Annotated in this window: 50 protein-coding genes and 6 pseudogenes; 28 read left to right on the top strand and 28 right to left on the bottom strand. The window is 60.0% G+C overall.

The genetic code is table 11. From position 1 onward, the window contains the following. The coding region (locus KIP88_RS26910; RefSeq protein WP_214491096.1) for a glycosyltransferase at positions 1-277 on the top strand (277 nt) is incomplete at its 5' end. 416 nt (positions 278-693) lie between these two features. On the opposite strand, the gene KIP88_RS26905 is transcribed toward KIP88_RS26910, so the two are convergent. From KIP88_RS26905 to KIP88_RS26895, 4 genes and pseudogenes are all read right to left on the bottom strand, one after another. Beyond that, positions 694-993 (bottom strand): SRPBCC domain-containing protein, encoded by a 300-nt coding sequence (locus tag KIP88_RS26905; protein WP_214491095.1) that lies wholly within the window; start codon positions 991-993, stop codon positions 694-696. A 205-nt stretch (positions 994-1198) separates the two neighbouring features. Then, positions 1199-1978, bottom strand: a complete 780-nt coding sequence (locus KIP88_RS26900) for a transglutaminase family protein (protein WP_214491094.1) — start codon at positions 1976-1978, stop codon at positions 1199-1201. A 195-nt stretch (positions 1979-2173) separates the two neighbouring features. Beyond that, positions 2174-2350, bottom strand: a pseudogene (locus tag KIP88_RS46680) (phenol degradation protein meta); the annotation flags it as partial. A gap of 2 nt (positions 2351-2352) precedes the next feature. Then, positions 2353-2972: pseudogene (locus KIP88_RS26895) on the bottom strand (IS5/IS1182 family transposase); the annotation flags it as partial. Positions 2973-3195: 223 nt separating this feature from the next. On the opposite strand from KIP88_RS26895, the gene KIP88_RS26890 reads away from it, so the two are divergent. Continuing rightward, entirely contained in the window at positions 3196-3378 is a 183-nt protein-coding gene (locus KIP88_RS26890) for a DUF1059 domain-containing protein (RefSeq protein ID WP_214491092.1), read from the top strand. A gap of 182 nt (positions 3379-3560) precedes the next feature. On the opposite strand, the gene KIP88_RS26885 is transcribed toward KIP88_RS26890, so the two are convergent. From KIP88_RS26885 to KIP88_RS26875, 3 genes are all read right to left on the bottom strand, one after another. Then, complete coding sequence (locus tag KIP88_RS26885) at positions 3561-3710, bottom strand: hypothetical protein (RefSeq protein WP_214491091.1); 150 nt, start codon at positions 3708-3710, stop codon at positions 3561-3563. Positions 3711-4378: 668 nt separating this feature from the next. Then, a complete protein-coding gene (locus tag KIP88_RS26880; protein ID WP_214491090.1) occupies positions 4379-5998 on the bottom strand; it encodes an MDR family MFS transporter in 1620 nt (539 codons plus the stop codon). Continuing rightward, entirely contained in the window at positions 5937-7208 is a 1272-nt protein-coding gene (locus tag KIP88_RS26875; RefSeq protein ID WP_214491089.1) for an HlyD family secretion protein, read from the bottom strand. Before KIP88_RS26875 ends, KIP88_RS26880 begins: the two co-directional genes overlap by 62 nt. Positions 7209-7306: 98 nt before the next feature. Here KIP88_RS26875 and KIP88_RS26870 point away from each other — a divergent pair, with 98 nt between their 5' ends. Continuing rightward, positions 7307-7972: a TetR/AcrR family transcriptional regulator gene (locus tag KIP88_RS26870; RefSeq protein ID WP_214491088.1), complete on the top strand. Its 666-nt coding sequence runs from the start codon at positions 7307-7309 to the stop codon at positions 7970-7972. A 689-nt stretch (positions 7973-8661) separates the two neighbouring features. Here KIP88_RS26870 and KIP88_RS26865 read toward each other — a convergent pair. After that, a complete protein-coding gene (locus KIP88_RS26865) occupies positions 8662-8802 on the bottom strand; it encodes a hypothetical protein (protein WP_214491087.1) in 141 nt (46 codons plus the stop codon). A 230-nt stretch (positions 8803-9032) separates the two neighbouring features. Between KIP88_RS26865 and KIP88_RS26860 the strand changes: the two genes are divergently transcribed. The 6 genes from KIP88_RS26860 to KIP88_RS26835 all read left to right on the top strand — a co-directional run bounded on the left by KIP88_RS26860 (position 9033) and on the right by KIP88_RS26835 (position 12981). Further along, positions 9033-9929 (top strand): LysR family transcriptional regulator, encoded by an 897-nt coding sequence (locus tag KIP88_RS26860; protein ID WP_214491086.1) that lies wholly within the window; start codon positions 9033-9035, stop codon positions 9927-9929. Positions 9930-10430: 501 nt separating this feature from the next. Next, positions 10431-10763 carry a cupin domain-containing protein gene (locus tag KIP88_RS26855; RefSeq protein ID WP_214491085.1) on the top strand — a complete coding sequence of 111 codons (333 nt, stop codon included), beginning with the start codon at positions 10431-10433 and terminating at the stop codon, positions 10761-10763. 544 nt (positions 10764-11307) lie between these two features. Then, positions 11308-11496, top strand: a complete 189-nt coding sequence (locus KIP88_RS26850) for a hypothetical protein (protein WP_214491084.1) — start codon at positions 11308-11310, stop codon at positions 11494-11496. 61 nt (positions 11497-11557) lie between these two features. Beyond that, positions 11558-11884, top strand: a complete 327-nt coding sequence (locus KIP88_RS26845) for a hypothetical protein (RefSeq protein ID WP_214491083.1) — start codon at positions 11558-11560, stop codon at positions 11882-11884. 49 nt (positions 11885-11933) lie between these two features. Then, positions 11934-12419: a hypothetical protein gene (locus tag KIP88_RS26840; RefSeq protein WP_214491082.1), complete on the top strand. Its 486-nt coding sequence runs from the start codon at positions 11934-11936 to the stop codon at positions 12417-12419. A 67-nt stretch (positions 12420-12486) separates the two neighbouring features. Then, the gene (locus tag KIP88_RS26835) at positions 12487-12981 is read left to right on the top strand and encodes a MaoC family dehydratase (RefSeq protein ID WP_214491081.1); all 495 of its coding nucleotides are present in this window, start codon (positions 12487-12489) and stop codon (positions 12979-12981) included. Here KIP88_RS26835 and KIP88_RS26830 read toward each other — a convergent pair. The 11 genes and pseudogenes from KIP88_RS26830 to KIP88_RS26780 form a co-directional block, all read right to left on the bottom strand. Next, a pseudogene (locus KIP88_RS26830) lies at positions 12938-13457 on the bottom strand (hypothetical protein). The gene KIP88_RS26835 and the pseudogene KIP88_RS26830 sit on opposite strands and share 44 nt — an antisense overlap. Positions 13458-13849: 392 nt before the next feature. Beyond that, complete coding sequence (locus KIP88_RS26825; RefSeq protein WP_214491080.1) at positions 13850-14623, bottom strand: enoyl-CoA hydratase-related protein; 774 nt, start codon at positions 14621-14623, stop codon at positions 13850-13852. 488 nt (positions 14624-15111) lie between these two features. Continuing rightward, positions 15112-15831 carry a hypothetical protein gene (locus KIP88_RS26820; RefSeq protein ID WP_214491079.1) on the bottom strand — a complete coding sequence of 240 codons (720 nt, stop codon included), beginning with the start codon at positions 15829-15831 and terminating at the stop codon, positions 15112-15114. Positions 15832-15916: 85 nt separating this feature from the next. Next, on the bottom strand, positions 15917-16150 hold the full coding sequence (locus KIP88_RS26815; protein WP_214491078.1) for a hypothetical protein: 234 nt from the start codon (positions 16148-16150) through the stop codon (positions 15917-15919). A 183-nt stretch (positions 16151-16333) separates the two neighbouring features. Continuing rightward, positions 16334-16564 (bottom strand): hypothetical protein, encoded by a 231-nt coding sequence (locus tag KIP88_RS26810; RefSeq protein ID WP_214491077.1) that lies wholly within the window; start codon positions 16562-16564, stop codon positions 16334-16336. Between the two features lie 388 nt (positions 16565-16952). Further along, positions 16953-17775, bottom strand: a pseudogene (locus tag KIP88_RS26805) (alpha/beta fold hydrolase). An 83-nt stretch (positions 17776-17858) separates the two neighbouring features. Continuing rightward, a complete protein-coding gene (locus KIP88_RS26800; protein WP_214491076.1) occupies positions 17859-18833 on the bottom strand; it encodes a 3-hydroxyacyl-CoA dehydrogenase NAD-binding domain-containing protein in 975 nt (324 codons plus the stop codon). 20 nt (positions 18834-18853) lie between these two features. Next, on the bottom strand, positions 18854-19777 hold the full coding sequence (locus tag KIP88_RS26795) for a 3-hydroxyacyl-CoA dehydrogenase (RefSeq protein ID WP_214491075.1): 924 nt from the start codon (positions 19775-19777) through the stop codon (positions 18854-18856). A gap of 31 nt (positions 19778-19808) precedes the next feature. Beyond that, positions 19809-21038: a CaiB/BaiF CoA-transferase family protein gene (locus tag KIP88_RS26790; RefSeq protein ID WP_214491074.1), complete on the bottom strand. Its 1230-nt coding sequence runs from the start codon at positions 21036-21038 to the stop codon at positions 19809-19811. A gap of 54 nt (positions 21039-21092) precedes the next feature. Next, positions 21093-21944: an enoyl-CoA hydratase-related protein gene (locus KIP88_RS26785; RefSeq protein ID WP_214491073.1), complete on the bottom strand. Its 852-nt coding sequence runs from the start codon at positions 21942-21944 to the stop codon at positions 21093-21095. Positions 21945-22002: 58 nt separating this feature from the next. Continuing rightward, positions 22003-23223, bottom strand: a complete 1221-nt coding sequence (locus KIP88_RS26780) for an acyl-CoA dehydrogenase family protein (RefSeq protein WP_214491072.1) — start codon at positions 23221-23223, stop codon at positions 22003-22005. A 317-nt stretch (positions 23224-23540) separates the two neighbouring features. Between KIP88_RS26780 and KIP88_RS48270 the strand changes: the two genes are divergently transcribed. Further along, complete coding sequence (locus KIP88_RS48270; protein WP_214491071.1) at positions 23541-26210, top strand: PAS domain S-box protein; 2670 nt, start codon at positions 23541-23543, stop codon at positions 26208-26210. Here the strand turns inward: KIP88_RS48270 and KIP88_RS26770 are convergent. Then, a complete protein-coding gene (locus tag KIP88_RS26770; protein ID WP_283848530.1) occupies positions 26205-26594 on the bottom strand; it encodes a response regulator transcription factor in 390 nt (129 codons plus the stop codon). The two genes, KIP88_RS48270 and KIP88_RS26770, sit on opposite strands and share 6 nt — an antisense overlap. A 589-nt stretch (positions 26595-27183) precedes the next feature. Here KIP88_RS26770 and KIP88_RS26765 point away from each other — a divergent pair. The 12 genes from KIP88_RS26765 to KIP88_RS26710 all read left to right on the top strand — a co-directional run bounded on the left by KIP88_RS26765 (position 27184) and on the right by KIP88_RS26710 (position 36784). Further along, a complete protein-coding gene (locus KIP88_RS26765; RefSeq protein WP_214491070.1) occupies positions 27184-27396 on the top strand; it encodes a hypothetical protein in 213 nt (70 codons plus the stop codon). A gap of 435 nt (positions 27397-27831) precedes the next feature. Further along, positions 27832-28458 (top strand): response regulator transcription factor, encoded by a 627-nt coding sequence (locus KIP88_RS26760; protein WP_214491069.1) that lies wholly within the window; start codon positions 27832-27834, stop codon positions 28456-28458. A 228-nt stretch (positions 28459-28686) separates the two neighbouring features. After that, positions 28687-29172 (top strand): transcriptional regulator, encoded by a 486-nt coding sequence (locus KIP88_RS26755; protein ID WP_249791037.1) that lies wholly within the window; start codon positions 28687-28689, stop codon positions 29170-29172. 101 nt (positions 29173-29273) lie between these two features. Further along, complete coding sequence (locus KIP88_RS48540) at positions 29274-29594, top strand: DUF1127 domain-containing protein (protein ID WP_214491068.1); 321 nt, start codon at positions 29274-29276, stop codon at positions 29592-29594. After that, complete coding sequence (locus tag KIP88_RS26745) at positions 29585-30343, top strand: sulfite exporter TauE/SafE family protein (RefSeq protein ID WP_214491067.1); 759 nt, start codon at positions 29585-29587, stop codon at positions 30341-30343. The genes KIP88_RS48540 and KIP88_RS26745 overlap by 10 nt, the downstream gene beginning before the upstream one ends. 9 nt (positions 30344-30352) lie before the next feature. After that, on the top strand, positions 30353-32407 hold the full coding sequence (locus KIP88_RS26740) for an FUSC family protein (protein WP_214491066.1): 2055 nt from the start codon (positions 30353-30355) through the stop codon (positions 32405-32407). Then, positions 32404-32613: a DUF1656 domain-containing protein gene (locus tag KIP88_RS26735; protein ID WP_214491065.1), complete on the top strand. Its 210-nt coding sequence runs from the start codon at positions 32404-32406 to the stop codon at positions 32611-32613. The genes KIP88_RS26740 and KIP88_RS26735 overlap by 4 nt, the downstream gene beginning before the upstream one ends. Further along, complete coding sequence (locus tag KIP88_RS26730; protein WP_214491064.1) at positions 32610-33053, top strand: DUF983 domain-containing protein; 444 nt, start codon at positions 32610-32612, stop codon at positions 33051-33053. Before KIP88_RS26735 ends, KIP88_RS26730 begins: the two co-directional genes overlap by 4 nt. Further along, the gene (locus tag KIP88_RS26725) at positions 33050-33994 is read left to right on the top strand and encodes an HlyD family secretion protein (protein WP_214491063.1); all 945 of its coding nucleotides are present in this window, start codon (positions 33050-33052) and stop codon (positions 33992-33994) included. Before KIP88_RS26730 ends, KIP88_RS26725 begins: the two co-directional genes overlap by 4 nt. Before the next feature lie 1026 nt (positions 33995-35020). Beyond that, on the top strand, positions 35021-35293 hold the full coding sequence (locus tag KIP88_RS26720) for a hypothetical protein (RefSeq protein WP_214491107.1): 273 nt from the start codon (positions 35021-35023) through the stop codon (positions 35291-35293). 161 nt (positions 35294-35454) lie between these two features. Beyond that, positions 35455-36318 carry a hypothetical protein gene (locus KIP88_RS26715; RefSeq protein ID WP_374226516.1) on the top strand — a complete coding sequence of 288 codons (864 nt, stop codon included), beginning with the start codon at positions 35455-35457 and terminating at the stop codon, positions 36316-36318. A gap of 103 nt (positions 36319-36421) precedes the next feature. Then, a complete protein-coding gene (locus KIP88_RS26710) occupies positions 36422-36784 on the top strand; it encodes a hypothetical protein (RefSeq protein ID WP_214491062.1) in 363 nt (120 codons plus the stop codon). Positions 36785-36870: 86 nt separating this feature from the next. Here the strand turns inward: KIP88_RS26710 and KIP88_RS26705 are convergent, their stop codons facing one another. Continuing rightward, positions 36871-37173, bottom strand: a complete 303-nt coding sequence (locus KIP88_RS26705) for a hypothetical protein (protein ID WP_214491061.1) — start codon at positions 37171-37173, stop codon at positions 36871-36873. 505 nt (positions 37174-37678) lie between these two features. After that, complete coding sequence (locus KIP88_RS26700; RefSeq protein WP_214491060.1) at positions 37679-38575, bottom strand: LysR family transcriptional regulator; 897 nt, start codon at positions 38573-38575, stop codon at positions 37679-37681. A gap of 279 nt (positions 38576-38854) precedes the next feature. Here KIP88_RS26700 and KIP88_RS26695 point away from each other — a divergent pair, with 279 nt between their 5' ends. The 4 genes and pseudogenes from KIP88_RS26695 to KIP88_RS26680 all read left to right on the top strand — a co-directional run bounded on the left by KIP88_RS26695 (position 38855) and on the right by KIP88_RS26680 (position 41414). Then, entirely contained in the window at positions 38855-39589 is a 735-nt protein-coding gene (locus KIP88_RS26695; RefSeq protein WP_214491059.1) for an SDR family NAD(P)-dependent oxidoreductase, read from the top strand. 30 nt (positions 39590-39619) lie between these two features. After that, positions 39620-40029, top strand: a pseudogene (locus KIP88_RS26690) (nuclear transport factor 2 family protein). A gap of 58 nt (positions 40030-40087) precedes the next feature. After that, complete coding sequence (locus KIP88_RS26685; RefSeq protein WP_214491058.1) at positions 40088-40681, top strand: malonic semialdehyde reductase; 594 nt, start codon at positions 40088-40090, stop codon at positions 40679-40681. 100 nt (positions 40682-40781) lie between these two features. Further along, a complete protein-coding gene (locus KIP88_RS26680) occupies positions 40782-41414 on the top strand; it encodes a class I SAM-dependent methyltransferase (protein ID WP_214491057.1) in 633 nt (210 codons plus the stop codon). 210 nt (positions 41415-41624) lie between these two features. Here the strand turns inward: KIP88_RS26680 and KIP88_RS26675 are convergent. Beyond that, a pseudogene (locus KIP88_RS26675) lies at positions 41625-42286 on the bottom strand (tyrosine-type recombinase/integrase). A 211-nt stretch (positions 42287-42497) separates the two neighbouring features. Here KIP88_RS26675 and KIP88_RS26670 point away from each other — a divergent pair. After that, on the top strand, positions 42498-43658 hold the full coding sequence (locus KIP88_RS26670) for an IS30 family transposase (protein ID WP_214491056.1): 1161 nt from the start codon (positions 42498-42500) through the stop codon (positions 43656-43658). Between the two features lie 128 nt (positions 43659-43786). Here the strand turns inward: KIP88_RS26670 and wrbA are convergent, their stop codons facing one another. The 4 genes from wrbA to KIP88_RS26650 all read right to left on the bottom strand — a co-directional run bounded on the left by wrbA (position 43787) and on the right by KIP88_RS26650 (position 46034). Continuing rightward, complete coding sequence (gene wrbA / locus KIP88_RS26665) at positions 43787-44386, bottom strand: NAD(P)H:quinone oxidoreductase (protein WP_214491055.1); 600 nt, start codon at positions 44384-44386, stop codon at positions 43787-43789. Positions 44387-44486: 100 nt separating this feature from the next. After that, positions 44487-44849 carry a hypothetical protein gene (locus KIP88_RS26660; protein ID WP_249791036.1) on the bottom strand — a complete coding sequence of 121 codons (363 nt, stop codon included), beginning with the start codon at positions 44847-44849 and terminating at the stop codon, positions 44487-44489. A 115-nt stretch (positions 44850-44964) separates the two neighbouring features. After that, positions 44965-45333 (bottom strand): response regulator transcription factor, encoded by a 369-nt coding sequence (locus tag KIP88_RS26655; protein ID WP_214491054.1) that lies wholly within the window; start codon positions 45331-45333, stop codon positions 44965-44967. Positions 45334-45404: 71 nt separating this feature from the next. Beyond that, entirely contained in the window at positions 45405-46034 is a 630-nt protein-coding gene (locus KIP88_RS26650) for a response regulator transcription factor (protein ID WP_214491053.1), read from the bottom strand. Between the two features lie 277 nt (positions 46035-46311). Here KIP88_RS26650 and KIP88_RS26645 point away from each other — a divergent pair, with 277 nt between their 5' ends. Then, positions 46312-46779 (top strand): helix-turn-helix domain-containing protein, encoded by a 468-nt coding sequence (locus tag KIP88_RS26645; RefSeq protein WP_214491052.1) that lies wholly within the window; start codon positions 46312-46314, stop codon positions 46777-46779. Here the strand turns inward: KIP88_RS26645 and KIP88_RS26640 are convergent. Then, positions 46776-48245: a nitrogen regulation protein NR(II) gene (locus KIP88_RS26640; RefSeq protein ID WP_214491051.1), complete on the bottom strand. Its 1470-nt coding sequence runs from the start codon at positions 48243-48245 to the stop codon at positions 46776-46778. The two genes, KIP88_RS26645 and KIP88_RS26640, sit on opposite strands and share 4 nt — an antisense overlap. Between the last annotated feature and the right edge of the window lie 10 nt (positions 48246-48255).

The raw sequence follows: 48255 nt of genomic DNA, 5'->3' as shown, positions 1-48255 counted from the left end.
ATTGGTGATGATTGAAGCAATGGCCTGTGGCACACCTGTTATTGCCTTCAGATCGGGTTCCGTACCGGAAGTCGTTGACGAGGGTATAACGGGTTTTGTCGTATCAGACGAAGAGGAAGCAATTCAGGCTATCGCGCGTCTAGGCGAGCTCGACCGGCGTCGTATCCGGGCCCAGTTTGAAAAGCGATTTACCTCACGACGAATTGCGGAAGAGTATCTTAATCACTATGCGGCGTTGGCACCGTACCTGAACAATGTGAACCTCACGGGTTGGTAAGAATCAGTTCGTCCGCGCATTCATCCATAGATGCAACGGATCTTAGCGCTCCCGAAGCAGGATCGACGGGAGCCTGACGCGGAAACTGCGTGGCTGAGCTAGGTATTGCTGTGCCATGCAGGGGTAGACTGCCGCTACGTCTTGCCATTCGATCCCGCGATTTCTGAACAGAGCGGCGGTCCATCAGAGTAGTCCGCGTTGCTAGGTCTTTCGGTCAGCCATCGTACGAAAGGTGATGGAGTAACGCGGCGCCTCGACGGCGGGAATGCTGTGTTCCCAGATCCGTCGGGATTCGCCCGACATCGAACCTGATTAGTTGTCGCATGACAGTCTTCTGGCGAATCGGAACTATGGCAAGCTCGAACCAGATGCAACGGTCCCTTTAGAACAGCCTTCGTTGTTTCATCGCCGGAAGCTTACATGCGCAAGGGCACACCCGCGAGATTCTGAAACATCGTGCGCCAATTTTTCTCGACCACCGACGCATCGACGCCGGTCTGAACGAAGTTCATCTCGCAGCCTTCCGATGTCGTTAGGAAAGAGACGACGATATCGGTTCTACCCTCGAAGTGAACCGGCACTTCGAGCCAGAATGCAAGGCTATGGGGCGGGTCGATGGCGGTGTATTCGCCATAGTGATCAATTTCCCGCCCATCCGCCTTTTCGACGATGGAGTACCGGTCCCCGACTGTGAGTTTCTGGTCGATGCCGCACAATCTTATTGGTAGGACACTTGAACAGCCATAGCTGCATTTGGTCAGGCTTCGTCCAAGCGTCAAAGAGACGCTCGGCGGAGGCCTGATAAATAGGATTGAGACGAAACGGCCGCATTAGCAACAACGGCCGCGAGGCGTCTCGGGTTCCGCAAGAGTTTACATGAAAGCCGGGCTGAAAATCTTATTCTAACGCCCGCGCGGACGCTTACAAAGCCGCCTTTACGTTGATGGTCTGACTCAGAACTTGGCATTGCTTATCGGACGTCAAAAAGGCGATGTCGGAAGCGTCCCGGCCGCTACCGATCCGAACGATCCCCTCGATTGGAGCGAGCCGCGTCGGGTCGATCAGCCACCAGGCGTTATCTAGATATACTTCGAACACGGCATGGAAATCGGGGGGATCGAGGTCGAGCGCATAGGCACTCACCGCACGTGCGGGAATACCCAGCGCGCGGGCGAAGGTGATCCCCAGATGCGCAAAATCCCGGCACACGCCGGCGCGGTCTACAAACGTGCGCTCCGCCGTCGTCTCGGCGTTGCTGACGCCGGACACATAGTCGACGTTGCGATTAATCCATTCGAGAATGGCCATCATGCGCGCGGCCCCATCGCCCGAGGCAACGAATTCGCGCCCGGCGAAGCGCATGAATTTGTCCGACGGGCAGAAGCGGCTGGGCAGAAGGAACGGTAGAACTTCGTTGGGAAGTTCCGACCACACATGCTGGCGACCGGAGAGCGGAAGGAGTTGCCTTAAGTTGTTTTCGACGACAGCCTCGTAACGGATCGTCGTCTGTCCGGACATCGACGCGCGAATCCGGCGGTCGCCAGACTGGGACTTGTCCCGGAGTAACTGATTAGGAGGCTGCACGTCGAGCGATTCCGAGAGGATCGTCTGGTCGGCCGTGTGGGATGCCTCCAGGCACGCGATAATCTGCGTTGCGTCAGCAAAGGTGTAGACAAGCTCAGCGACAATCGACAGCTTCATTCCGAACCCTTGCGACGGAAGCGTGGATTAGGGCGTTGATTACTTCACCGCTCGATGGCTCTCAGCCTTTCCACCCGGCGCGTGCGACCGACAACGTCGAACAGTCCAAAAGGTTCAGGAATTATCGAGCCTCCCCTTAATTGCCAACACCAGCGGCGATGGCCAGTGCCGGGAAACCATCGTCGTCCATGACCGTTACTTGGTCGCCATGTGGCGCGTGGGTGCAACGGTGCTGGCAGGTGCCATCGGCGCGATCGCGAATGTTAGCCAGGTATTCCATCCCGATGGCCGGTTGGCGGCTGCGAACTCGCCGTAGCCCTTCAAGCATAAATATCCCTGCATGTCGCCCACGGGAAACAGGAATCCGATCTGGGTATGTCGCGCGGGATCTTGCGCGATGGTTCTTTTGGACAGCACTGCGGTTTAAGCGGGCATACATCGCAGTCGAGCTTGTTCGCACGATACAGAAGCGTCTTGCCCTCGTGCACGGTGCCGCTCGTTCCGAGCCGCTTTCCGCCCGGGCAGTGGTAGACGTCGCCGGTCGGATCATATCGAAAGTCGCTACGCGAGAAGGTGCCATCATCCCGCTTCGATTTATCGAACACAGGGATATGTGGCGCGATGCCTTTCTCCTCGACTAGCCAGTTCAGCATCGGAGCTGCCCCGTAGGCGGTATCTCCGACGAGCCGCGCCGGCTTGAGGCCGAAGCGTTCCTCTGTTCGCCCGATCATGGTCTTCGCCGCTCCGACCTCGGCCTGGAGAATGGAGCGGGAGGCCTCGACATCAACGATGACGCCGAACTTCACGTCGATGAGATAATTGTCGGAGTAAGCAAAGAATGCCGGTCCCTTGTGGGCTCCGGTCCACTTGGCCGCGGGATCGGACGGCGAGATGAACTTCGGACAACGTCACTGGCCGCACCCCACGCCGTATCATCGAGCGTCGCCAGATACTCCTTCACCGCGCGGCTTGACCTCGCCGGATCCATCGAGTCCTTCCTCGGTACAGGGATCAAGTGCGCTTTCCGCGACCGCAATTGGCAATTGGCACGAGCAGCGTGCGTGCGACGATGAGGCCCAGCGTCATTCGCGGCATTGCCATCTATAATGAATTGGACGGGCTACGGTCGAGATCGACCAACTAATTTTTTGGATATTTAATCAGGCATGGCCCAAAAAGGGCGAGTGCTGAGAATCATTGCGCCAAGGGAGGCCCAGATGGCCAGAATGTTTGTGGATTGCCGTGACTATCCAAGCGAGATGAACTGCACGGTTGCGATCTCTGCAGATACCAAGGAAGAACTTGTAGACGCGGCAGTGCAACACGCTATCGCGGTGCATGGTCACCACGATAGTCCACAATTGCGCGAGGAATTGGCCAAGATGATCAAAACCCAGTAGAGCGACGGCGCCATCACAGGAAAGGCTCTCGGGCCGCTCCTTGATCAAGCCTCAATGAAAAACCGGACCATTATGCAGCAGCCATCTGCATAAAGGTCCGGTCAGACTGTTCGTTGCGCGGATATTCTGCGACGAAGGCTGCCGCCGATCCGTGCTGCGAAGGGCGCAGCGGACCTCAGATGCTATCCGAATGCCATGAGGTTTCGTCGAACGATTACTACTTTTTCTTCTTGGCCGTCTTCTTGGCTGTCTTCTTTGCCTTCTTCGCTTTCTTGGCCATGTTGCCCTCCATCTTCGCAAAAGTTGTCCCAATGCAGGCCGACCATCGACATGCATGCATTCAGAGTACACCATAATATTAGAATTGATACCGCGCGCTGCGAAGAGGGTAAACGCACGCTGGCTCGCGACCGGATGAAGCGCGTGATGTGTGCACACCCCGCGCTATTGCCGGATCAGTGGAAGACTCGGTATTTTCCGACCTCGACGAATGACAGAGACCACCATACCTGCATTCAGAAGTAGCTGCGGATACCGTGCGGGGATCGAGCACGGTCACGGGTTCGTATGAAGGAGGGAGGCGCGTGAGTCCGGACGGCCGGATATCCCACGTCAAGACAGCCCCACTCAGGATGACTGATCGAGAATGAACGTACGGCCATGGTTCGGATCTGCCGTCCTGGCTTGCGCCATCCATTCCTTCCTAGGCGGAGGTGACAAGCAGCCGGTCTAATTACTGGCCAGAAGACCGGACTACCCCCGGCAGCTTCGCCGACACGCAGGTGGACGGAACGACCGCTTCTGGCGCGAAGCAGACGTACGTTGGAGCGGTGAGGTCGGTTGCTGCTAGGACGCGTGCGTCGCAAGCGGTCGAGACATTTGCTGAATAGCTCGCCGGTTCGAATAGCAAATAGCAAACCGTCATGCCTCTTCTACTACGGCAAGTGCACATATAATGATGGCCATGCTGGCGTTGATGGTGGCTGTTTGGAATCATTGCTCAATGTGCGCCACTAGCCGCGCCGTTCGCCCTGCGCGTCAACACGACCGCGACAGCGGCGAGCACCAGCACGACGCCGATCACCGCAAAGGTGTCGCTGAATCCCATCACCAGCGCCTGATGCTTGACGGCCTTGCCGAGGGCTACGATCGCCTGCTTGTGCGCGGCGGCGGGGTCGGAGACGCCGTGGGCCAGGAAATAATCCGTGGTCTGGGCGATCCGGTTGCGCACCTCCTCGCGGCCGAGCGTCACTGACTGGCCGATGATATTGGAGTGAAACTGCTCGCGCTTGGTGATCACGGTGGCCAGCACCGCGGTGCCGATCGCGCCGCCGAGATTGCGCAGCATGTTGCTGATGCCCGACGCCGCAGCGACATCCTGGGGCGCGAGGTCGCCCGTCGTCACCGAGGTCAGCGGCGTCAGCACCATGGCCTGGCCGATGGCGCGCACGATGTTCGGAATAAAGAGCTGGTCGCCGGCATAGTCCGGCGACATCGCCGTGTTCATGAAGCAGCTATAGGCGAAGATCACGAGGCCAGTGAAGGCGATATAGCGCGTATCGAAGCGCTTCATTAGTATCGGCACCAGCGGGATCAAGAGGATCTGCGGCAAGCCCGTCCACGCCAGCACGTTGCCGATCTGCTCGGCATTGTAGCCCTGGGCCTGTGCGAGATAGGCCGGCAGGATATAGACAGAGCCGAACAGCGCGAAGCCGACCATCGTCAGGGCAATGGTGCCGAAGCCGAAATTGCGGCTCTTCAGCAGCCGAAGCCGGATCAGCGGCTTTTCCACCGACAGTTCGATCCAGACGAACAGGGCAAGGCTGACCAACGCGATCACGGCCAGGCGCTGGATGAAGGGTGACGCGAACCAATCGTCCTTGTTGCCTTCCTCGAGCACGGTCTGCAGCGCCGACAGGCCGATCGCCATCGTGAAGATGCCGGCCCAGTCGCCCTCTCTGAGAAGCCTGAGCTGCATCGGTTGCCGCTCCAGCGTCAGATAGAGCGCGGCTACCATGACCATCGTCGGGATCAAGTTGACGTAGAAGATGGTGCGCCAGCCGTAATTCTCGGTGAGATAGCCGCCGATCGTCGGCCCGATCGCCGGCGCGAAGGTGACGGACAGCGCGAAGATCGCAAGTCCCACCGGCTGCTGCGATTTCGGCAGTTTGGTCAAGACCAGCGTGAACGCCATCGGGATCAGCACGCCGCCGGCAAAGCCCTGCAATCCGCGCATCGCGATCATCGAGGGCAGGTCGTGGGTGAAGGCGCAGGCGATCGAGAACAGCGCGAACAAAGCGGCGCTCGCAATCATGTAGCGGCGGAACGAGAACACGCGGCTGAGAAAATCGGTGAGCGGGATCACCACGATCTCGCCGATCAGATACGACGTCGAGATCCAGGAGCCGTTGTCGACGCCGGTGCCGATGCCGCCCTCGATGTTGAGCAGCGAGGCGTTGGTGATCTGGATGTTCAGGATCGCCATGAAAGAGCCGATCATGGCGGCGGAAACGGCAATCCAGGTCGTGACGCTGGCGCGGTTCGGATCGGTGGCCGGGCTAGAGGCTGCGCGCGAGGTCGGCAGCGCGGAGTTCGAGGCGGAAGGGCTCTGATTTGACATGGCACGATGCTCCAGAAACCGTCTTGTGAGTGCTGGCGACTGTTGCCGCCTCGCGGCTCGCGCTCGGCGCGCGCGTCGCAATGGTCGGGATGACAGACATGCCCGGCCGCAATTCGATGCGGGAATGCGTATTGCTATCGAGCGCGATCCGCACCGGGATGCGCTGCACCACCTTGGTGAAATTGCCGGTGGCGTTGTCCGGCGGCAGCAACGCGAATTCCTGGCCGCTGGCGGGCGCGATGCTGTCGACATGGCCGTGCACGGTCTGGCCCGGGAACATGTCGACTTCGATTTCGACGGCCTGACCCTGGCGCACGTTGGTGAGCTGCGTCTCCTTGTAGTTCGCCACCACATAGGCGCCCTGGACCGGCACTACCGACATCAATTGCGTCCCGGCCTGGACATATTGCCCGACGCGCAGCGTGCGGTTGCCGACGACGCCGTCGATCGGCGCTGATATCGTGGTGTAGCCGAGATTGAGTTCGGCCTGGCGCTGCAGCGCATTGGCGCGCAAGGCGGCGGCGGTGGCCTGGGCAATTTCGGCCTTGAGCAGTTCAACCTGCTTCAAGGCCGAGGCGAGATTGGCCTTGTCACGCTGGATTGTGGCGGCAACACCGGCATCGCGCGCCTGGGCGTTCTGTGCGTTCTGGATGCTGCCATAACCGGTTGCGGCCAGATCGGTGTAGCGCTTGTTTTCCTGTCGGCTGAAGATCTGCGCCGCCACGTCGACGTCCAGCGTCGCTCTCGCGGCATCGATCACGGTCTGCTGCACATCGAGCTGAGCGCGCTTGCTGGCAATTGCGGCCTCCGCCGCGGTCACGTCCGCCTTGGCCTGATCGAGCGCGACGCGGAAGTCGCGGTCGTCGATCCGCGCCAGCACCTGGCCCGTCGCGACGCGCTCATTGTCCTTCACCAGCACTTGCTGCAGATAGCCGGTGACCTTCGGCGCGATGGTGGTGCTGTCGGCCTTCACATAGGCGTCGTCGGTCGACACCAGATACTGGCCGACGGTCCAGTAATCCCAGCCATACCAGCTCGCACCCGCCAGCGCGGCGATCGCCGCGCCGGTCAGCAACAGCTTGCGCAGATTGAACTTTTTCGTAGCTGGCGCCTGTGGCGACGCCGTAGTGGCCGCGGGCAGCAGCGCCTCAATGGCGGCGGTCGGGGGCACCGGCTGATCGGTTGGGAACGAAGTCTGGTGGACGGTCATGGCGGTTCTCCGCTCGGGAAGAATTAGGAAACTTGACAATTTCCAAAATAGGCGCGATATCGGGACTGTCAATGGAATGACAGGCATCATGTAAGAGCATGGCTGAAGCAAAACCTTCCACCGCGCGGCGCGACCGCGGGCGTCCGCAACTCCGTCCCGACGACGAGACGCGTCAAATCATCTATGAGGCCGCGCGGCACGCATTTGCCGCCAACGGCTATGCGGCGACCAGTACAGAAACCGTGGCGCGCGGCGCCGGCGTTTCGACCAAGACGCTGTATCGCCTCGTGCCGAACAAGGCGGCGCTGTTCGAGGGTATGGTGTCCGACCGGCTCGACCGATTCCTGTCCGACTTCAACTTGCAAGTGCCTGAAGATGCCGACATCGAAGCGGGGCTGAACGCGGCGCTGATGGCGTATGCCGATCTTGGGCTCGATCCGGATGTCGTCGCCCTTCAACGCATCATCCTGCAGGAGACCGGCCAATTTCCCGCCCTGGCGGCGGCGTTCTACAACAACGGCATTGTCCGCACCGCCGCCGCGTTGACGAAATGGCTGCGCCTTCAGGTCAAACGCGGGCTGATCGATCTCGATAATCCCGAGGAAGCCGCGGGCATCCTGATCGGAATGGTCGCATCGGCACCGCAGCGCGCTGCGATCTATGGCGGCGTGCCGCTGCCCTCCCGCGCGCAGCTAAAGGCGCGGGTACGCAAATGCGTAAAGTTGTTTTTGCATGGCTGCGAAGCGCATGCGCGGGCTGGATGAGGTACGCTTGCTCAAAAGCTACATTTTCGGAAGTGGCGCCGGGCGCAAAGCGGTCCTTGAGGAGCATGTAGACTTCGTTAGCTCCCGCCGAAGACCCCTATGAGGTTATCCAGCGTAGGCTCAAGAGAACTGCAGCTGAAAACATTGGCCAAGGAAATGCCGAGACTGCCGGGTTTATTAAAGAGGCCGCCAACTCAGGCGGCCTCTTTGCTTCGCGATCCAGGCCCTGCCTAGCTGTGTAGTCCAACCCTCTCGACGGGAATCTGCAACTCCGCAGCCCGTTCTTTCCGTTCCTTCTTGGCAAACTCCCGCTCGCGGTCTTCGAAAGCCGCAAGCTCCTTTTGCGCCGCCTCTAGGAAGCGGTTGCCTGGTGTTACTGCCAATTGAGTGTGCCTTGTCATTTTACGCCACCCACCGATCTACCCCAGCGCCCAACCTATCCAAGTGCGGGAACCTGGAAAAGGTTCGTGACCGTAAAATTACGGGCTGATGAAATTGGGGCACAGTGGTTGAACCGACCAGTACAAAAAAAGCCCCGCCCAAGCTGGCTGGCTGGGGGCGGGGTTCATTCCAGAAAGGTGCGCCCCGGGTGACGGGACGCAACGGGAAGATGGGGCAGGTCGGTATTCGAGGTTGGCTGACACGATCTCCACCGAAATACCGGGGGCTGTGCAGCGGTTGGCCAGCACTCAGTGACCCGCCGGTCGCGGAACCATCCACACGGAAATCGTCTGCCAGACGCCATCGCTCGACTTGCGCTGATACGCGACGAAGTCGGCATCATCGGTGTGCTGAACTTCGTACCGATAGGGTTTGATACGTGTTGTCATTGAACTCTCCTTGTCAGTGTTTAAGGACAGGCCTCTCTCGCGTTCCTCCAGGGAGATCGATTGGACGGCCGGCCTTAAAAAGGGGCCGTGCGTGGAAGGGGTCCTTGCGAGCAGCGGAAGGTCGCTCGATAGGGCTCTTCGGCCCGCTCGCAAGCTATGCCGGTCTTCCGAAATCTGGGGCGATATGGCAAAATCGAAAGATATTCTTCCAAATCACGGAAGGGGATCCGATGGATCGCCTGGAAGCGATGTCGACCTTTCTGACCGTTGTCGAGCAGGGCAGCTTGTCCGCGGCGGCGCGGCGATTGAAAACGCCGCTCACAACGGTCAGCCGCAACGTATCCGAGCTTGAGTCTCACCTGCGGACCAAGCTCTTCAACCGATCGAGCCGGCAGCTGGTGCTAACGGATGCAGGCACTTCCTACGTTGCGGCCTGCAAACGGATTCTCGCTGATGTGAGCGAAGCAGAGCGTTCAGCTTCCGGCGAGTATGCCGCGCCAACAGGAGAGCTGGCGGTGACGACCCCGCTGGGCCTTGGGCGGGTCATTCTCATGCCAATCATCGTGGACTTCCTCAACGCCTATCCCGATATCAAGATTAGAATGATCCCTACTAATCAAAGGCTCAATCTGGCTCAGGAGCAAATCGACGTCGCGGTACGTATCGGCGAGTTACCGGATTCGAGCTTGATTGCAATAAGGCTCGGAATGACACGCCGAGTGTTCTGCGCCAGTCCTGCCTATCTGTCCGCTCGCGGCACGCCACGCACGCCGGACGATTTGGCCGGGCATGATTGCATCAGTCTTGTCGGCTTTTCGCAACCCGATATCTGGACAGTTGTCAGAGACAACGCGACCATAGCGGTGCCGGTGCAAACACGGCTCGTGGTAGGCAGCTCTGAAGCTGCTTATGCCGCTGCCCGCGCTGGCCTGGGAATTTCCATCGCCTTCGCTTATCAACTCAAGGCTGCTCCCGAGGAAGGAACATTGACAACAGTGCTGGATGAATTCCAGCCGCCGGCAGTGCCGATAAATCTCTTGTATGTGGCCGACCGGTTTCTGCCGATCAAAGTACGCGCTTTCCTGGACTTTGCCGCGCCGCGGCTGAAGCGAACCTTTGCGGATTAGCCGGGCATCGGCGCGACACTGCGAGCCCGCTCTTGAGCGATGCAGTCCCTCTAGGTGAGTCAGCGCCCGGTCCAGGCTTTCCAAAATTTGGAAGTATGTCTCCCGTTTCCCCCGCCTTGACCCAAACTCTTCACCCCATCTACTAACCAGTACCTGCCGGAATCAAAGCGCGCGGACGCGGGTCGGATAGAAAAACAGCTCGGCGTAGCAACCGATCATGGTCTGGTTCATCCTTCGCCGCAGTGCGCAAGACTAGAATGAAATTCCAACAGCAGGCGAGAGCCATCTCCGGTGCCGAATACGTCATTGATGGAGGAACAGTTCCAACCGTGTAGTATGGCCCCACACCCAGCTGAACCTGAGCGCGGATCGTTCGTTCCGAACGAAGTGCTCAAGGACGGCCCGTCATTCGTGCGCAGAGCGAACTGCGGGCGGGCAAATAGTTGTGGCGGCTCGGCTGCCCTGCCGCAACACTCATCCAATCGCATAGGAGGAATAGGAATGCATTACGTTCGTCAAGAGGACTTACCCTTTGGTGGTAGTACCCATCAGTTTGTCGGAGCCGATCAGGGCGACACCGGTGTGTCGGTCTTCCTGTTCAACGGGGAGCCCGGTTCCGGGCCAGGTCCGCATCGGCATCCTTATGACGAGATCCAGTTCATTCGTGAAGGTCGCGGAGTGTGGACCGTCGGTGGCAAGACTTTCGAAGGTCGTGCTGGCGACATCTTCGTCATCAAGGCCGGGGAGATTCACAGTTTCAAAGCAATCGGCGATTCGCCGCTGGTACAGCTTGACGTGCATCTCAGTCCACATTTCATCCAAGAGAACTTATAGCCGATCATTTGCCCACAGACCGCCAGTCTTCGCTCCGCTTGGCAGAAAGCATTCAGGGCGCCAAGCAAATCGGCCATCTTGATGGCCACGGGTATTCTATCGTGAGGGTCACGTGCTGCTGGAAAACTCGCTGCGGCCACTTCAAGGCGCCCGTGCCGGGTGACGTCTACGGACGTGGTTGGTTCGGAGAACATTTCGGTCGGCGCGTAGACGAAGGCCCGGGTCCGTGTCGAGGTTTGACTTGGGCGACTGCGAAGAACTTCTACTCAGGCTCTGAGCGGCTGAAGCGAGTCTTCGCGGCGTAGGCAGGCATCGGAGCGACGCTGCGTGCCCCGCTTTTGAGAGATGCGATCCCTTTAGGCCCAAAAGGGGACCGCGTCTGCACGCAATCTCTCGTGCACGCTATCTCATGGTCGGCGCCCGATGCTTGGCCTTCCGAAATTTGGAAGGATGTCTTCCGAATTCCCCGCCTGTTGACCCACACTCTTCGCCCCATCTGTCAGCCAGCACCTGCCGAAACACGGCATTACAGTTGGAGGCGAATATGGGTGAAGTTATCCAATTTATCTCAAAGGCCGAGCGTGACCGGCTCCGCCTGATACGAGAAGCCCGCGCGAATTACGACAGTGTTTTCCCGCCGGCGGATTCCGTCAAGGAGCGGCGCGACAACGCACCAATAGTTCATTCCGTCAACGGAACCTGGATTTACCAGGGCGGCGAACCGTTGTCGTGATCAACGGTGTAGCTGTGTTCGATGGGCTCTACGCCTTTCGAAGCTGATAGGAGAAATCGCTATGTCAATCCGCAACATACTCTTCGCCGTTGCATTCGGTATCGTCTCTCTGACGGCCGCCCGTGCTGAAGGCCTGCGTCCGATGGCAGGCAAGAGCATCGACCTCGGCGGGGTATCGGGGATCGCTTACTATACTGTCGAACGTGATGGGTTTCACGTCGTCGCCACTCTTGCGCAGGGCGAGGCAGGAACGCCGGTCCGTGTCGTATCTGTTCTTGCACCCGGTCAGCGCGTGGTTCTCTCAACACCGCAACAAGCTGACGCGATCGAGATCAGCCGGAAAGGCGACAGCGTACTCGTTCGCAAGGCGAACGCGGCCTCGAACTGAACTTCGACCCGAAACAGAGCAGTCGTTAGGCGGAACAAGGAAACCGCACGTGTCCACCATCCACCTTCATCGCACAACCACAGCGACGCCCGAGCAATACGTCACCGGACTCACCGATTTCGGGCCCGGTCGCACGAAACTCTTTGGGAACAGCGCCGACGCGTACCTCAAGGTGCATCACCGGGGCGGCTCGTATGCCGATGTCACGGAAGGCTCGGGCGGGATCTGGGAGCGCTTGCATTACGACTGGACCGATTCCAACCGCGTCGTCCTGACGACGATCGACTCCAACGTGTGGGGTGGCGCGTCGGGCCACACCTACACCTTCACCCGTCAGCCCAACGGCACGACCGACATTGATGTGGTCGTCATACGCGACGGCAAAAACCTGACGGGGCGGCTGCTCGGCTTCGTACTCGGGACCATTGGCAGGCGGGTTTTGGAAAAGGCGTTTGAAAACTCCGTCAAGGCCATCGAAGCCCGGAACAACAAGGCTGAACGCCTGAACGCAAGTAATTCCAGCCTCGCAGCCTGAGCAATGGTGTAGCGGGCGAAACCAGCCGGAAATGACCGTCAGCAGCGTCAAACCAGAGGAGGTAGACATGACCATGGTTCAAGTGAACAGCGAGGCTGCAACGAAAACGCGGTCAGACCAACTGTACCTTGAAGATCTTCATGTCGGACAACGCTTTACCAGCGGGGAGCATAGGCTTGACGAAGCGCAGATCAAGGCATTCGCCAATCAATTCGATCCGCAGCCCTTTCATACGGACGAGCATGCCGCTGAGCGCACGTTCTTCAAGGGCTTGGCAGCGAGCGGTTGGCACACCGCCGCGATCACGATGCGTCTGAATGTCGAGAGTGGTCCGCCACTCGCCGGCGGGTTCGTCGGCGCCGGGGGAGAGTTGAACTGGCCGGCACCGACCCGTCCCGGCGACGTACTCCATGTTAAGAGCGAAGTCGTTGAAGTCACGCCATCGCGCTCGCGGCCTGATCGGGGCACCATAGTTCTCCTCAGCCGGACGATAAACCAGCGCGGCGACGTTGTTCAGATTACGAAGGCCAGGCTTGTTGTTCCGCGCAAAGTTGCGACGTGAGGATCGGCCGGTATCGTCGGATCACGCCGATGATCACGACGACGAAGAATGCCAGCACGATGCCCTGGACCACGGAGCTTGGCACCAGCGCACGCAGCGTCGGCAGGTTCAGGAACGACTGAATCACCAGCACGAACATGTTGAGATAGAGTGAGACCAACGCGGTGAGGGCGTAGATCCAGCGCCAGGCACCGGCGAGCTTCATGCCGTAAAGCGCAAAACAGGCGATCGCCAGCAGTACCAGCGAGAGAATGCCGATGATATGGCCCGGCGATAGCTTCTCGAACAGCGATGGTGAGAACAGAAACCCTGAAGCACTGGTCAGGATGGTGAATGCAAGAAAGATCGCGGTTCAGCCCCGGCATCCGCTTCGAGCCGAGCATCCCGAACATCACGATCAGGCCTGCCACGATTGCAATCAGGCTGATGATAACGTGGACCATTGTGAACGTCGCCAAGCTCATACCCAGGATCATGATAGGTCTCCGAATTTGTTCCAGCCCCATGTAACTGGTGGAAGTACGTCGACACGCAGGTGTAGAGAGATTGCTGCAATAAAAATGTGCGCCACAGCCAATTGTGCGGGGCGCTCTTGTCACCGAAAGCGATCCTGACGGCGGCCAGGGCGGGAAGGCCTTTTACCATTTCGCCGGTGCCGGTGTGAGTGGTCCTGCCGGCGCTGCCCGCATCAGACTGATCAGCAACAGCCCGACGATCGCAGCCCAAAATGCGACCTTGGCTTAGCCAACAGGGCTCGAGCAGGCGTGACTCTGGCGCAGCGGTCGGGTCGGTCGCAGCGGCGCGGGGCTATGCCTCGCAGTCAGTCTTCGCTGTGCCGTTCAGGCGGTTGAGCAGCGAAACGGCAACGTCAGATGGGTAACTTCGCGAAATTGGGGGGCCTGCGTTCGGCGAACGCGGCAAACGCCTCGCGTGCCTCCGCAGTCTTCAGCCGCTCCTTGAACAATTGCTCTTCTTCAGCGGCTTGTGCCGTGATTCGCTGAAGATCACGCATCAGTCGCTTGGATTGGCTAAGGGAGCCGCCGGGCAATTTGGACAGTGCGAGCGCTGCGTCACGTGCCTTCTTGCGAAGCTCGCCCTGCGGCACTACGCCATTCGCCAGGCCGCAAGCGAGTGCCGCGGCCGCTTCCATCGGCTCGCCCAGCGCAAGCATGGCGTAGGCGCGTACGTGACCGATCCGTAGCGGTAAAAGCCTGCTCGAAGCCGCTTCCGGAACCAGCGCGAGCCTGACGAACGGCGTGATCAGCCGCGCATTGTCAGCGAGATAGACCAGATCAAAATGCAAAAGCATGGTCGTGCCGATGCCGACAGCATTGCCATGTACGGCGGCGACCAGGGGCTTGCTCGCATTGATGATTGCTTCGATGAAGCGATGGACGGGACTCTCAGCCGAATTTTCGGCGCCGGCCTGGTGTGCGAAGTCCGCTAGGTCATTTCCGGCAGTGAAGCTGTCACCATCGCCCTGGAACAAGACCACGCGGACAGACGCATCTACGTCGGCTTGTCGAACTGCATCCGACAATGCGTCATACATCGCTCCGCTGAGCGCATTTTTCTTCTCCGGACGCTGCAAGGTCAGCGTCATTACGCCGTCGGAAATCTCTCTTTTGACATGTTCAGTCATGGCAGTCTCCATTAACAACGATCAGGACTTTCCGCGCTCGGGATTTGAAGAGCTCATGTCAATCCTGTCACGCCGTCATCACCCTCCGGGAAGGGGGGCGGCCGGTCCTCCGGGGGAAAAGGACCGGCCGCAGGCAAGCCCGGCGTGGGACGCAGGGAACGGAAGCGCGCCGGGGTACCAAACACATGCGAAGCTCTTATCTCCGCGATCCAAGCTATGAGAGTAGGAGCGTCGGAGCGAGTGAAGCGATCTAAATCCCGGCAAATCGTGGCAAATGCGGATGCTAATGCGTCGACCAGGTCGTAATGAATGTGCAGTTCAACTCTCGCTTCGATTGACGCTGAGCCAAATGACCCCGACCTTCTGTCGTAGAGGCGGTTCAACTCGTTGCTTTGCACCAAGTAAATCGCCTGACTCCCCGGTCGTCGAGGACGAACTCCGGGAAAGCCCGCACGACATCCGTCGGCCGAGATTTCCTAAGTGCCGCCCTAAAAGAAGGAAACGTCGCTTATGTCGATCGATACCATAAGCATATCCAATACCGGACGCCGATCGGGGCCTCGGACGTAGGCGCGCCGCTTGCTCGGCAATCGCAACCCGTTTGCCTCGGTATATCCCAGCATCAGCTGCGCAGCGGGAAACCCACCGGCGATGTTGACACTGTAGTCGTGGCGGCGAAGCGTGTACTGTTCGTCGAAGAAGAAATCCTGGACTTGGCAGTGTGTCTCGATCGAACCAGGAAAATAGACACGCAACACCCGCCAGGTTTCCTTTCCCTCCTGCCAAGGCGCAGTTTCCTCGACCTTGAAATGCTCCATCGCGAAGGCAAAAGGCGTGGCGAGATAGGTCCATAGCGCTTCGCCGTTGAAATAGGCGCGATGCAAAGCGTCCCAGGGCGTGTGCATCTGATGTCCGGCAAACGAATCCCGGGGTGCGTGCCGCTCGGCGACAACAGTCCCATCGAGTTTCTCGATGGCGATGCGGTCTGGTGTGAACATTGTGCACTGATCGGCTGCTCCATAGGGTGTGACGGACGACCGCTCCTCGTGCAGCCACACGGTCATGCGACGCGGATTTGCATCTTGCAAAATGCCCTTCAACGCAAACAAGCCGCCACCGCTGACAATGTTGGCCTCAACCTTGTTATATCTGCGCCAACGATCCAGGCCACCGTGAGCGTCGAGAACCTTCGTCAGTAACTCGTTCATGGGAATCCCTCCGTCGTCCTTTGATATAAAACTCGGATCGGCCAAGCGGCAGCATCGGTCACGGGACCTCGGGCTTTGGCGGCCACTAATGCGGCTTGCCGAGCACAAAAGCGAAGGGGACAACGAAGAGTTCTTCGCCGAGGTCGTCGTTGACGTGCAGGACCCAATTGCGCCAATCTTCGGGACCGCGCGTTGCAGTGAGGGATCGTACGACCTTGGCCGCGTGATCGCGCGCCTCAGCGAGATCGTCTACTACGGCGCCGTAGTGATCGACCAAAACCGTCTTTGCGTTAGTGCAGTGGAAATATACCTGGGTCATGTTCAATCTCCCTCAAGTTGACCAGGTCGCATCGAGATGTGGCCGTGCCAGGTCTCCTGGACCGGCCGAGCGAAGGATAAAAACGATGACGCTGTAAAGATGTGGAGCCATATCCAGCCAGTCATGAGCGGGAAGAGGACCATTTCTGCACCTATCCATTGCTATTACCGGTAAGAAGTGGGGTCAACCGCCGCACTTCGTCGATATCAGGTCGTTGAAGGCGTTGATCTCGGAATCAAGCAGAGCGAGATTTCGCCCGCCGTCGGCGCACCTTGCTGCAGCCTGCCGCAGCGTCACGGACTCATAGAATGAGGTAGCATAGGCGCGACAAATTTTCTCTTGGTCGACATTGGCTGGTTGGCTAAGCAGCGTCGCCCAGCGCGCACGCGAGGCGTCGAGGACCTTTGTTGACATGCATTCAGACGCGACTGCGGGAATCGTGGATGCATTGACCACGGCAGAAGCGACTAGAAGAGCAATTCTCCGCATGATTTTAACTCCGCAGGTACGAGTTCTTGCGAAGAAACTTAAAGTCCGATCGATCTATCCTCCATTGCACGCGGGTCGTTCGAGGTACGGCTATGGTTGCGCCACCTAAACCTTGGCTTAATGGCGAGGAAGGCTTTCCAAGCTCTAAATACCTCGACCGTTTGCGGTGGCTCCCGCAACGAGTTCGGCTCGGTCGAGCGCAGCGGGGCAGCCGCGCGCTCGGAGGCTGCCCCGTTAAAATGCCTGTGGAGGTACTGTCGGCGCCTGGCTACTGCTACGACGCGGACGAAGGTGGCAAGATGCCGCCGCTGGCCTAGCTTCGGAAGAATGTCAGAAGGTCGGCATTGATCGTAACCGCTTCTGTCGTTGGCATGCCGTGTGGGAAGCCCTTGTAGGTCTTCAGCACACCGTTCTTCAGTAGCTTTGCAGACAATGGGCTCGAATCCGCGTACGGCACGATCTGATCGTCGTCGCCGTGCATCACCAGGGCAGGGATGCCGATCTTCTTGAGATCTTCGGTGAAGTCGGTCTGGGAGAAGGCGACGATGCCGTCATAGTGCGCCTTTGCGCCGCCCATCACACCTTGCCGCCACCAATTTTGGATCACCGCCTCGGAAGGCTTGGCGCCCGGCCGATTGTAGCCGTAAAACGGACCGGCCGCGAGTTCCCCGTAGAACTGCGAGCGATTGGTCGCGGCCTGGACTTGGAAACCATCGAATACGTCCTTCGGCAGTCCGCCCGGATTCGCTTGGGTCTTTACCATCAATGGTGGCACCGCAGCGACAAGCACGCCTTTCGCCGATCTGGCCTCGCCGTGTCGAGCAAGGTAGCGCACCACCTCGCCCCCGCCCGTAGAATGGCCGACATGGATCGTGCTCTTCAGATCCAGATGCGCCGTCAGCGCCGCCAGATCGTCGGCATAGTGATCCATATCGTGTCCGTCGTCGACTTGGGCGGAGCGGCCATGACCACGTCGATCATGGGCGATGACGCGGTACCCATGATTGAGGAAGAACAGCATCTGCGTGTCCCAGTCGTCGGATGATAGCGGCCATCCATGGCTGAACACGATCGGTTGCCCTTTTCCCAGCTTTGTAGAAAATCTCGACGCCATCCTGCGTTGTGATAGTGGGCATGGCCGTGTTTCCTTCCGGCATTTAACGAAAATGATCAACGCACTGACGCCTTCGGACCATTGTGCTTATTGGTCCACCATCCGCTACTCGGCTGCTACCTTGTAGCGCGAGACGATCTCCGAACGCTTGGTGCGCAGTTCCAGCAAGCCGAGCAGAATCTCGTCCCTCTCGGCCTCAAGTTCCTCGATGGTTCGTGCTCCGACTTCGACATGCACGCTGTCGACGAGCTTCTTTTGGATCTCGGGGGTGAGCACCGGTGAGCCGAAGGTTTTCCACGAAGTCGTCATCGGGCCGGCAAATTGCTGAAAGAAGTGCTCGATGCCGCCTGGGCCGCCGGCGAGGTGATTGAGCATCATGTTGCCCATGATGCCCCAGCGCAGGCCAGGTCCCCAGGACAGCGCATCGTCGACGTCGGAAGCACTCAGCACATCCTCGGCAATGAGGTAATAGACCTCGCGCGCCAGCGCGCCCTGCAGGCGATTGGCGACATGGCCTGGCATTTCCTTGTTGATTCGGATCGCCTTCTTCCCGATCGACTTGTAAAACTCGATCGTCCGCCTGATCGTCTCTTCTGAGGTCTTTGTCCCGCCGACCACCTCAACCAGCGGGATCAAGTGCGGCGGATTGAAGGGATGGCCGATGACGCAGCGCTCCGGATAAGATGCGGCGCCGGTTTGGATTTCGCTCATTTTGATTCCGGACGAGCTCGACGCGATGATCACGTCGGGCGGCAGCAACTCATCGAGCTGCCCGTAGAGCTTCTGCTTGAAGTCCAGCCGCTCGGGACCGTTCTCCTGGACGAGATCGGCGCCCGCCAACGCTTCTGCAAGGTCGGCAGTGAACTTCAAGTTCGACTGAGATGCGCCAGGTGAGAGGCCCAGCCGTTCGAGCGCCGGCCAGGCTGCCTTCACGAACTTCCTCAATGCGATTTCCGCGCCGGGCGCGATGTCAGTTGCGACGACCTGCAGTCCCTTGGCGAGAAACTGCGCTGTCCAGCTCGCTCCGATCACGCCGGTGCCGACGATGGCGATACGGCGAATGGTCTTGATGTCAGTCATGTTGTTCTCCGATGCATGTGTTAGATTTCGGCGTAGGCGACGCCGGTGAGGTTGCCTTGGGCTGCGAGAAGCGTCCGCTTGTTCGTTCCATCGAGCTTCGCGACGTAGAGCGAACCGGCGAGATCGGTCACGAACATGCGGTTTCCTGGAACATCCAGCGCGATTCCGATGCCTTCCATAAGGTCCGAAACCACGATCTGCGGCACATCCTGCGCGGGCTTCGTTTCGATGGGCGCGCGGTTCACCGTGTTGCCGCGCGGGGGATTGCCGCGATCGGTCCAGTACAGGATGCGATGCTCGAGATCGATCTCGAGATCGATCGGCTCGGGAAGGCTGTCGAAGAAGATCTCGACGTCGCTGCGATTTGTCGCGTTCTCGCCCGTCGGAATGTCGATCCCGGCGCGCAGGATGCGTCCGACGCCGGCGTTGTCTCCGCCCTTTTGCGTCCAGTAGATCTGACCCCGCTTGGGATCGACGGCAATGCCAACGCACCATCGTGTCTGGTCTCGGCGGTCACGTTCGCTTTCTCCGGTCTGGACAAGGGTTTCGACCTGCGAGCCGTCGAGGTTCGCGCGCATGACCCGCATGCCCTCGCGATCGGACCAATAGAGCTTGCCGTTCGCCTTATCGAGATGGAGCTGTTTCGGCGTGAACGTGCCGCCCGGTGCCACGATGAGCCTCCGGTTCCTTCCATCGAGATCGGCGCGCTCGATCGAGCCATCGTTCGAGCTGGGAGCGCCCATATTGGTCCAGTAGACGTGACCGGCGGCGACGTCGACGACGACGCCATCGGGATGTGGGCAACCAGTCGCAATGATCCTGCGATTTGACCCGTCCGGATCCACGGAGAGAACACGTCCTCCGCTCAGGTCGAGGAGAAACAGCCTGCTGGAGCGGTCCGCAGCCGACGGCGCCCTTGGTTTTGTAGCCTCGCGTACACTCATTGTTGCTTCCTTGCTGGTGTTTGGCTTTCGTCTATGCCGCCACGTGTTTCCCTGCTTGCGGGATGACACCGTCCTCGCGCAGGCTCTCGATGCTCCCGGCGTCGAAGCCCAGTTCGCCGAGAATCTCCTCGGTATGCTCGCCCAGGCCCGGCGCGCGGCGGGCCGTAACCTTCGCGACACCATGCACCTGGATCGGACTGCTGATGGTCGAAGTCAGCTTGCCACCCGCACCTTCGAGCGGAACGACGATCTCGTTCGCCCGCAGCTGCGGATCGTCGATCACCTCCTGCGGTCCGCGGACTTCGCCAAAGGTGACGTTCACGCCGGCAAACACCGAATGCCAATGCGGCATGGCCTGAGCGCCGAACACCTCGTCAAAGACGGCCGTGAGCTGCGGCATGTTCGCGACAAGCTGCGCTGGTTCGGAGAAGCGCGGATCGGTCAGCAGGTCCGGGCGGCCGATTGCATTCGCGACGGCCGCAAACTTGTCCGGCGTGACGATGAGGACGAACCAGGTTCCGTCGGCAGCGCGATAGACGTTCATCGCGGCATTGGCCGGATGCTTGCGGTCGTGCATCGCTGGAAACTTGGCGCCGGCGAGAGCTGCCTGAATGGATACGCTCGCGGACCACACGCCCTCGGCAAGCAGCGACGTCGTGACATACGTGCCTTTACCGGTCCGCTCGCGCCGATAGAGCGCGGTGACGATCGCCGAATAAAGGCCGACAGCGGTGGCATTGTCGCCGCTGCCGCTCACCGGCCAGGTGGGAGGTGCGCCGGCGTCGCGCGTCATCGATAGCAGACCGCTGCGTGCCCAGTATGAAGTGATGTCGAAGCCGGGCAGATTGGCATCCGGGCCCTTTTCGCCGAAGCCGGTGAGGTCGGCGTAGATCAGGCGCGGATTCCATCCCGCGACGTCGTCGTATTCGAGCTTGAGCTTCTTGCGCGCGTGGTGCGGCGTATTGACGATGAACACGTCGGCCCAGTTGACGAGCTCGAACAGGACCTGCTGTGCGCCTGGTGACTTGAGATCGAGCGTAATGCTGCGCTTGTTGCGGTTGGCCAGGTGCCACTGATAGGCATCCTGCGCCTGCGGCTGGATCGGCGTCTTATGCCCGTGTCGCCACGGATCGCCGTGCGGCGGCTCGACCTTGATGACGTCGGCGCCGAAGTCGGACAGGATCACGGCGGCGCTTGGTCCCGCGATGAAGCTCGACAGATCCACGACCTTCAGTCCTGAGAAGATATTGTCGTTTGCCATTGATGGCTCCTGAGTTGATGTGTGACTCTCGCGCTGACCGGGCTTCGACCGAGGTCAGCGACCGTGAAATTGTGCCGGGCGCTTCTGGAGGAATGCCGACGTGCCTTCCTTCTTGTCGTCCGTTCCGGCCCACAGCCCGAAGTAGGAGGCTTCGAGGGCGAGACCTTCGCTCTGGCTCGCCTCCATTCCCTTGTTGACGGCGTCGAGCGCAAATCTGACGGCGACGGGCGCGTTGGCGACGATCTCATTCAGGATGGCTTCCGAACGCGGGATCAGTTCAGCGGCGGGAACGACCTCGTTGACGAGCCCGATGCGGTGGGCCTCCTGCGCGTTGATGAGTCCGCCCGACAAAATGAGCTGGAGAGCGCGGCCCTTGCCGATCAGCCGGGGCAGCCGCTGGGTGCCGCCGCCGCCGGGAAGCAAACCCAGCTTCACCTCTGGCTGGCCAAACTTCGCGCGCTCCACCGCGATGCGGATGGTGCAGGCCATCGCCGTCTCGCAACCGCCGCCCAGTGCAAAGCCGTTGATCGCAGCTATCACCGGCTTGCCGAGGTTCTCGATGAGATCGAGCACCGCCTGACCGTGACGGCTGGATCGTTCGGCATCGATTGCGCTGGCCTGCGCGAGGTCGCCGATGTCAGCGCCGGCGATGAAGGCTTTGTCGCCCGTACCGGTCAGGATGACGCCGCGCACGGCCGGGTCGTTCTGAGCATCCTCGAAGGCGGTCCGCAGCTCCTGCCATGTCGCCCCGTTCAGGGCGTTCAGCACCTTGGGCCGGTTGATGGTCACATAAGCGATCGCACCACGCTTCTCGTAGAGAACGTTCGCGAGCCTCAACGTCGCCGTTGACGAAACGGTAGGTGCAACCGAGGGTGATTGCGGAATTGTTGCTGTTGCCGATGTCATGTTGATTGCTCCTGACTGACTGGCGGGCCGGCATGGACGTGCCGGCCCGCCGGCGATCTCACACGAAGGCGCTGAACCCGGTGACGGCCTTGCCGACGATCAGGTTCTGCATCTGGAAGGTGCCCTCGTAGGAATAGAGCGCCTCGGCGTCGGCGAATAAGCGGCCGATATTGTTGTCGACGATGATGCCGTTGCCGCCGTGCACCTCACGCGCCCAGGCAACCGTCTCGCGCATCCGCGTCGTCGTGAATGCCTTGGCGAGCGAGGCATGCTGGTCCAGCAGTTTGCCTTCTTCCTCAATCTCGGCGAGGCGCAGCATCATCGCTTGGCACGCTGTCACGTTGCCGAGCATCCTGGCGATGAGATCCTGGACCAGCTGGAATGCGGCGATCGGCTTGCCGAACTGCAGGCGCTCCTGCGTGTACTTGAGCGCGGCTTCATAAGCGCCCATCTGCAATCCAGTCGCCATCCAGCCGACCCCGGATCGGGTCAGACGCAGCACGTGCGCGGTATCGCGGAACGAATTGGCATTCTGCAGGCGGTTCGCTTCCGGCACCCGACAGTTGGTCATGGTGATCAAGCCGTTCTGGACCACCTTGAGAGCCATCTTGTTCTCGATCTTCTCGACGCTGAAGCCGGGTGTCGTCTTGTTCTCGACGATGAAGCCCTTGACCTGGTTGTCCTCGACGTCGCGCGCCCAGATGATCGACACGTCGCACCAGGGCGCGTTGCCGATCCACTTCTTCTGGCCGTTGAGGATCCAGGTGCCGCCGTCGCGCTTGGCTGTCGTGGTGAGGCCCCCGCCGGTCCCGGAGCCGACAAGCGGCTCGGTCAGGCCGAAGCATCCGATCTTCTCCAGGCGCGCCATTGGCGGAAGCCACTTCTGCTTCTGCTCCTCGGAGCCCAACAGATTGATCGTGCCCATGGCAAGGCCGATGTGGACGCCAAAGAATGTCGCGAACGATGCGTCGACCCGGGTCATCTCCATGCTCAGCATTCCGTGGAACTTGTCGCTGGCACGTTTGTAGCCGTAGCCATCGACGCCGACGCCGCCGATATTGAGCTCCTTCAGCGGTTCGATCAGCTCGAACGGGAAAGCGTCCTCAACCCAGTATTTGTTGATGATGGGCGCAACCTTCGTCTCCATGAAGTTGCGTACCTTCTTGAGGAGCGCTTGCTCATCGGCACTCAATGTCTCCGTGATTTGATAGAAGTCGCCGTTCGGCGGCGGAAGCTGCTTCCGTGTAACCGAAGGCTTGAGCGCGGTAGCGGTCGTCATGAGAGTCTCCATGTTTTTTATCTGCCGATCTGCGCGCTCTAATTGCCACCTGGCGCGCTTCCGGGCGAGTGAAGCGCTACAAATCATGCCAAATCGTTGCAAACGGTGGGCGGAGTACGCGTACGCCGGCTCAGCCGACGTCAACGTACGGCTGCCATTTCTTCGGAAATGCGCTAGGATTTCCGCAGGGAGTTGAGCCAACGGGCGCCTGTGAGGCTCGCATGCCGAGCGGAATTCGGAAGCGCCGACCGGAGCGTCAGGAGTGACGACAATGCCAATTCACGATAGTTGCACATGATCAGAGCACGAGTTCATCCATGAGTCACACCGCACTGCGGCTCTCCTCAGCAATGCTCGCCCTTGCGGTCTTTCTCGTTGACGTCCTCACTCCATTGGAGGGCGCCATCGCCGTGCTCTACGTCGTCGCAATTCTGCTTGCCGCGAAAACCACCCGCCGCAACGATATCATTATCGCCGCGTGCGGGTGCGTCGTGCTGACAATAGCCGCACATCTGCTTTCGCACGATCTGGGTGCGGTCGCTTCGCCTGCCCTGCGCGCGCTTGTGAGCCTCGCGGCCATCGCCATCACGACGCTGCTATCGCTTCAGAACCAGGCAGCAACGAAACATCTTGCGACGATGATCGACGTGTCGCAAGCGCTGTCAGGCGAGATCGTCCTGGAAAAGCTCATCGACAAGCTCATGCGGGCGGCGCTACAGCACGCCGGTGCGGAGCGGGGTCTCTTGATTGTCCCGCAAGGTGACGAGCTGCAAATAGACGCGGAAGCGACCGCAAGCGGAAATGATGTCGCCGTGCATGCGTGGAGGAGCAATAGGCGTACTGAAGGTGCGGTGCCGGAGTCGCTTATTCGGTACACAATGCGCACAGGAGAGGGCGTGATCCTCGGGGATGCATTGTCTCAGAACCCGTTTTCGTCCGATCCCTACATGGTTCGGAGCCGCGCCCGGTCCATCCTTAGTCTGCCATTGATCAACCAGGGAAAACTCAACGGCATTCTCTATCTCGAAAACAGTTTGACGTCGCACGTTTTTACGCCCGACCGGGTCACCTTGTTGAAGGTGCTTGCGGCACAAGCGGCGATCTCGCTGGAGAATACCCGGCTCTATCGCGACCTTGCGGATCGCGAAGGGAAGATTCAGCGTCTGGTAGACTCCAACATCATCGGGATTTTCGTTGCCGACCTTGAAGGTCGAATCGTTGAGGCCAATGATGCGTTTCTCCGTATCCTGGGATACGACCGAGAGGACTTGATTAGGGGACGTATGCGTTGGCCCGAACTGAGTCCGCCGGAATGGCGCGAACGCGACTTGCGTACCCAGGCGGAACTGAACTCAATCGGAACCGTTCAGCCGTTCGAGAAGGAGTATTTCCGGAAAGACGGCAGTCGCGTTCCCGTGCTGATCGGCGCCGCGCTGTTCAAAAGGGGTGGCAACGAGGGCGTCGCGTTCGTGCTCGACTTGACCGAGCGTAAGCGCGCCGAGAACGCATTGCGTGAGAGCGAAGAGCGGTTCCGCGATTATGCCGAAACGGCGTCCGATTGGCTTTGGGAGATGGGTCCAGACCACAAATTGACGCGGTTGACCGGCAATGCGTTCGGGTCCAGCCCGTCCGGTCGACTTGGCACCGCAGCCTGGGAGCGTGCCCTTGACCTTGAAGCCGAACCGGAAAAATGGCGGGTTATCCGGGCCACTATGGATTCACGCGAGCCGTTCCGTGACTTCGTATACCTCGCCGCTGGCGGCGACGGCTCCCCGATGTATGTGAAAGCCAGTGGCAAGCCCGTATTTGACACGAACGGCGAATTTCTCGGCTATCGCGGCACCGGAACGGACGCGACCGCGATCATTCGCGCGGAGGATGCGCTGCGCGAAAGCGAGCGGAGCCTGCGCTCGGCCCTTGACGGGATCCCCGGCCTCGTTGGAGTCCTGGCCCCGAACGGCGACGTTGAAAACGTCAATCGGCAAATCCTCGACTATTGTGGCCAGTCGTTGGAGGAGCTGAAGAACTGGGGCACCAACGGAACCATACACAGTGAAGACCTTCCCCATGTCGCCGAGGTTTTTGCGAAATCGATCGCTTCCGGGACTCCATACCGAATCGAACAACGCCTGCGGCGTTTCGACGGAGAATACCGGTGGTTCGACAACCGAGGCGTCCCTGTTCGCGACGACTCCGGCCGTATTTTGCGCTGGTATGTGCTGCTGACTGACATCGAGGATCGCACGCGCGCGCTGGAGCGATTGCAGCAGTTGCAGTCCGATTTCGCCCACGTGAACCGCGTGAGCATCATGGGGGAGCTGGCTGCCTCACTGTCGCACGAAATCACGCAGCCGATCGCCAGCGCACGCAACAACGCTCGCGCGGCCATGAACTTCCTGGACAGGAAGCCGCCGGATCTGCGTGAGGTTACGGAGGCGCTCGGCTGCGTAGTGGACGATACCGATCGAGCCGGAAACATCATTGGTCGAATCCGTGACCAGATCAGGAAGGCACCTCCGCGAAAGCACCATTTCGATCTTAATGCTGCGATATCCGAAGTGATCGTGTTGGCACGAAGCGCGATCAGCGCCCACGACGTCACCGTTCAGACCCGGTTCGCGGACCGATTGTCTCTCGTTCACGGCGATCGTGTACAAGTGCAGCAGGTGGTCATGAATCTGATTTTGAATGCGGTCGAAGCGATGGGTTCGGTTGAGACAGGGGTCCGAGAGTTACTGGTCAGCACCGAACAGGATCTTGCCGGCGCCCTCGTCGTCGTGCGTGATTCCGGCCCGGGCATCGATCCGGCGCATGTGGATCGCCTTTTCGAGGCCTTCCACACCACGAAGTCGAATGGAACGGGATTGGGGCTGTCGATCTGCCGATCGATCGTCAATGCCCACGGGGGCCGGCTGTGGGCGGATGCGAACGCGCCTCGCGGCGCCGTATTCCAGTTCATTCTGCCCGGCGTAGAAATAAAGTCATGAGCCGTCCTTCTGAGGACTTCCAGAAGTGAGAGCGGTGCGAAGGCACTGCGATAGATGTTGTTCATCGATCGGCTTGGCAAGATAACACAGGGCTCCGTCGCCAAGGGCGCGGGCGCGGTCAGCGTCATTGGGATAGGCGGTGACGAGGATTGTGGGAATCTGGTGCCCCCTCTCGACCAGGTGTCGATGGAGTTCGAGTCCGGTCATCGCAGGCATGTGTACGTCAGCGATCAAGCATGCTGTTTCGCCGAGACGAGGCGACACAAGAAACTCCCCTGGCGATGAAAATGCGTCAACCATATAGCCCAGTGACCTCATGAGTCTTTGCATCGACTCACGAAAGAACCGATCGTCTTCAACCACTGACACCAATACCGTTTTCATCATGCAGCCTGTGCCAGTTAGTTCGGATTCGCTATGAAGGCAGCCAACACTGCCGTCGCTCCGCATGGGATTGTTGACGTGACTCAAGAATACCACCGGCGGCAATGCCGGTGCCCCTAAGCTTTGGCTTACCTTAGACCTACAATCGTACGAGCTGACGAGTCGTGGCTCGTCATTTAGCTTTCCGGTAGGGATGAACGAGATCGCTTGGATCATCGCCTGACGATCTCCAGGACCAAAGCCAGCCAGTAAACCTTCGTATCGTGCTGTGGCTCCTCTGGAGGGCCGGCGTCGACCTGCGCTCAATGGAGCTACCGGTCGCGATCGTCCTAGGCTGCTCGGGTCGGCAATACTGCGATAGAGGAGAAGCAACAATGCCCAACCACTCCGACAGCCTTGGATCTCGCAAAGCCACGGGATGTGCAGTTTGCGATGGCAAGTTTGGACTGGTCCGCCACTACTCGTGGGGAACCTCGCTTTGCTCCAGGAAGTGCGTCGACCGTTTCAGAGTGCGCCACGAACGCGATCTCAATTGGGTGGGCTGGCTGAAAGTTCCTTCATCTTCAACTCAGCGAATCGCGAGGGCGTTATGACGTTCCAGATCTCACAACGAGGCCAGCAATATCTGAAGACAGCGCGGACTCTGCTCGGCGCTGCGCAAACCATGACCGACAATGTGATTGCAAGTCAGCTTAAAGCGCTTGCCGACGAATACGAACGGCGAGCTGAGAAAGCTTCTCGTGACGATGCTGCTAAAGCGTTGGCTCGGGCAGCAGCTCGGGCTGAACGCGAGGCGACGTGACCTAATTGGTAGGGCTTAGGGCGCGGGCATCGTAAAGAACTGAGACGATATCCTCCACCAGTTGAGGACAAACATGAAGTCCTCCGACATCCCGCACCAACAGCTCTCACAGGACCGCTGTCGGTGGCCTGACCAGCGTCACTGCAGATTTTAACAATCGCCAAGCAAGTCGTGCGGGTTGAGCAAGATTCCGCCAGCGCGCTATCGGACCAACCGTAGATTGAGTTCCCACCAAGAGTCGACCGACACAAGCGACAGCGGGCCAAGGAGAATCGCCAGGCCGTGTCATTGCGTATAAATTATGATGTACGCGCGCCGCCTCTGCAGGAGAATGGGGCTGTTCAGGTAAAGGGATTGGAACTAGAACTAAGTGGCCGAACCTGCGAACCAACACAACGGCCCAAGTTCTACGATCCTTTAGTTCGAGCAGCAGCGATGTCTGACGCCAACTCTACGGTCTTGGTCATAGACGACGATCCGGACGTTCGCGCCTCGGTTGGACGGTTGTTGCGGTCGCTCAATCACGACGTCCAGCTGTTTGCCTCTATCACCGACTTTCTTAAGTCCAATCCACCAGACGGGCCCACGTGTCTGGTGTTGGACGTCAGGTTGCCTGGGCAAAGCGGTCTAGATTTGCAGAAAGAGCTTGCTGCCGAAAACAGGGATATCCCAATTATCTTCGTCACGGGGCACGGCGACATCCCGATGTCCGTGCAAGCAATGAAGGGAGGTGCCATCGAGTTCTTGACCAAACCGTTCCGCGATCAGGATCTCCTCGATGCCATTCAACTCGGCCTATCTCGCGATCGCGCACGCCGTGAAAACGAGAAGGATTTGGTCGGCCTGAAGGAGCGTTTCGCCTCGCTCAGCCCCAGGGAGCGCGAGATCATGATTCAGGTCGCCCGCGGCCGTCTCAGCAAGCAGATTGCCCACGATATCGGCATTGCCGAAGCCACGGTGAAGGTACACCGCAGCCGGGCGATGCAGAAGATGAAAGCGGGTTCACTGCCGGAACTGGGCCGAATGATCGACAAGCTCAAGCTGGTGCTTGACAAGACGTAATCTTGATCCCCGCGCGATCGCTAATCGCTTGGATCCAATAGTCAGGTCGTTGTTTCCGCGTCGAGGGCCGCACGCGCCGTGGCCCGTAAATTTAGGTTTACACGGGACAGCCCTGTTGATCGGTTGCGTGCAACCCGCGTGCAATAGCTCGCCAGCCCCAAATCCATCAAATTGCGCTGCACGAGATCGATTTCTGCTGCCGCTCTTCCAATGGCAGGCGAGGTTATCATGCGCGCATCAGCATTGAGTGAGGCATACCGGCATCTGTCCCGGCCGGCGTTGGTACAACTTCATCCAAAGCCCGCAGTTCGGACAATGCAGGCAGACCGAAGTCCGCATGCGGACCAGCAATTCCCCAAGCTAGCAACCGGGCCAGACCGTGTCGGGCCGACCGAAATTTCGTTCGGACCGTTTCGCTTGATCCCGTCACAGTTTCTACTGCTGGAGCGCGATAAGCCAGTCCAGTTGGGAAGCCGTGCTCTGGAAATCCTTGTTGCCTTGCTGGAACGCCCCGGCGAGTTGATCACCAAGCAAGAATTATTGGCTCGCGTTTGGCCCAATATCTTTGTCGAGCCAGCCAATCTCACTGTCCATGTTTCCGCATTGCGTCGGACGCTGCGCGACGGACGAGACGGGAATCGATTCATTATCAATGTTCCCGGACGCGGCTATAGCTTCGTCGCCGAGGTCGCCGCAGGGGTCCAGCGCCCATGAACTCTCTTTCGAAGGTGCGTGTCACGGCCTCAAGCCCTTCTCGTTCACGGCATCCAACCGATCGCGCCGCAGTTCCGCGAGCCAACCATAGGAGATCAAAAATGTTTGCAGCAGCCAGCATTGCATCGGCGGCCACCGGGAGAACCGGCACATTCTCCCGACTTTTCAGCGCCTGTCTGGATAGCATCGAGCGCCATGTCGCCCGTCGTGCGGCCATTGAATGGCTTCGGGAGCTCGACGATCGCGCGTTGCGAGACATTGGCCTCGCGCGTTCCCAGATTGAAGCGGCGGTCCACGGCTTCATGGACGCTTCCGAACTTGGCGAGGATATGATGATTACCTCCTCGACTGCGCTCCAGACCGCGGTCGGCCCGCGCGCAAGAGGACGTACGTCAGCTGCAGAGTCGATCCCATGGAGCTAACGGTCACCACGGTCCTGGTCGCTTTTGCCGGCGTGTTCCTGATCTGCTTCATGAAGGGCGCGTTCGGCGGCGGGTTCTCCATTGTCGGCATTCCGTTGCTGTCGTTCGTGATGGACCCGGTGACGGCCGGCGGTCTTCTGGCGCCATTGTTCATCGCAATGGATGTCTATGCCCTGCGCTACTGGAAGCCCTCGACGTGGTCGAAGCCGGACCTTGCGCTGCTGTTGCCCGGGCTCGTGCTCGGCATCGGGCTCGGTTATCTGCTGTTCCGCGTCATGGACCATCGTGCCGTCGCGATCGTGATGGCGGTGATCACCTTGATCTTTGTTGCGCTATGGCTCGTCGGAGGCTCTGACGTGACGGTTCGTCCACGGTCGTCGCCGAAGGCGGTCGCTGCCGGTCTCGCCTCGGGAGTCACCACCATGGTGGCGCATTCCGGCGGACCGCCGCTGGCGATGTACCTGCTGCCGCTCGGCCTCAGCAAGGAAGTCTATGCCGGAACGACGAGCATGTTCTTCACCGTCGGCAACGCCACCAAGGCGGTGCCGTGGCTGCTGCTGGTGAGACCGGCCGGCAACGTCTGGATCGTGATGGCAGTCTGCCTGCTCGCCATCCCCGCCGGTGTATGGCTGGGCTGGGGGCTTCACGGCAGGCTGGACCAGCGCCAAATTTATCGGGCCTGCTACGGATTGCTGGTCGTGACGGCATTGAAGTTGTTGTGGGACGGCATTTCCGGCTATCTCGGGTGAGGGGCTGCCATGAACCAACCTTTCTCATTCTGGGATCGACATGCCGCCCTCGTCTTTGCGCTGAAGACGTTTGCAGCGGCAATGCTGGCATTCTCGATCGCGCTCCTGCTGGATATGCCTCGACCCTATTGGGCGATGGCTTCGGTCTACATCACCGCCAACCTGTTCACCGGGGCGACCTACTCGAAAGCCGTCTATCGCATCCTGGGAACGCTGATCGGCGCAGCAGGGACGATCGTCCTGGTGCCGAACCTTGTCAATGCGTCGGAATTGCTCAGCCTCGGCATCGCGCTGTGGGTCGGCATTTGTCTCTACCTCTCGCTGATCGACGGCACACCGCGCAGCTACGTCTTCATGCTGGCCGGTTACACCGTGGCGCTGCTCGGGTTTCCTATCGTCTCGGTGCCGCAGGCGGCTTTCGACATCGTGGTCGCCCGCGTGCAGGAAATCACGCTCGGAATTATCTGTGCGAGTGTCGTTGCCATGGTCGTCCTGCCACGGAGCGTCGCCTCTGCAGTCACCACGCAAGCGGATGCCTGGCTCGGCGCTGCACGCCGGCTTGGCGTGGATGTCCTCGCCGGCCATGGCAGCGATCAGGATCGTGACAACGAACGCATCCGGCTTGCGGCCGCGGCTTCCGAAATCGACCAGCTTGGGCGGCATCTCGGCTATGAGGTCGCCGCTTCCACGAATATTGCGCAAGGGTTGCAGCGTCTGCGACAACATATGCTGTCGCTACTTCCTCTGCTCGGATCGCTCGAGGACCGCAAGCTCGCGCTCAACTCGGACGGAGAGGCGTCAGAGCGCGTTGCCGCAATCGGCGCAAGGATCGCGCGGTGGCTCGAAGAGGGCGGTCACGATGAACAGGAAACGGATGCGTTGCGCACAGCGCTTGATGAAGTCCAGCCGGCGCTGGACGTGGATGCCGGCTGGACAGACATCAAGGTCGCCGGTCTCGTCATTCGGCTGCGCAATCTCGTCGACGTCATGCACGGTTGCCGGCTTCTGCGCGAGGCGATCGCCGATGGTCGCCATCCGGAGCAGCTTCCGCTGGTCTTCAAACCTGACACGTTGACCATGGTCGTTCCGCACCGGGATCACGGGTCCGCGCTCCTGGCGGCTGCGTCCGTTGCCCTTGCCGTGCTGGGTTGCTGCGCCTTCCCGATCGCGGCCGGCTGGCCTGACGGCGTGGCCGCTCCGCTGTTCGCCGCGGTCGTCGGCAGTCTGCTTGCCGGCGTCGACGACCCCCTCCCGACATTCCGCAATTTCTACGGGCTATTCCTCATCGTCATCGCGGTACACGGAATCTACTTGTTTGGCGTGCTGCCACGGATAACGGCCTTTGAGATGTTGATTGCCGCGCTGACGCCGATTTTCGTGCTGTTCGGCTGGATGGCGGCGCGGCCCGCGACCGCGCGCGTTGGCGCAATGCTTGCCATCTACTTCTCGGTACAATTGGCGCTGACTGAGACCTACTCGGCCGATTTCTCGTCCTATGCCAATTCCAGCGTAGCGCTGATGTTCGGGGTCGCGCTTACCGGCGTGATCTGCGGCATCGTTCGCCTGCTCGGGGCTGGGTGGATCGCAAGCCGATTGCTCCGAAGCAATTGGACAACGCTTGCTGCGGTTGCCGAACGCAGGTCGGACCAGGATCGTTTTGCGATTGCCAGCCTCATGCAGCATCGCCTGGCCCTGCTGGCCACGCGGATTACCGTGGTTCCCGCCGAGGCAAGGAGCGACGCCGCCAATCTTCGTCAACTGCGGACGGCTTTGAGCATCATCGACGTCAGGCGGGCGAGCCTTGGCCTGTCCCGCCGCGCGAGGGCGGCAATCGAAGCATTCTTCGCCCGTCTTGCCCCGATTTGCAGGATCCACACGACCGGCCCGCTTCCCGATGACCTGGTGGGACAGCTCGACGACACGATCGCATCTACGTTGCAGGAGTCGTCGGGCGAGTCGCGCGATCAGGTGCTCATGGGCCTCGCCGGGGTTCGCGCCGGGCTTTTCCCGGAATCGCCGGCCTATCAACCACGAGAAATCGAACACAGGACAGTTGCCGCATGAAATACGAACTTGATCTGTTCGGCGTCATCGTTCCGAGCCTCCTGCTCTGGAGCGTGCTTGCCTATGTCCTCGCCCGCGGAGTGAGCAAGGTGATGGGGCGGAACGGCCTCTATCGCCATGTCTGGCATCCTGCACTGTTCGATTTCGCGCTTTATGTCTGCATCGTCACCAGCCTCGTCTTCGCTTCGAAGGAGTTTTTCTCATGAACGTCCCTGTTTCGTTCTCGAAAGCCTTATGGCGCGGGTTCACGATGAAGTGCCCGAACTGCGGTCAAGGTCATCTGTTCGGCCGCTTTCTGAAGGTGGTCGACAGCTGCGAGGTTTGCGGCGAGGATTACACACCGCAACGCGCAGACGACCTTCCGGCCTATCTTGTGATCGCTGTCGTTGGCCATCTTGTCGTGCCGGCGCTTCTTGCCGTCGAGATGGCCTATTCACCTCCCGTCTGGCTTCAATTGCTGATCTGGGTGCCCGTAACCGGGCTTGCGGCACTCTTTTTGCTACAGCCTGTAAAGGGGACAATTGTTGGCCTGCAATGGCAGACCGGCATGCACGGCTTCGAAATCGCCAAGCGCCGCCGGGATCGAGAATCCCGCGATAATGCCGCGCCCCTGCCGAACGTCGTCTCCAAGGAGTTGGTGTCATGAAAGCCCTTCTGAATTTGCTGCGCCGCTTTTCGCTGACCGGTGTCATGGCGCTTGCCGCGCTCTGGGCCGGCTACAAATTGTGGGATTACTATTTTGAAGCGCCCTGGACCCGTGATGGTCACGTTCGCGCCGAAGTGGTTCCGATCGCTCCTGATGTCTCCGGCTTCGTTACCGATGTGCTCGTCAAGGACAACCAGCAAGTCCAGCGCGGCGACGTCCTGTTCCGGATCGATCGCGCGCGGTATGAGATCGCGCTGAAGCAAGCCGAGGCGGTGTTGCTGGGCAAGGGCGCCACGCTTGAGCAGGCCAACGCCGACCTGACGCGCTACAGCGCGCTGACGCCCGGCGTCGTCGTATCCAAGCAGAAGATGGACCAGATCGTCGCCACGCAGGGTTCGGCCCAGGCTGCCCATGACCAGGCCGCCGCGGACCTTGCTCTAGCCAAACTCAACCTCGAGCGCAGCGAGGTGCGAGCCTCCGTCAATGGCGTCGTCACCAACATGGAGCTGCGTCCGGGGACCTATTTGACCCCGGGAAAGGGCGTGATGGCGCTGCTCGATTCAGACACATTGCACGTCCAGGGCTATTTCGAGGAAACCAAGCTGCCGCGCATCCACCTGGGCGATGCCGTCAGCGTGCGACTAATGGGCACCAATCACACCTTGCGCGGAAGGGTCGAAAGCATCGCGGCTGGTATCGAGGATCGCGATCGCAGTGCAGGCGCCACCCTTCTCGCCAACGTCAATCCGACCTTCAACTGGGTGCGGCTGGCGCAGCGTGTCCCAGTCCGTATTGCGCTCGACCGCGCTGAGCGAAACGAGCTCGTTGCGGGGGCCACGGCGACTGTCGAGGTGCTCGGTTCGACATCGCATGGTAGCGCCCATAGCCGACCAAGCACCCCACAGCGGGCCGCACTGGGACTTTCGCACTTGTCCGACTGAGCGGTGAGGTTTCGATATCTCCAATCCCGAAGGGGCGCTCGCCCCGGCGATCTACCGCACCGGTGGAATGGGGCACCAGGGACCGTCTACGGCGCAAAAGCCCTTGCCGCTCTTGACGAATTAGCAGCGTGAGTCGCACCGAGGGAGATATTCCGCCGAATGTGCAGCTGAACAACTTATGCGCCCGTGCGAAGTCCGTCGGCATTCAGGCGCCGCGACACGTCGGGTGGCTTGAGCATGTGCTGCTTGGCGTAGGCCTTCCCGAGAGGCTCCAGTTTTGCAACAAATCGCTGAACCAGGCGCGTCGGCAGGGCGCTGCGGAGGGATGCCTTCGTCGTTGATCATGAACGTCGCGCGAGGTGACGGCACAAAATCACCGCAACGTCGAGAAGCTCAGTTCGCTGCTTAATCAAGAGAAAGGCCGGCGGGCGCTACGCCGCCGACCCTGTCTTGCAACTGCCGGCTCGCGGGTTCGGTTCCGTTGCATTGCATTCAATCTTCATACATCGACTTTGATCCGTATCACCCAGCGACGTCTGAAGCTATTGCACGCGGGATGGCCACCCAGTACCGAGGTAGGCTCACACTACGAAATCGGATGGAGCCTATTATCCGTTGGTTTAAGGCGACCCATAAATAACCGGAGTGTTGCCGGTTTCGTATGTCCGCTACACCTCCGATATCGACCAATTCTTCAGCGCAGCAAATGAGCTAAAGCCTGAAAACTGCCCAATGATAAGCCGGCAGATTTGACTTGTCGCTTGTCAGGGTCCTTGCGAACTCGCGAGTGCACCTGGAGGACAAACGCCGTCACCCGGCTGAGCGGCCGATGTCGCTCGAACGAGGTGCGACGTTCCCATCGGTTGCAAAGCCCAGGTAGGCACACCCTAAACCTAGGTATGCCCATCTCAGCCAATGTACCGTACGAGATCGACCTCGGCGCAATGGTTTTGGTCCATTTCTCGTGACTACACTTGGGTTGTCTGCCGAAGTGTCGAGCGGCAGGACAACAGGAGGAGTTCAGCCATGAGAATCATAGATCCGACCGCATTGTCAGGCTTCGCTCGCAAGATGGCTAAGTCAGCCTCCGACTTCGCCAGCATGGTTCGCAACCTGATGATGGACGTGCGCGACAGCTATCGGCCCGGACTGCACTACATGCGTGGCCCCGGCCCGAAATGGCGCGCCAAGCATCAGCCCTGGCTAAAATTCAATTCCCAAGCTCTACCGCCGGCCGGGCCGCATCAGCTGTCGCCGGTGTATGTGCGCCGTCGCGATGCGGCTAACCCAACCCATTAGTCGGCCGAGGTTACGCCACCATGTTCGTGATACCGATGTTCCTGTTTGTCGCTTCGCTCTCGATCCGCCTGGCGACAAGCTTGAGGGCCGAAACCTCGGAGCGCGCCCGCATCTCCGATCGAGCCTCTGATCGTGCTCGTTGGGCGGAAATCCGAGGTTGGATGCTGCTCGTTGGCGCCGGCCTCTGCATCGCATTGGTGGCTATGCTGAGCGGTTCAGTACATGCCGGCGCCGCCCTCGAAACACGCAAACTGCCGATGAAGTTCACCTGGGTCGATTGCCAGCCGAATTGCCGGGGCTGGGTCAGCGCTGCCGGTATCGTAACCGCCGATAGTCCAAGGGAATTTGATGAATTCGCGCGCGGCCGACACCTCGGCGGCGTAACCATCGTGCTGAATTCAAGCGGCGGTTCGGTCAACGACGCGATCGCGCTTGGACGGCGCTGGCGCAGTCTCGGGGCGCTGACCACTGTCGGCATCAGCGTTCAGACCAATACCGCGCAGAGCACTCCTGCCAACATGGCGCCCGTGGCCTATTGCGAATCAATGTGCGTGTTCCTGCTTCTGTCGGGCACGGCGCGTTACGTGCCCGAGACTGCCCATGTTCGGGTACATCAGATCTGGATGGGTGACCGCGCCAATGACGCGAGGGCCGCGACCTACAGCGCAGATGATCTGATGATCGTGGAACGCGATATCGGGCGTCTCGCCAAATACACCTTCGACATGGGCGGCACGGGTGATCTGCTGTCGCTGTCGCTGAACGTGCCGCCGTGGGAAGATCTGCATGAACTGTCTCGGGACGAATTACGACTGACCAATCTGGTCACCACCGATATGGTTGCTCAGCCGGGCAGCCCCGCGTTGGTCGAACTGACGGCCAAACCTGCGCAGGATCGCTTCGTAAGTAGCGCGGTTACGACCGAGATAAATCCAGAGTCGGCGAGATCAACCCAACATGTCGACGGAACACCGCCGCCGGCGAGGGCGGCCGAAATGCGCGCTGGCTCTTGGAATGCAAGGTGAAAGAACGAACAGCTACGATTGACCAAGAGGAGCTAACAATTCCCAACCCTACGACTGCTGCTGCCTCACTGAACGTCAACCAATTCCTCTGGAGGAGAAGATAATGAACAAGCGACTGATCGCGAATGTCATTGGCTGTGCCTGCCTTACCCTGGCGACGGCTGCCGAAGCCCGAACGTCTTATGACGGTCCCTGGAATCTCGTCTTCGTTACACAACGCGGAAGCTGCGATCCGACCTACAATTTTTCAGTGAGCATAAACGACGGCGTCGTGACGCATCCCAATCTGGTGAAGTTTAGCGGGTATGTCGGAAAATCGGGCGCGGTTCGCGCGTCGGTGACGGTCCACGACAAATACGCATCAGGGTCGGGGAGGTTAACGCGAGACGCCGGCCGCGGGACCTGGAGCGGTCACGCTGGAGGTGGGCGCTGCTCGGGATATTGGACCGCGCAACGAAACAACTAGCACGCATTCAAGCCTCAAGGGCAGGCCGGGCCGAACGTGCTGTTCGAGGCTGGGCTGGCGTCCCGCCCAGACGATGCCGGTCAGGCTTATCGGCCATATCTCTCGGTTACCGCAGCCGCGACGAACTTTCTGCGTCCGGCGCTGCCCGGGATCGTACGATGGGCGGCGCACCAGTCTGGGAATGTCGCGGGGTCGATGTAAACACGCAGCACGACGTGTCCATAGGCCTTGAGCCCTTGCTCCATTTCCTCGGCCATCTTCAGCCATTCTTTCCAGCTCGGTGGCATCTTGTCGCCATCGTCGAGAAGTTGCACCAGCGCTGGATAATCTTCCTCCTTGATCCAATAGGCCCCGACAGCGGGAGGCGGATTATCCTCGGAATTCGTCATACGTGTTCTCCCTGCAAAGGCTGCCAGTCACTGACACGTTCGAGGCGGGTCGCCCGCCTCGAACTGCCGTAAATCAGCGATTCGATCATTGATGAAATTATCTCCGAATTGAAACGCTTCCCCTTGCAAAGTCGGGGCCGCCGAACTTCCGCGGCAGTCCCGGGACGCCGACGGCGGCGTGGGCATGACAGTCCTCCGCCATCCCGCCCTCCGCGTCGCTTTATAGCGAGCCGAATCGCGTCAAAACTCGACCTTTGTTCTCGCCCAAGCGGCCATTTCTGATCGGCCGCTTGTGGCGCAAGGCGGACATAGGCCGAACGCCGGCCGGCGGCTAAGTGCCAATGAGGCAACAAACACCTCCCGAGACTTGCTCCGATCGTGATGTCCCTGAGTCTTTGAGAGGCCGGCACGGTGCTGTGACTCCGGAAATTTCAATGCGTACGCTGCGGGGTGTGCGCTCGCAGGCACTTGCCGATTGCAAGCGTCGATGGCGACCTGCTGCAGATCAGTCGCGCGATACAGACTGCCCCGCGAAAAGCGGAGCGTATGCGGCGAGTCTGCGGGATGCGAACTCCGTGAAGAGCCGCACGCGCTTCGTCTTGCGTGTCTCCCCCTGGGTGAGAAGCCAGAGCGTTCCGTACATGTGCAGATTGGTGCCGGGCACCCTCACCAGCACAGGGTCCGTATCTCCGATGAAGCACGGCAGTGTCGTGATCCCGAGACCTTGCCGTACAGCAACCAACTGCGTCTCGGCGTCCGTGGTCCTGAACGGAACCCCCGTGGCGCGAACCTCACCTTCGGTGGCCCAATCCGGAATTCCATGAATGCTTATGACGATCCACCGGACAGGATCAGGCGCGCCCGCACGCCATGCGGCCAGTCGATCGCGAGACATGTAGACGCCGCCGAACACCTCCGGTCCTTTCAGGCCGTGAAGATTTAGCGGCAGGGTCTTGCGGTCGTAAACGACGCGGATCGCGACGTCGGCCTCTCGGTTGGTCAGATTTGCCAGCTCGCCGGACGACAAGATTTCCATCTCGATGTCCGGATGCAGACCCGCGAAATCGGCGAGGTCCGGCATGAGCAGGTGTGTCGCGAGGGGTGGCGCCAGCGTCACCCGTAGGAGCCCGCGCACGCTCTGGTCCCGACCCAAGACGCGCGTCTCCAGTTTGAGCGACGACGCTTCCATCTGCTTTGCGAGTTCGAGGACCTCCTCGCCCGCAGCCGTCAGGCGGTAGCCCGCAGGCAGCTTTTCGAACATGAGCGCCCCGAGGCGTTCCTCAAGCTGGGCGATGCGTCGCAGCACGGTCGCGTGGTTCACTCCAAGATTTTTGGCGGCAGCCCGCACCGAGCCGCCGCGCGCGACGGCGAGAAAGTAGCGAATGTCATCCCAGTCGATCATGGTGCAATCCAGCACCACACGGTGCGCGTTCCAAAAGCCCGTATCTAACGGATCGTATAGCGGTGTTGGCTGAAATCATAGCTTCCAGCGATGAGCGCGGCCCAATTCGGACCGGCAACCTCCGATAATCGCGGCCGGCGTCAATTATCGACCCGGATCGTTTTCGCACCACAGATGTGCGCTTTTCCGCACTCAACGCCTGACCCCGGCGGACCTATGTCGAGGTTCTCGGGGGCGTCCCCAAACGATCAGAGGCGGAAGCCTGGAAGGGAAGCAGTCATGGGAAAGCCTGAAGGTAAGGTTGCAGTCATCACGGGTGGATCGAGCGGCATGGCGCTGGCGAGCGCCCAGCGGTTCGTTGAGGAAGGCGCCTATGTTTTCATCACGGGCCGGAGACAGGAGGCGCTGGACGAGGCCGTCAAGCTGATCGGCCGGAACGTGACCGGCGTGCGCGGCGACGCGGCCAATCTCGACGACCTCGACCGTCTGTTCGACACGGTCAAGCGGGAAAAGGGCAGGATCGACATCCTGTATGCGAGCGCTGGCACGGGCGAAGCCGTCCCACTGGGCGAGATTACCGAGCAGCATTTCGACGCGACCTTCGGCCTGAATACGCGCGGCACGCTGTTTACGGTCCAGAAGGCGTTGCCGCTGTTCAACGATGGCGGATCCATCTTCATGACTGGGTCAGTTGCTTCGTTGAAAGGTTTTCCTGGTTACAGCGTGTATGCGGCGAGCAAGGCGGCGTTGCACGCATTCGCACGCGGGTGGCTCAACGAACTCAAGGGCAGGAATATCCGGGTGAACGTGCTGCACCCAGGGCCGATCGCCACACCGATGCAGGACCAGGTTCTCAGCGACGAAGCGAAGCAGATGTTCGAATCCCTGATCCCGCGGGGAAAGATGGGTCGTCCCGAGGAAATTGCGGCAGCCGCGCTGTTTCTTGCTTCAGACGATTCGAGCTTCGTGAATGGGGTGGAGTTGTCCGTCGACGGCGGCTTCTCGGCCATCTGAATTCACTCAGAGCCAAAACGGAGAGATACGATGAGCACCGAAGAGAATATCCGCTTGTGAAGAATTTCTTTGCAGCCATGGGCAGCGGCAACGCGCGCGATCTGCTGGCGTTGGCTGCTGAAGACATCGAGTGGATCATTCCGGGCGAAGGCTGGCCGCTGGCAGGCACGCACTGCGGGCACGCGGAGTTGGCGGCTGTGCTCAAGAAGGCGTCCGAAGAGGTGGAAACGCAGTACCCGAGGCCCCCAGAATTCGTGGCGCAGGGAGACCGGGTTATGGTCGTCGGCGTCGCAACGGGAAAAATCAAAGCCACGAATAGGCCGTTCAAGGACGAGTGGGTCTTCGACATAACCGTTCGAGACGGCAAAGTCGCCCGCATCCAGGAATACATCGACACGCGAGCACTGGCGCGGGCCTCGCAGACCGACGCAAAGACGTAGTCGAGTTCGACGGTGATTTATGCTGCCTGACATCCTCTAATCTAAATGGGCTCTATCCATGACTTCCGCTTTAAACGGTCAGTCGCTTGACCAGATTTTTCGCTCCGCTCGCACCCCGAACGGTTGGGCTGATCGTCCTGTTGAGGACACTCTGGTACGCGAAGTCTATGATCTCATGAAATGGGGACCGACATCCGCGAACAGCAGTCCCGCCAGGTTTGTCTGGATGCGTAGCGCCGACGGAAAGGCAACGCTCGCCGGGCTTGCCGCGGAGCCGAACAAGCCCAAAATTCTGAAGGCTCCCGTCACGGTCATCATCGCCCACGGTTTGGATTTCGCCGGCGAGCTACCAAAGCTTCTGCCTCATAATGCCGAGGTCATGCAGAAGTATTTCGCGGCGCCAGGCGTGGGCGAGGCGACGGCAATGCGAAACGGAACGCTGCAGGGTGCTTACCTGATCATCGCTGCACGCGCGTTGGGACTGGACTGCGGCCCCATGTCGGGCTTCGACAACGCTGGCGTGGATAAGGTCTTTTTTGCCGGCACGCGGATCCGGTCGAACTTTATCTGCAGCATTGGCTACGGCGATCCGGCTTCCCTGTTTCCACGCAACCCTCGCCTTAGTTTTGAGGAGGCCGGTCGCTGGGCCTAGGCCCACCCGTCTAGCGGGAGCTTTTCGGGGTCGACGGTGAATGAGCCGTGGATCGCCGTTCCGCACGCTCGTCGAATCCCCAAACGTAATGGAGATCCCAATGTACGACCAATCCAAGCTATCCGAGTTGATCCGGTTCGCACGCGTGGATGCCGGCGCCACCGTCATCGACGTTTACCCAGGCGACGGCGATTGGACCCGTCTCTTCTCCGACGTCGTGGGACCCGAAGGACGGGTCTACAGCTTCGTGCCGGCCGAAGTCGCCCATTTCAAGAACGACCCGGTCGGCCGCATGCGGACGCTTGCGAAGGAGCCGGGCCGGGAGAACGTCGAAGCCGTCTCGGCGGACCTCGTGGCGATGCCGGAGGCCACGCAACCAGCGGACGTCCTGTGGCTGCACCTGTTCTACCACGATCTCCACACTGAACTGATCCAGGCCAGGGGCGCGACGGCGGCTCAGTTCAATCGAGCCGTCTACGAGCGGCTGAAGCCCGGTGGGGCCTACGTCATCGTGGACCACGCCGCCGCCGTCGGAGCGGGCACTAGCGACGCCCAGTCGCTGCATCGGATTGAGCCTGCATCCGTTCGTGCGGAGGTGGAGGCGGTCGGCTTCGTACTGGACGCGGAAAGCGCCATGCTCGCGAACAAGGACGATCCGCACTCGATCAAGGTGTTCGATACCTCGATCAAGGGCGAGACCGATCGCTTCGCCTATCGGTTCGTGAAGCCCTAACAGGTCCCCGCGCAGACTTAATGTCGACCTCTCGATGAGTGCAAGACAGCCAATCGAAGACATCGAGACAAGCCTGCTTGCCGCCACGAAGTCGGCTTTGGGCCCATCACAATCACATATGGGGCGGGTGACATGCGCGGTCCTGCTCACATTGACTACAGACAACGGTCAGCAGGAGTCTGTGCGGCCGGGCGGGGGCGCGGGACCAAGTCAGCTAAGGTCAAAATTTGACTTGGCCGGAGAGTCCGCTGCTGGCGCTAAGTGACCACCGGCGCGATGCCGGTGGTCGACGATTAGAGCTCGATCTGCGGCAATATTTAGAGCGTCATCCACGTCAATCCCGAGATATCGGACCGTGCTCTCCAGCTTCGTATGTCCGAGGAAGATTTGCACTGCGCGAAAGTTGTTAGTCTTACGGTAAATCTGGGCGGCCTTCGTGCGCCGCATCGAGTGCGTGCCATAAGAGGCCGACTCTAAGCCGATGCTCTCGACCCAGTGATGCACCAGCCGTGCATATTGGCGGGTCGATATGTGGGGCTTGCATGAAGTCGACTTGGGAAGAGATATCGGGAGCCAGTGGCCCGGAGCATTGGCAACCAGGCTTCAACGGAGCTTCTCGACTGCTCCATGATCTCGAACTGAACTGGTCGACCTGTTTTCTTTTGAACAATAGTTGCTCGTTGCCACACCTTTGCTCCTGAGCAAATGTCGTCTAATCGAAGTTTGACTAGGTCGGAGGCGCGAAGCTTGCTGTCGATGGCCAGGTTAGAGATTACTAGGTCGCGCCACGATCGTGCGATTTCTAGGCGAACGGGAATGGACCATACGTGCTTCGGTTCAAGAGGTTTCTTCTGACCGATGAGCAATCCCATATTCCAAGGTCGTTGGGCACTGCCGACAGGCGTACAAGCATGAGAGCTCCTCCGCCAACCCGCCCTCCGCGTCGCTCTATCGCGAGCGAATTATCTATAACGACTGAGCAGTCTGGCTCCCCCAAACAGAATTCGCGACCGGCAGCTTATGGCGGCGGGTTCAACTGATCAACGCAACACTCTAATCCTTGTCCAAAGATGGAGTGTAGTCATGAAACAGCGGCGTCGCATCTATTACTCGGCAGCGCAGCGGTCAGAGATCTGGGATCGCTGGCAGGCTGGGGAGCCGATGAATGCGATCGGGCGCCGGTTTGACCGGGAGTCCTCTTCTGTCTTCTCGGTAATCTCGCCAACGGGCGGAATTCGTCCTCCAGATCGCCGCCGTTCCAAGCGGACACTCAGCCCTTCTGAACGAGAGGAGATCTCTCGATGGCTCAGCATGCGTTGCTCGTTGCGGTCGATCGCGCGCCACTTGGGACGATCTCCGTCAACCATCAGCCGTGAAGTCCAGCGTAATGGCGGGGCGGATCGCTATCGGGCTGCGAGGTCCGATCAGGCCGGGTGGGATCGGGCGCGGCGCCCGAAGCTTTGCAAGCTGGCTTGCCGTCCGTTCTTGAGGCGGACAGTATCAGCCTTGCTGCAGCGGCAATGGTCACCGGAGCAAATTGCCGGCTGGCTCAAGCGCACATATCCGGGGGAACCTGAAAAGCAGGTGTCACACGAGACGATCTATCGCAGCCTGTTCATTCAGGCCCGCGGCGTGCTGAAAAAGGAGCTTCTTGAGCACCTGAGGGCGAGGCGCACGGTCCGCCGGTCCAGGCACGCCAGCATGAAACGAAACGGGCTCGGCCAGATCAAGAATGCCGTATCCATTAGCGAGCGACCGCCGTCGGTTGAAGATCGTGCGGTGCCAGGCCATTGGGAGGGCGACCTGATCGGTGGATCGGGGAATAGTTATGTCGCAACGCTTGTCGAGCGCCATTCGCGCTACGTGATGCTGGTCAAGGTTGCGAACAAAGATACCGAAAGCGTTGTCTCGGCACTGATCAAGCAATCGCAGCGATTGCCCAGCGAACTTTACCGGTCGCTGACCTGGGACAGAGGCAAGGAACTCGCGGACCATCAACGCCTGACATTGGCCACCGAGGTCGAGGTCTACTTTTGTGATCCTCGATCTCCCTGGCAGCGCGGATCAAACGAAAACACCAACAGATTGCTGCGCCAGTACCTTCCGCGCGGCACCGATCTGTCCTTGCACAGCCAGGTTAAGCTCAGTGCCATCGCAAGGCAGCTCAATGAACGGCCGAGAAAGACCTTTCTCTATCAGACGCCGGCTGAGAAGTTCGCAGAATGTGTTGCAGCGATCGGTTGAACCCGCCGCGCAAAACGGACGTTCGCCGCAGACCCGCGGCACAGGCTTTTCGCGGAAGGAGAACGCCGCCGGCCTTCGGACAGTAGCGGGCGCCGAAATTCGACATCTCAGTTGCCTGTCATTTGTTCTCATCCAAAAAGCTTGTTCGCCGTCTTGGCGACAAGCTCCCCCTGGTGACGGGCGCCCGCCAATTCGATCTCCGTGGGTTGGCGCGAGCCATCGCCGCCGGCGATGGTTGTCGCTCCATAGGGGGCGCCGCCGACGATTTCGCTCAAGGTCATCTGCCCCTGGTGGCTGTATGGAAGCCCGACGATGGTCATACCGAAGTGCAGCAAGTTGGTGATGATCGAGAACAGGGTCGTTTCCTGGCCGCCGTGTTGAGTAGCAGTTGACGTAAAAGCGGCACCGACCTTGCCGTTGAACGCGCCGCGCGCCCACAGCCCACCTGCCTGATCGAGGAAGGCAGCCATTTGCGATGACATGCGTCCGAACCGCGTGCCGGTCCCGACGATGATCGCGTCGTAGTTGGTGAGTTCAGCCACCGTTGCGACGGGCGCATTCTGGTCCAGTTTGAAGTGGGCGCTTTTGGTGATCGCTTCAGGGACTGTTTCGGGAACGCGCTTGATGTCGACCTGCGCGCCTGCGCTGCGCGCGCCTTCAGCGATTGCCTGGGCCATCTGCTCAATATGTCCATACGAGGAGTAGTAGAGAACGAGAACTTTGCTCATTGTGAAGCTCCAACTGAGTTTGTTTGACGCTGCGAATGTCGCGGGGAGTTGAGCGATCAGCCGTGGCTGGTCCGGGTCGCCGACCATCAGTGGGAAGGCGCTAGTTCCGCTGAGCGGTCCAGTACCCTAAACAGCGCGCACTTCCCGAATAGCCGGTCCACCTGCCGCCGCCGGAATTGCTCGAGAGCCGGCCTGAGCCGGAAGCGTACTTGTCGTGAACGGTCACCGATGCGCGAACGGCACCCGAGCGCGCCACATAGCCTCTGAACCTCACCAGATTTGGATGGGTGACGATTCCATCAGTGATGTTGACGGAAAAGTTATAGGTCGGGTCGCACGCGCCTCTCTGCGTCACGAAGAGAAGGTCCCAGGATCCGTCGTAGGTCGAGCGAGCCTGCGCGACCGAGATCAAAGCAACAAGAGAGACTGCGGCGGCTGTCATGCCGAGTAAAGGATTCTTCATCGTCATATCTCCGAAGCGTTATCAGCGTTGCCACGGATATATGGGAAGGATGACGCCAGGGCTTGTTCAAATCTGCTTCAATCGTAGCCGAACCTTCAATAGCAGCCCAAACAGCCTAGATACTCAGAACTCGTTGCAGGCAGCTCACCAAAGTTTGTGCCTCGAAGGGCTTGTGGAGGAAGCAGGTCGCCCCGCTGGACATCGCTTTCTCCTCGATGCCGGGTTCGGCGCGGGCGGTAATCATGATCACCGGCAGCGAACCATGACGAGTGCTGAGCTCACGTTTCAGTTCGAAGCCATTCATCCCGGGCATTTGGATGTCGGTGATGGCACAGGAAAATTGTCCAAGATCGTTCGATGCGAGAAAATCCTCGGCCGATGCAAAGTCGCGCACTTCGTAGCCCAGCGAGCGAACGAGCCCGACCAGCGCCTCGCGCATAGCAGCGTCGTCATCGACGATCGAAATCAGGTGTCCGGCCGCCATCAACTGGTCTCCTTGCGAGCTGGCCGCTGAAATTGTCCATTGGCATGACGAATGCACATGCATGAGCGCTCTCAACGTGTCCGGTCCTTCAATGTATCCGCCATGCGGACAAGATCCGCCAACGAACGGGCTCCCATCTTTCGCATCCCTGCGCCGCGATGAATTTTGACCGTTACCTCACTCAAGCCCAGCTCACCCGCGATCTGCTTGTTCATCTTGCCTGCGGTCACCAGCGCCATCACCTCGCGCTCGCGTGGGGACAGCGTTGCGTAACGATCGACGATGGCGACCGCTTGCTGCTCACTGGCGCGTTGCAGTCGGTCGCGGTTGATCGCGGCGGTCACCGCGTCGATCATGTCCTGGTCGCGGAATGGCTTTGGCAGGAAATCGACCGCGCCGGCCTTCATCGCACGCACCGACATCGGAATGTCGCCGTGTCCCGTCATTAGGATCACCGGCAAGCGTACTCCGAGCCCGACGAGTTCCTCCTGAAAGTCGAGGCCATTGGTCCCAGGCAGGCGGATGTCGAGAACGATGCATCCCGGAGCGTCCAGGTCGTCAGCCCTCAGAAATTCCTGAGTTGAACGGTACGTCTTCGCGTTCAATCCCACGGAGCGCAGCACGCTGCTGAGCCCATCACCCAGATCCACATCGTCGTCGACGATGTGCACGACGGAAGATTCGTTTGGCGTGTTGGGCATGCGGCATTCCACCCACTAGTGAGAGTAAGCCTCCATAGCACGGCAAAAGCCGCCAATGTCATCACACGAAGGTATGGTCGATGAGGGCAGGCGGCTTTCCGGCAGCAGACTGCCGCCCGCGTGGAATCCTCACCCCGCTCACACCAAGGTGTGAGGGTGATGAGACGCATGCACGATTGGCGCCGCGTGAGGCGGCAGCCATCCTTGGTCTCACGATGAGGCAACGGACCTCGCATTGCGTGGGTCACCGCCAGGTAAGTGAAACCAGGAGCAGCCGATGTTGAGGACCATGAACGATCCGGAAAGCGAATGTTCCAGAGAGGCTTTTCGGCCAGTCCTTCTCCAACCGGAATCGGATTTGCCGGTGCCGCGCCTGCTTCCGTCTGGCACGACCGTGTCGGCGGGCGTCGCCCGGGGTGGCTTGGCTCCAAGGGTGCTGCGGCGGATTCGTGACTATATCGACGGCAACATTGACCAGCGGATCAGCGTCGAGTTGCTTGCAGGCCTCGCAAACTTGTCAGTCTGCTACTTCGTGCGGGCCTTCAAGCAGTCCATGGGTGTCACGCCTCACGACTACCTGATACGGCAGCGGGTGGAGAGGACCAAGCAGCTGCTTTCGGGCACCGACATGCCCCTGTCGGAAATCGCGCTTGCTGCGGGCTTTGCAGATCAAAGCCATTTTGCCCGCCGCTTTCGTCAACATGTCGGAATGTCGCCACGCGACTATCGCTGGTCGAGTCCCTAGTAAGCTTGCTGGGCAGCCGCTGCCACCTCATCTTGTTGCAGGGCAGGAAGGCGGATTCTGAACATGGCTCCCCAGCGGTCGCCGGACGTCGCAGAGATCGATCCGCCGTGGCTCTCCACGATGGTACGGCTGATCGAGAGTCCCATGCCCATTCCGTCAGCCTTTGTCGTTTGGAAGGCGGTAAAGATATCGCCGGCTATCTTAGGATCAATTCCGGTTCCCGTGTCCTCGATCTCCAGGACGGCCATTTGGGAGTTTGAATCCTCCAACGACGTCCCGGAATTGATCGACAACAGCCGTCTCCGATCGTCGATCTGCGACATCGCGTGTATTGCATTGACGACGAGATTGATGACGACCTGCGCAAGCTGCACGCGGTCGCCGAGGACGGGCGGCGCGGGCGCCTGAAGATCAAGCCTAAGTCCTACATCATTGTTAAGCATCTCGCGCTCGACGAGCGGAATGACGTCAGCAACGATATCGTTCAGGGTCAGTACCGTGTGGGATGGATTGCTCTTCCGGGCCAGAGCACGAAGACGAGTGATGACTTCGCTCGCGCGCCGGCCGTTGCTGATCATCCGCTCGAGCGCCCGACGCACTTCTTCGAGGTTGGGTTTGTCCCGCAGCAGCCATCGCAAACCAGCTTCGCCATTTGTCAGAATCGCCGCAAGCGGCTGGTTGACCTCGTGAGCAATCGACGCGGTGAGCTCGCCCAGGGTACTGATGCGCGTGACGTGCTCGAGCTGGCTGCGTGCGTGATGCAGCGCATCCTCCGCGTGCTTCTGCTCCGTGATGTCGCTGTTGGTCTCCATGGTTGCGAATGGGCGCCCGCGTTCGTCGCGTTGCACCGCCCAACGGCTTACGACCCATACTTCTGTGCCGTCGCGTCGGGTGTGAACGAGCTCTCCTTGCCAACGGTTGGAGTCGTCGAGCTGCTCCATGGTGCCGGCCGACGGCAGATACTTTGTCTTCAGTAGCGCGTGGGATTTCTGTCCCAGCGCCTCCTTTCGTGGCCAGCCGTAAAGCTCCTCAGCCCCGGCATTCCAATAGGTGATGACATCGGTTGCGTCGCGCACGAAGATCGCATCATGGCTCAAATCGAGAAGCGCCGCCTGATCGCTCAGGCTTTCCGCCGCTTTCCGGTTCCTGAGCGCGGCGAGCGTCGCAATGCCTATCGCGCAAAGGCCGATCAAGGCGCGGAGCACCGGCCCGCTTTGAAGCGATTCGCCGTGAACGATTGCAAAGCTCAGGAGGGTCTGCAGGACACAGACGGCGCAAACAAGCAGGATACCGCGCCGGCCAAGGAAATCTGCCGATGCAATCACCACGACGGCGTACAGCACCGCGATCGCAATATCGAGCGGAGCGAACGTATCGATCGCAAAAATGATCGCCACCCCAACAAGCATCAGGGCGACTTGGAGACCGGTTGGCCGGCTTGTCATTCGAGATGGTCGTTCCGACATCGGCTTCTTT

Origin of the sequence: Bradyrhizobium sp. SRL28, assembly GCF_018596315.1 — a bacterium.
In the GTDB taxonomy this organism is placed as follows: Bacteria; Pseudomonadota; Alphaproteobacteria; order Rhizobiales; family Xanthobacteraceae; genus Bradyrhizobium.
This window is presented reverse-complemented; position numbering and strand designations above follow the sequence as displayed.

What these genes read in the sequence shown, in the direction of transcription:
- KIP88_RS26900 (WP_214491094.1), bottom strand. Translation starts at nt 1,978, where the DNA reads ATGAAGCTGTCGATTGTCGCTGAGCTTGTCTACACCTTTGCTGACGCA.
- KIP88_RS26890 (WP_214491092.1), top strand. Translation starts at nt 3,196, where the DNA reads ATGGCCAGAATGTTTGTGGATTGCCGTGACTATCCAAGCGAGATGAAC.
- KIP88_RS26885 (WP_214491091.1), bottom strand. Translation starts at nt 3,710, where the DNA reads ATGTCGATGGTCGGCCTGCATTGGGACAACTTTTGCGAAGATGGAGGG.
- KIP88_RS26880 (WP_214491090.1), bottom strand. Translation starts at nt 5,998, where the DNA reads ATGTCAAATCAGAGCCCTTCCGCCTCGAACTCCGCGCTGCCGACCTCG.
- KIP88_RS26875 (WP_214491089.1), bottom strand. Translation starts at nt 7,208, where the DNA reads ATGACCGTCCACCAGACTTCGTTCCCAACCGATCAGCCGGTGCCCCCG.
- KIP88_RS26870 (WP_214491088.1), top strand. Translation starts at nt 7,307, where the DNA reads ATGGCTGAAGCAAAACCTTCCACCGCGCGGCGCGACCGCGGGCGTCCG.
- KIP88_RS26865 (WP_214491087.1), bottom strand. Translation starts at nt 8,802, where the DNA reads ATGACAACACGTATCAAACCCTATCGGTACGAAGTTCAGCACACCGAT.
- KIP88_RS26860 (WP_214491086.1), top strand. Translation starts at nt 9,033, where the DNA reads ATGGATCGCCTGGAAGCGATGTCGACCTTTCTGACCGTTGTCGAGCAG.
- KIP88_RS26855 (WP_214491085.1), top strand. Translation starts at nt 10,431, where the DNA reads ATGCATTACGTTCGTCAAGAGGACTTACCCTTTGGTGGTAGTACCCAT.
- KIP88_RS26850 (WP_214491084.1), top strand. Translation starts at nt 11,308, where the DNA reads ATGGGTGAAGTTATCCAATTTATCTCAAAGGCCGAGCGTGACCGGCTC.
- KIP88_RS26845 (WP_214491083.1), top strand. Translation starts at nt 11,558, where the DNA reads ATGTCAATCCGCAACATACTCTTCGCCGTTGCATTCGGTATCGTCTCT.
- KIP88_RS26835 (WP_214491081.1), top strand. Translation starts at nt 12,487, where the DNA reads ATGACCATGGTTCAAGTGAACAGCGAGGCTGCAACGAAAACGCGGTCA.
- KIP88_RS26825 (WP_214491080.1), bottom strand. Translation starts at nt 14,623, where the DNA reads ATGACTGAACATGTCAAAAGAGAGATTTCCGACGGCGTAATGACGCTG.
- KIP88_RS26820 (WP_214491079.1), bottom strand. Translation starts at nt 15,831, where the DNA reads ATGAACGAGTTACTGACGAAGGTTCTCGACGCTCACGGTGGCCTGGAT.
- KIP88_RS26815 (WP_214491078.1), bottom strand. Translation starts at nt 16,150, where the DNA reads ATGACCCAGGTATATTTCCACTGCACTAACGCAAAGACGGTTTTGGTC.
- KIP88_RS26810 (WP_214491077.1), bottom strand. Translation starts at nt 16,564, where the DNA reads ATGTCAACAAAGGTCCTCGACGCCTCGCGTGCGCGCTGGGCGACGCTG.
- KIP88_RS26800 (WP_214491076.1), bottom strand. Translation starts at nt 18,833, where the DNA reads ATGACTGACATCAAGACCATTCGCCGTATCGCCATCGTCGGCACCGGC.
- KIP88_RS26795 (WP_214491075.1), bottom strand. Translation starts at nt 19,777, where the DNA reads ATGAGTGTACGCGAGGCTACAAAACCAAGGGCGCCGTCGGCTGCGGAC.
- KIP88_RS26790 (WP_214491074.1), bottom strand. Translation starts at nt 21,038, where the DNA reads ATGGCAAACGACAATATCTTCTCAGGACTGAAGGTCGTGGATCTGTCG.
- KIP88_RS26785 (WP_214491073.1), bottom strand. Translation starts at nt 21,944, where the DNA reads ATGACATCGGCAACAGCAACAATTCCGCAATCACCCTCGGTTGCACCT.
- KIP88_RS26780 (WP_214491072.1), bottom strand. Translation starts at nt 23,223, where the DNA reads ATGACGACCGCTACCGCGCTCAAGCCTTCGGTTACACGGAAGCAGCTT.
- KIP88_RS48270 (WP_214491071.1), top strand. Translation starts at nt 23,541, where the DNA reads ATGAGTCACACCGCACTGCGGCTCTCCTCAGCAATGCTCGCCCTTGCG.
- KIP88_RS26770 (WP_283848530.1), bottom strand. Translation starts at nt 26,594, where the DNA reads ATGAAAACGGTATTGGTGTCAGTGGTTGAAGACGATCGGTTCTTTCGT.
- KIP88_RS26765 (WP_214491070.1), top strand. Translation starts at nt 27,184, where the DNA reads ATGACGTTCCAGATCTCACAACGAGGCCAGCAATATCTGAAGACAGCG.
- KIP88_RS26760 (WP_214491069.1), top strand. Translation starts at nt 27,832, where the DNA reads ATGTCTGACGCCAACTCTACGGTCTTGGTCATAGACGACGATCCGGAC.
- KIP88_RS26755 (WP_249791037.1), top strand. Translation starts at nt 28,687, where the DNA reads ATGCGCGCATCAGCATTGAGTGAGGCATACCGGCATCTGTCCCGGCCG.
- KIP88_RS48540 (WP_214491068.1), top strand. Translation starts at nt 29,274, where the DNA reads ATGTTTGCAGCAGCCAGCATTGCATCGGCGGCCACCGGGAGAACCGGC.
- KIP88_RS26745 (WP_214491067.1), top strand. Translation starts at nt 29,585, where the DNA reads ATGGAGCTAACGGTCACCACGGTCCTGGTCGCTTTTGCCGGCGTGTTC.
- KIP88_RS26740 (WP_214491066.1), top strand. Translation starts at nt 30,353, where the DNA reads ATGAACCAACCTTTCTCATTCTGGGATCGACATGCCGCCCTCGTCTTT.
- KIP88_RS26735 (WP_214491065.1), top strand. Translation starts at nt 32,404, where the DNA reads ATGAAATACGAACTTGATCTGTTCGGCGTCATCGTTCCGAGCCTCCTG.
- KIP88_RS26730 (WP_214491064.1), top strand. Translation starts at nt 32,610, where the DNA reads ATGAACGTCCCTGTTTCGTTCTCGAAAGCCTTATGGCGCGGGTTCACG.
- KIP88_RS26725 (WP_214491063.1), top strand. Translation starts at nt 33,050, where the DNA reads ATGAAAGCCCTTCTGAATTTGCTGCGCCGCTTTTCGCTGACCGGTGTC.
- KIP88_RS26720 (WP_214491107.1), top strand. Translation starts at nt 35,021, where the DNA reads ATGAGAATCATAGATCCGACCGCATTGTCAGGCTTCGCTCGCAAGATG.
- KIP88_RS26715 (WP_374226516.1), top strand. Translation starts at nt 35,455, where the DNA reads ATGCTGCTCGTTGGCGCCGGCCTCTGCATCGCATTGGTGGCTATGCTG.
- KIP88_RS26710 (WP_214491062.1), top strand. Translation starts at nt 36,422, where the DNA reads ATGAACAAGCGACTGATCGCGAATGTCATTGGCTGTGCCTGCCTTACC.
- KIP88_RS26705 (WP_214491061.1), bottom strand. Translation starts at nt 37,173, where the DNA reads ATGACGAATTCCGAGGATAATCCGCCTCCCGCTGTCGGGGCCTATTGG.
- KIP88_RS26700 (WP_214491060.1), bottom strand. Translation starts at nt 38,575, where the DNA reads ATGATCGACTGGGATGACATTCGCTACTTTCTCGCCGTCGCGCGCGGC.
- KIP88_RS26695 (WP_214491059.1), top strand. Translation starts at nt 38,855, where the DNA reads ATGGGAAAGCCTGAAGGTAAGGTTGCAGTCATCACGGGTGGATCGAGC.
- KIP88_RS26685 (WP_214491058.1), top strand. Translation starts at nt 40,088, where the DNA reads ATGACTTCCGCTTTAAACGGTCAGTCGCTTGACCAGATTTTTCGCTCC.
- KIP88_RS26680 (WP_214491057.1), top strand. Translation starts at nt 40,782, where the DNA reads ATGTACGACCAATCCAAGCTATCCGAGTTGATCCGGTTCGCACGCGTG.
- KIP88_RS26670 (WP_214491056.1), top strand. Translation starts at nt 42,498, where the DNA reads ATGAAACAGCGGCGTCGCATCTATTACTCGGCAGCGCAGCGGTCAGAG.
- wrbA (WP_214491055.1), bottom strand. Translation starts at nt 44,386, where the DNA reads ATGAGCAAAGTTCTCGTTCTCTACTACTCCTCGTATGGACATATTGAG.
- KIP88_RS26660 (WP_249791036.1), bottom strand. Translation starts at nt 44,849, where the DNA reads ATGAAGAATCCTTTACTCGGCATGACAGCCGCCGCAGTCTCTCTTGTT.
- KIP88_RS26655 (WP_214491054.1), bottom strand. Translation starts at nt 45,333, where the DNA reads ATGGCGGCCGGACACCTGATTTCGATCGTCGATGACGACGCTGCTATG.
- KIP88_RS26650 (WP_214491053.1), bottom strand. Translation starts at nt 46,034, where the DNA reads ATGCCCAACACGCCAAACGAATCTTCCGTCGTGCACATCGTCGACGAC.
- KIP88_RS26645 (WP_214491052.1), top strand. Translation starts at nt 46,312, where the DNA reads ATGTTGAGGACCATGAACGATCCGGAAAGCGAATGTTCCAGAGAGGCT.
- KIP88_RS26640 (WP_214491051.1), bottom strand. Translation starts at nt 48,245, where the DNA reads ATGTCGGAACGACCATCTCGAATGACAAGCCGGCCAACCGGTCTCCAA.